The 57,671-nt window shown below is 40.3% G+C and carries 53 protein-coding genes, 3 tRNA genes, 3 rRNA genes, 1 other RNA gene and 1 other annotated feature (2 of these 61 running past the window's edge); of the genes, 55 read left to right on the top strand and 5 right to left on the bottom strand.

The features are described from left to right. From guaB to serS, 5 genes are all read left to right on the top strand, one after another. Nucleotides 1–426, top strand: partial view of an IMP dehydrogenase gene (gene guaB / locus NSS70_RS00070; RefSeq protein ID WP_063388665.1) — the final stretch only. It extends 1,041 nt beyond the left edge of the window; only the last 426 of its 1,467 coding nucleotides appear in the window; the start codon falls outside the window, past its left edge; the stop codon is at nucleotides 424–426. Between the two features lie 159 nt (nucleotides 427–585). Then, nucleotides 586–1,944 carry a serine hydrolase gene (locus NSS70_RS00075; protein WP_117017543.1) on the top strand — a complete coding sequence of 453 codons (1,359 nt, stop codon included), beginning with the start codon at nucleotides 586–588 and terminating at the stop codon, nucleotides 1,942–1,944. 141 nt (nucleotides 1,945–2,085) lie between these two features. Beyond that, on the top strand, nucleotides 2,086–2,970 hold the full coding sequence (pdxS, locus tag NSS70_RS00080; protein ID WP_063388667.1) for a pyridoxal 5'-phosphate synthase lyase subunit PdxS: 885 nt from the start codon (nucleotides 2,086–2,088) through the stop codon (nucleotides 2,968–2,970). 13 nt (nucleotides 2,971–2,983) lie between these two features. Further along, entirely contained in the window at nucleotides 2,984–3,571 is a 588-nt protein-coding gene (gene pdxT / locus NSS70_RS00085) for a pyridoxal 5'-phosphate synthase glutaminase subunit PdxT (RefSeq protein ID WP_066251693.1), read from the top strand. A gap of 50 nt (nucleotides 3,572–3,621) precedes the next feature. Further along, nucleotides 3,622–3,838, top strand: a binding site (T-box leader). Nucleotides 3,839–3,886: 48 nt separating this feature from the next. Further along, on the top strand, nucleotides 3,887–5,167 hold the full coding sequence (serS, locus tag NSS70_RS00090) for a serine--tRNA ligase (RefSeq protein WP_340882440.1): 1,281 nt from the start codon (nucleotides 3,887–3,889) through the stop codon (nucleotides 5,165–5,167). 74 nt (nucleotides 5,168–5,241) lie between these two features. Here serS and lhgO read toward each other — a convergent pair whose 3' ends face one another. Both lhgO and NSS70_RS00100 read right to left on the bottom strand, forming a co-directional pair. Then, on the bottom strand, nucleotides 5,242–6,438 hold the full coding sequence (lhgO, locus tag NSS70_RS00095; protein WP_340880733.1) for an L-2-hydroxyglutarate oxidase: 1,197 nt from the start codon (nucleotides 6,436–6,438) through the stop codon (nucleotides 5,242–5,244). 427 nt (nucleotides 6,439–6,865) lie between these two features. Next, a complete protein-coding gene (locus tag NSS70_RS00100) occupies nucleotides 6,866–8,068 on the bottom strand; it encodes a transposase (protein ID WP_339192838.1) in 1,203 nt (400 codons plus the stop codon). Between the two features lie 242 nt (nucleotides 8,069–8,310). Between NSS70_RS00100 and NSS70_RS00105 the strand changes: the two genes are divergently transcribed. Then, nucleotides 8,311–8,403, top strand: a tRNA-Ser gene (locus tag NSS70_RS00105). 245 nt (nucleotides 8,404–8,648) lie between these two features. Here NSS70_RS00105 and NSS70_RS00110 read toward each other — a convergent pair. Then, on the bottom strand, nucleotides 8,649–9,935 hold the full coding sequence (locus NSS70_RS00110) for a LysM peptidoglycan-binding domain-containing protein (RefSeq protein ID WP_130158354.1): 1,287 nt from the start codon (nucleotides 9,933–9,935) through the stop codon (nucleotides 8,649–8,651). Between the two features lie 132 nt (nucleotides 9,936–10,067). Here NSS70_RS00110 and tadA point away from each other — a divergent pair, with 132 nt between their 5' ends. Further along, complete coding sequence (gene tadA, locus NSS70_RS00115) at nucleotides 10,068–10,550, top strand: tRNA adenosine(34) deaminase TadA (RefSeq protein WP_340880734.1); 483 nt, start codon at nucleotides 10,068–10,070, stop codon at nucleotides 10,548–10,550. Between the two features lie 140 nt (nucleotides 10,551–10,690). On the opposite strand, the gene NSS70_RS00120 is transcribed toward tadA, so the two are convergent. Further along, nucleotides 10,691–11,806 (bottom strand): IS4 family transposase, encoded by a 1,116-nt coding sequence (locus NSS70_RS00120; RefSeq protein ID WP_340880736.1) that lies wholly within the window; start codon nucleotides 11,804–11,806, stop codon nucleotides 10,691–10,693. Between the two features lie 261 nt (nucleotides 11,807–12,067). Between NSS70_RS00120 and ffs the strand changes: the two genes are divergently transcribed. From ffs to rsmI, 19 genes are all read left to right on the top strand, one after another. Continuing rightward, an RNA gene (gene ffs, locus NSS70_RS00125) (signal recognition particle sRNA large type) lies at nucleotides 12,068–12,332 on the top strand. Between the two features lie 565 nt (nucleotides 12,333–12,897). After that, nucleotides 12,898–14,580 carry a DNA polymerase III subunit gamma/tau gene (dnaX, locus tag NSS70_RS00130; protein WP_339193737.1) on the top strand — a complete coding sequence of 561 codons (1,683 nt, stop codon included), beginning with the start codon at nucleotides 12,898–12,900 and terminating at the stop codon, nucleotides 14,578–14,580. A gap of 30 nt (nucleotides 14,581–14,610) precedes the next feature. Beyond that, nucleotides 14,611–14,934, top strand: coding sequence for a YbaB/EbfC family nucleoid-associated protein (locus NSS70_RS00135; protein ID WP_375338795.1), 324 nt, complete (start codon nucleotides 14,611–14,613; stop codon nucleotides 14,932–14,934). 13 nt (nucleotides 14,935–14,947) lie between these two features. After that, nucleotides 14,948–15,544: a recombination mediator RecR gene (recR, locus tag NSS70_RS00140; RefSeq protein ID WP_063388672.1), complete on the top strand. Its 597-nt coding sequence runs from the start codon at nucleotides 14,948–14,950 to the stop codon at nucleotides 15,542–15,544. A 22-nt stretch (nucleotides 15,545–15,566) separates the two neighbouring features. Then, nucleotides 15,567–15,782: a YaaL family protein gene (locus NSS70_RS00145; protein WP_063388673.1), complete on the top strand. Its 216-nt coding sequence runs from the start codon at nucleotides 15,567–15,569 to the stop codon at nucleotides 15,780–15,782. A gap of 115 nt (nucleotides 15,783–15,897) precedes the next feature. Continuing rightward, on the top strand, nucleotides 15,898–16,164 hold the full coding sequence (locus NSS70_RS00150; protein WP_340880738.1) for a pro-sigmaK processing inhibitor BofA family protein: 267 nt from the start codon (nucleotides 15,898–15,900) through the stop codon (nucleotides 16,162–16,164). Nucleotides 16,165–16,383: 219 nt separating this feature from the next. Then, nucleotides 16,384–17,937 (top strand): 16S ribosomal RNA (locus NSS70_RS00155). Between the two features lie 138 nt (nucleotides 17,938–18,075). Beyond that, nucleotides 18,076–21,008 (top strand): 23S ribosomal RNA (locus NSS70_RS00160). A gap of 139 nt (nucleotides 21,009–21,147) precedes the next feature. Further along, a 5S ribosomal RNA gene (gene rrf / locus NSS70_RS00165) occupies nucleotides 21,148–21,263 on the top strand. Together the 16S, 23S and 5S rRNA genes form the textbook arrangement of a ribosomal RNA operon. Nucleotides 21,264–21,383: 120 nt before the next feature. Then, nucleotides 21,384–21,587, top strand: a complete 204-nt coding sequence (locus NSS70_RS00170; RefSeq protein WP_063387602.1) for a sigma factor G inhibitor Gin — start codon at nucleotides 21,384–21,386, stop codon at nucleotides 21,585–21,587. Between the two features lie 81 nt (nucleotides 21,588–21,668). Next, nucleotides 21,669–23,108: an aminotransferase class I/II-fold pyridoxal phosphate-dependent enzyme gene (locus NSS70_RS00175; RefSeq protein ID WP_339210742.1), complete on the top strand. Its 1,440-nt coding sequence runs from the start codon at nucleotides 21,669–21,671 to the stop codon at nucleotides 23,106–23,108. 5 nt (nucleotides 23,109–23,113) lie between these two features. Further along, a complete protein-coding gene (gene tmk, locus NSS70_RS00180) occupies nucleotides 23,114–23,749 on the top strand; it encodes a dTMP kinase (protein ID WP_063387600.1) in 636 nt (211 codons plus the stop codon). Nucleotides 23,750–23,858: 109 nt separating this feature from the next. Next, the gene (locus NSS70_RS00185; RefSeq protein ID WP_063387599.1) at nucleotides 23,859–24,188 is read left to right on the top strand and encodes a cyclic-di-AMP receptor; all 330 of its coding nucleotides are present in this window, start codon (nucleotides 23,859–23,861) and stop codon (nucleotides 24,186–24,188) included. 12 nt (nucleotides 24,189–24,200) lie between these two features. Further along, on the top strand, nucleotides 24,201–24,641 hold the full coding sequence (locus tag NSS70_RS00190; protein WP_063387598.1) for a YaaR family protein: 441 nt from the start codon (nucleotides 24,201–24,203) through the stop codon (nucleotides 24,639–24,641). A gap of 16 nt (nucleotides 24,642–24,657) precedes the next feature. Then, a complete protein-coding gene (holB, locus tag NSS70_RS00195; protein WP_063387597.1) occupies nucleotides 24,658–25,650 on the top strand; it encodes a DNA polymerase III subunit delta' in 993 nt (330 codons plus the stop codon). A gap of 2 nt (nucleotides 25,651–25,652) precedes the next feature. Beyond that, the gene (locus tag NSS70_RS00200; protein ID WP_063387596.1) at nucleotides 25,653–26,480 is read left to right on the top strand and encodes a PSP1 domain-containing protein; all 828 of its coding nucleotides are present in this window, start codon (nucleotides 25,653–25,655) and stop codon (nucleotides 26,478–26,480) included. A gap of 13 nt (nucleotides 26,481–26,493) precedes the next feature. Then, nucleotides 26,494–26,859, top strand: a complete 366-nt coding sequence (gene yabA, locus NSS70_RS00205) for a DNA replication initiation control protein YabA (RefSeq protein ID WP_063387595.1) — start codon at nucleotides 26,494–26,496, stop codon at nucleotides 26,857–26,859. A gap of 72 nt (nucleotides 26,860–26,931) precedes the next feature. Next, nucleotides 26,932–27,669, top strand: coding sequence for a tRNA1(Val) (adenine(37)-N6)-methyltransferase (locus NSS70_RS00210; protein ID WP_066247199.1), 738 nt, complete (start codon nucleotides 26,932–26,934; stop codon nucleotides 27,667–27,669). Nucleotides 27,670–27,717: 48 nt separating this feature from the next. Continuing rightward, nucleotides 27,718–28,593, top strand: coding sequence for a 16S rRNA (cytidine(1402)-2'-O)-methyltransferase (gene rsmI / locus NSS70_RS00215; protein WP_066247202.1), 876 nt, complete (start codon nucleotides 27,718–27,720; stop codon nucleotides 28,591–28,593). A 31-nt stretch (nucleotides 28,594–28,624) separates the two neighbouring features. Here the strand turns inward: rsmI and NSS70_RS00220 are convergent, their stop codons facing one another. Continuing rightward, nucleotides 28,625–28,909, bottom strand: a complete 285-nt coding sequence (locus NSS70_RS00220; protein WP_063387592.1) for an AbrB/MazE/SpoVT family DNA-binding domain-containing protein — start codon at nucleotides 28,907–28,909, stop codon at nucleotides 28,625–28,627. A gap of 315 nt (nucleotides 28,910–29,224) precedes the next feature. Here NSS70_RS00220 and metG point away from each other — a divergent pair, with 315 nt between their 5' ends. From metG to spoIIE, 29 genes are all read left to right on the top strand, one after another. Then, a complete protein-coding gene (metG, locus tag NSS70_RS00225) occupies nucleotides 29,225–31,168 on the top strand; it encodes a methionine--tRNA ligase (protein WP_339198203.1) in 1,944 nt (647 codons plus the stop codon). 96 nt (nucleotides 31,169–31,264) lie between these two features. After that, entirely contained in the window at nucleotides 31,265–32,032 is a 768-nt protein-coding gene (locus NSS70_RS00230) for a TatD family hydrolase (protein ID WP_063387590.1), read from the top strand. A gap of 235 nt (nucleotides 32,033–32,267) precedes the next feature. Next, nucleotides 32,268–33,455 carry a G5 and 3D domain-containing protein gene (locus NSS70_RS00235; RefSeq protein ID WP_066247264.1) on the top strand — a complete coding sequence of 396 codons (1,188 nt, stop codon included), beginning with the start codon at nucleotides 32,268–32,270 and terminating at the stop codon, nucleotides 33,453–33,455. A gap of 129 nt (nucleotides 33,456–33,584) precedes the next feature. Then, the gene (rnmV, locus tag NSS70_RS00240) at nucleotides 33,585–34,193 is read left to right on the top strand and encodes a ribonuclease M5 (RefSeq protein WP_340732250.1); all 609 of its coding nucleotides are present in this window, start codon (nucleotides 33,585–33,587) and stop codon (nucleotides 34,191–34,193) included. Further along, nucleotides 34,147–35,025, top strand: coding sequence for a 16S rRNA (adenine(1518)-N(6)/adenine(1519)-N(6))-dimethyltransferase RsmA (rsmA, locus tag NSS70_RS00245; protein ID WP_327848306.1), 879 nt, complete (start codon nucleotides 34,147–34,149; stop codon nucleotides 35,023–35,025). Before rnmV ends, rsmA begins: the two co-directional genes overlap by 47 nt. Nucleotides 35,026–35,100: 75 nt before the next feature. Next, the gene (gene yabG, locus NSS70_RS00250; protein WP_063387588.1) at nucleotides 35,101–35,997 is read left to right on the top strand and encodes a sporulation peptidase YabG; all 897 of its coding nucleotides are present in this window, start codon (nucleotides 35,101–35,103) and stop codon (nucleotides 35,995–35,997) included. A gap of 188 nt (nucleotides 35,998–36,185) precedes the next feature. Beyond that, on the top strand, nucleotides 36,186–36,452 hold the full coding sequence (gene veg / locus NSS70_RS00255; protein ID WP_063387587.1) for a biofilm formation stimulator Veg: 267 nt from the start codon (nucleotides 36,186–36,188) through the stop codon (nucleotides 36,450–36,452). 137 nt (nucleotides 36,453–36,589) lie between these two features. Then, a complete protein-coding gene (locus NSS70_RS00260; protein ID WP_063387586.1) occupies nucleotides 36,590–36,778 on the top strand; it encodes a small, acid-soluble spore protein, alpha/beta type in 189 nt (62 codons plus the stop codon). A 149-nt stretch (nucleotides 36,779–36,927) separates the two neighbouring features. Beyond that, nucleotides 36,928–37,797: a 4-(cytidine 5'-diphospho)-2-C-methyl-D-erythritol kinase gene (gene ispE / locus NSS70_RS00265; protein WP_063387585.1), complete on the top strand. Its 870-nt coding sequence runs from the start codon at nucleotides 36,928–36,930 to the stop codon at nucleotides 37,795–37,797. A gap of 56 nt (nucleotides 37,798–37,853) precedes the next feature. Continuing rightward, the gene (gene purR / locus NSS70_RS00270; protein ID WP_063387584.1) at nucleotides 37,854–38,675 is read left to right on the top strand and encodes a pur operon repressor; all 822 of its coding nucleotides are present in this window, start codon (nucleotides 37,854–37,856) and stop codon (nucleotides 38,673–38,675) included. A gap of 35 nt (nucleotides 38,676–38,710) precedes the next feature. After that, nucleotides 38,711–39,085, top strand: a complete 375-nt coding sequence (gene ridA, locus NSS70_RS00275; protein WP_063387583.1) for a 2-iminobutanoate/2-iminopropanoate deaminase — start codon at nucleotides 38,711–38,713, stop codon at nucleotides 39,083–39,085. A gap of 160 nt (nucleotides 39,086–39,245) precedes the next feature. Next, on the top strand, nucleotides 39,246–39,539 hold the full coding sequence (gene spoVG, locus NSS70_RS00280) for a septation regulator SpoVG (RefSeq protein WP_063387582.1): 294 nt from the start codon (nucleotides 39,246–39,248) through the stop codon (nucleotides 39,537–39,539). 662 nt (nucleotides 39,540–40,201) lie between these two features. After that, nucleotides 40,202–41,581, top strand: coding sequence for a bifunctional UDP-N-acetylglucosamine diphosphorylase/glucosamine-1-phosphate N-acetyltransferase GlmU (gene glmU, locus NSS70_RS00285; protein WP_066247215.1), 1,380 nt, complete (start codon nucleotides 40,202–40,204; stop codon nucleotides 41,579–41,581). A gap of 19 nt (nucleotides 41,582–41,600) precedes the next feature. After that, entirely contained in the window at nucleotides 41,601–42,557 is a 957-nt protein-coding gene (locus NSS70_RS00290; RefSeq protein WP_063387580.1) for a ribose-phosphate diphosphokinase, read from the top strand. A 190-nt stretch (nucleotides 42,558–42,747) separates the two neighbouring features. Further along, a complete protein-coding gene (locus NSS70_RS00295) occupies nucleotides 42,748–43,362 on the top strand; it encodes a 50S ribosomal protein L25/general stress protein Ctc (RefSeq protein ID WP_340880739.1) in 615 nt (204 codons plus the stop codon). A gap of 80 nt (nucleotides 43,363–43,442) precedes the next feature. After that, a complete protein-coding gene (gene pth, locus NSS70_RS00300) occupies nucleotides 43,443–44,000 on the top strand; it encodes an aminoacyl-tRNA hydrolase (protein ID WP_063387578.1) in 558 nt (185 codons plus the stop codon). A 76-nt stretch (nucleotides 44,001–44,076) separates the two neighbouring features. Continuing rightward, complete coding sequence (locus NSS70_RS00305) at nucleotides 44,077–44,304, top strand: anti-sigma-F factor Fin family protein (RefSeq protein WP_063387577.1); 228 nt, start codon at nucleotides 44,077–44,079, stop codon at nucleotides 44,302–44,304. A gap of 66 nt (nucleotides 44,305–44,370) precedes the next feature. Next, a complete protein-coding gene (mfd, locus tag NSS70_RS00310) occupies nucleotides 44,371–47,898 on the top strand; it encodes a transcription-repair coupling factor (RefSeq protein WP_242009343.1) in 3,528 nt (1,175 codons plus the stop codon). 190 nt (nucleotides 47,899–48,088) lie between these two features. Continuing rightward, complete coding sequence (gene spoVT / locus NSS70_RS00315; RefSeq protein ID WP_340880742.1) at nucleotides 48,089–48,625, top strand: stage V sporulation protein T; 537 nt, start codon at nucleotides 48,089–48,091, stop codon at nucleotides 48,623–48,625. Nucleotides 48,626–49,966: 1,341 nt separating this feature from the next. Further along, entirely contained in the window at nucleotides 49,967–51,574 is a 1,608-nt protein-coding gene (locus NSS70_RS00320; protein WP_340880743.1) for a putative polysaccharide biosynthesis protein, read from the top strand. Continuing rightward, entirely contained in the window at nucleotides 51,567–53,045 is a 1,479-nt protein-coding gene (mazG, locus tag NSS70_RS00325; RefSeq protein WP_340880745.1) for a nucleoside triphosphate pyrophosphohydrolase, read from the top strand. The genes NSS70_RS00320 and mazG overlap by 8 nt, the downstream gene beginning before the upstream one ends. Next, the gene (locus tag NSS70_RS00330; RefSeq protein ID WP_063387573.1) at nucleotides 53,042–53,305 is read left to right on the top strand and encodes an RNA-binding S4 domain-containing protein; all 264 of its coding nucleotides are present in this window, start codon (nucleotides 53,042–53,044) and stop codon (nucleotides 53,303–53,305) included. Before mazG ends, NSS70_RS00330 begins: the two co-directional genes overlap by 4 nt. A 111-nt stretch (nucleotides 53,306–53,416) precedes the next feature. Next, nucleotides 53,417–53,722, top strand: coding sequence for a sporulation protein YabP (yabP, locus tag NSS70_RS00335; protein ID WP_063387572.1), 306 nt, complete (start codon nucleotides 53,417–53,419; stop codon nucleotides 53,720–53,722). Beyond that, entirely contained in the window at nucleotides 53,719–54,339 is a 621-nt protein-coding gene (gene yabQ, locus NSS70_RS00340; protein WP_340880746.1) for a spore cortex biosynthesis protein YabQ, read from the top strand. Before yabP ends, yabQ begins: the two co-directional genes overlap by 4 nt. Before the next feature lie 20 nt (nucleotides 54,340–54,359). Next, nucleotides 54,360–54,737, top strand: coding sequence for an FtsB family cell division protein (locus NSS70_RS00345; protein ID WP_242513787.1), 378 nt, complete (start codon nucleotides 54,360–54,362; stop codon nucleotides 54,735–54,737). A gap of 82 nt (nucleotides 54,738–54,819) precedes the next feature. Continuing rightward, complete coding sequence (locus tag NSS70_RS00350; protein WP_063387569.1) at nucleotides 54,820–55,197, top strand: S1 domain-containing RNA-binding protein; 378 nt, start codon at nucleotides 54,820–54,822, stop codon at nucleotides 55,195–55,197. 170 nt (nucleotides 55,198–55,367) lie between these two features. After that, a tRNA-Met gene (locus NSS70_RS00355) sits at nucleotides 55,368–55,444 on the top strand. 10 nt (nucleotides 55,445–55,454) lie between these two features. Then, nucleotides 55,455–55,526: transfer RNA gene (locus NSS70_RS00360), tRNA-Glu, on the top strand. Nucleotides 55,527–55,875: 349 nt separating this feature from the next. After that, nucleotides 55,876–57,671, top strand: partial view of a stage II sporulation protein E gene (gene spoIIE / locus NSS70_RS00365; RefSeq protein WP_340880747.1) — the 5' portion only. 688 nt of this gene lie beyond the right edge of the window; the window shows 1,796 of its 2,484 coding nt (coding positions 1–1,796); its start codon is at nucleotides 55,876–55,878; the stop codon falls past the right edge of the window.

Consider the following 57,671-nt stretch of genomic DNA (forward strand, 5'->3'; position numbering starts at 1 on the left):
GGAGATATTGTAAAAGCATTGGCTGCAGGTGGACATGCCGTCATGTTAGGAAGTTTGCTTGCAGGTACATCTGAAAGCCCGGGAGAAACAGAAATTTACCAAGGGCGTCGATTTAAAGTATATCGCGGCATGGGTTCAGTTGCAGCGATGGAAAAAGGTAGCAAAGACCGTTATTTCCAAGAGGACAACAAAAAATTTGTTCCAGAAGGAATTGAAGGCCGCATCCCATATAAAGGACCGTTGGCAGAGACAATTTACCAACTTGTCGGCGGTGTGAGATCAGGTATGGGATATTGCGGAGCAAAAAATTTATATGAGCTCCGTGAGCATTCACAATTTATCCGGATGACTGGTGCAGGATTAAGAGAAAGCCATCCGCATGATGTTCAAATTACAAAAGAGGCTCCTAATTATTCCATTTCTTAACAACTGACAGTTCAATAGTCTTATTTAAAAAATTACGACTTTTAGACAGAGTAGAGACTCTGTCTATTTTTTTTATAAGATGTATGTTAAAATCAATTTTGTTGTGTTAACTATTAATTATTTTTTAAAATAGATATTTTCAAATAAATGGAGGTAATCATGGTGCACTTCACGAAAAAATTCATCTCGGCTCTCGTCATCACGTTTTTATTGATGACGGCATTTTCCCCTTTGTCTCCCAAAATAAATGCTGAAGAAAATGACCCATTGGGCATCAATGCCTCTGCAGCCATTGCCGTTGAAGCCTCTACAGGGAAAATTGTGTACGGAAAAAATATTGATAAAACTCTTGGAGTTGCAAGTATGACAAAAATGATGACTGAATACTTGCTGCTGGAAGCGATCCATGAAAAGAAAGTTTCTTGGGATCAAACATATCGTCCAAGTGATTATGTTTACAAAATTTCCCAAAATCGCAGTTTATCCAATGTCCCTTTAAGAAAAGATGGAAGTTATACAATAAAAGAGTTATATGAAGCAATGGCCATTTATTCTGCAAATGGTGCGGCGATTGCAGTGGCAGAAGTGATCGGTGGATCGGAAACAAATTTTGTGAAAATGATGAATGAAAAAGCGAAAGAACTAGGCTTGAAGCATACGAAGTTTGTAAATGCGACAGGTTTAAACAATAGAGACTTAATGGGGATGCATCCGGAAGGAACAGGTGAGGAAGAAGAAAATGTAATGTCTGCGAGAGACGTTGCCAGCCTTGCGTACCATCTTTTAAAGGAGTATCCTGAGATTTTAGAAACGGCCAAAATTACGAGAAAAGCTTTTCGAGAAGGTACGGATGATGAGATTAAAATGGAAAACTGGAACTGGATGCTGCCTGGATTAGTTTATGGTACAGAAGGTGTAGACGGGTTAAAAACAGGATATACCGATTTTGCGGGCTCCTGCTTTACGGGAACAGCCGAACGGAACGGAATGCGAATCATCACAGTTGTTATGAATGCGAAAGGTAAAGGGAGCAACAATTACGTACATCGTTTTAGTGAAACTAGAAAACTAATGGACTATGTTTTCAGCAATTTTTCCATTGAGGAATTATTTCCTGCGCAATATCAAATAAAAAATAAATCAACTGTATCTGTTGTAAAAGGAAAAGAGAAAAAAGTAGAAATAGAAACAAAAGATTCTTTAAAGCTCCCTATTAAACGTGGGGAAAAAGACCAGTATGAGCCGAAATATGTTTTAGATAAAAAGCTTTTAACTGCGAACGGAGAGCTGACTGCACCAATTAAAAAGGGCGCCAAGGTCGGGTATATGTCCGTAGAATATAAAGGGAACAGCCAGGATTACGGATTTGTAACAGGTGAATCCGAAGCGAAAGTTGATGTAGTGACAAAAACAAAAGTCGAAAAAGCTAACTGGTTTGTATTATCAATGAGAGGCATTGGTAGTTTTTTTGGTGATGTATGGAACGGAGCAGCAAACATGGTAAAAAGCTGGTTTTAATGCATAACTCCTAACATTTTGTTGGGGGTTTTTACTATATTTAAAATAAAAGAAATCCTTGAAATTTGATAGGAATTTTATAAAAATTAGGATAAAATAGACGTATGCATTTGAATGTATCATTAAGGAGGAACTATAGAAATGGCAATTACAGGTACTGATCGAGTAAAAAGGGGAATGGCCGAAATGCAAAAAGGCGGCGTCATCATGGATGTGGTCAATGCAGAACAGGCCAAAATTGCTGAAGAAGCAGGTGCGGTTGCCGTCATGGCGCTGGAAAGAGTTCCTGCTGACATTCGTGCGGCAGGCGGGGTTGCCCGCATGGCTGATCCGACGATTATTGAAGAGGTCATGAACGCGGTTACGATTCCAGTAATGGCAAAATGCCGTATTGGACATATTGTAGAAGCTCGAGTATTAGAAGCGCTCGGTGTTGATTATATTGATGAAAGTGAAGTGTTGACACCGGCTGATGAAGAGTTTCATATAAATAAGCGGGAATTTACGGTTCCATTTGTTTGTGGCTGCCGTGATTTAGGAGAAGCAGCTCGCCGAATTGGAGAAGGTGCTTCCATGCTCAGAACGAAGGGCGAACCGGGAACTGGCAACATTGTAGAAGCAGTTCGTCACATGCGGAAAGTGAATGCACAGGTTCGGAAAATTGTCGGTATGAGCGAAGATGAGCTAATGACGGAAGCAAAAAATTTAGGAGCCCCGTATGAAGTGCTGCTACAAATTAAAAAGGAAGGACGACTCCCTGTCGTGAATTTTGCTGCTGGCGGCGTTGCAACACCTGCTGACGCAGCGTTGATGATGCAGCTTGGTGCAGATGGTGTGTTTGTCGGCTCAGGTATTTTTAAATCTGAAAATCCAGGAAAGTATGCCCGGGCAATTGTGGAAGCGACCACACACTATGAGGATTATGAATTAATCGCTCATTTATCGAAAGATCTTGGAACTGCGATGAAAGGGATCGATATTTCTTCATTGCTTCCGGAACATCGTATGCAAGAACGTGGCTGGTAAAGGAGAATACAAAATGAAAGTAGGAGTTTTGGCACTCCAAGGTGCTGTGAGGGAGCATATTCAGTCAATCGAAGCTTGTGGTGCAGAAGGCGTAAAAATTAAAAAATCCGAACAATTGCAAAATATCGATGGACTTATTTTACCAGGCGGCGAAAGCACGACAATGAGAAGATTGATTGAAAAGTATGGGTTGATGGACCCTTTGAAAGAATTTATAAAGGGAGGAAAACCTGTTTTCGGTACATGTGCTGGTCTTATTTTGCTGGCGAAGCAAATTGTTGGACAAGATGAGCCGCACCTTGGTGTATTGGATGTGGTCGTTGAACGGAATTCTTTCGGCCGCCAGCGTGAAAGTTTTGAAGCGGAATTAACCATTGCAGGAGTTGGGGACGATTTTATAGGTGTGTTTATTCGCGCTCCGCATATTGTAGAAGCAGGAGAAAATGTTGAAATTTTAGCAAAACATGAGGATCGAATTGTTGCTGTTCGACAAGGCCACATTCTTGGATGTTCATTCCATCCGGAATTGACGGATGATCATCGATTTGTGCAATATTTTTTAAATATGGTGAAGGAATCAAACGAGAAAGTTCATGCATAAAAAAGTTGAACAAACCCTAAACTTATAGTAAATTTATGAATATAAATAGATCTAAAGCAATGAGAGGAACTAGTAGCAAGTTGTTTTTCTTAAGAGAGCTGGTGGTTGGTGGAAACCAGTGAAAAACGCTTGTGAATCCGTCCTTGAGTGAAATGCTGAATGCAAGTTTTTGTTAGTAAGCATTTACGGAAAAAACCGTTACCTTTGTAAGTGGAAGGCTGATGCCTTCAAGCAGGGTGGCAACGCGGGTATACTCTCGTCCCTTTTTGGACGGGAGTTTTTATTTTGAATATAAAAACGAAAGGAGTGTCCATGATGCTTGATATGAAATTTTTACGGTCAAATTTTGAAGAAATAAAAAAGAAGCTTGAACACCGTGGAGAGGATTTAACTGATTTTGATCAATTTGTTGACTTGGATAAAAAGCGTCGTGAACTAATTGTTACGACGGAAGAATTAAAAAGCAAAAGAAATGAAGTATCTTCTAAAATCGCCGAATTGAAAAGAGAAAAGAAAGACACAGATCATTTAATTCAAGAAATGCGTCAAGTAGGAGAACGCATCAAAACACTTGATGAGGAATTAAAAGAGATTGAAGAAAAGTTAGAAACCTTGATTTTGTCGATTCCAAACATTCCGCATGAGAGCGTTCCAGTCGGCGATTCAGAGGAAGATAATGTAGAAGTCCGCAAATGGGGAGAAATCCCGACCTTTCGTTTTGAACCAAAACCTCATTGGGAAATTGCCGACCAATTAGGAATTCTCGATTTTGAAAGAGCCGGCAAGGTGACCGGCAGCCGCTTTGTATTTTATAAAGGTTTGGGCGCAAGATTAGAAAGGGCGCTTATCAGTTTTATGATAGATTTGCATGTTGAAGAACATGGCTATGAGGAAGTTTTGCCTCCGTATATAGTGAACCGTACAAGCATGATCGGAACAGGACAGCTTCCGAAGTTTGAGGGAGACGCTTTTAAAATTCAAGGTGAGGATTATTTCTTAATACCAACAGCGGAAGTTCCTGTCACAAATTTGCACCGTGATGAAATTTTACAGGAGAAGCAGCTTCCAATCAATTATGTAGCGTACAGCGCTTGCTTCCGTTCTGAGGCAGGGGCGGCCGGAAGAGATACGCGCGGCCTTATTCGCCAGCATCAATTTAACAAAGTGGAGCTTGTGAAAATTGTAAAGCCTGAAGATTCTTATGAGGAATTAGAAAAATTAACAAGTCATGCTGAAAACGTATTGAAGCTGTTAGGACTTCCATATCGAGTTATGAGCATGTGTACAGCTGATTTAGGCTTTACGGCAGCAAAAAAATATGATCTTGAAGTATGGCTTCCAAGCTATCAAACATATCGTGAAATTTCTTCTTGCAGCAACTTTGAAGCGTTTCAGGCTCGCCGGGCGAATATACGGTTCCGACGGGATCCGAAAGCAAAGCCTGAGCATGTGCATACGTTAAATGGTTCTGGGCTTGCAATAGGTCGTACAGTAGCAGCCATTTTGGAAAATTACCAGCAAGAAGACGGATCTGTCGTCATTCCGGAAGTGCTGCGTCCATATATGGGAAATAAAACAGTAATTAGTAAAAAGTAATTCTTACTGAATAGAAAAAATGAAAGGGGGTAGGAGGGGTTCCTCCATATCCCCCTTTTATGTACAAATGTATTTTATATAGGCTGCCGTTGTATCATTTTTTTGGCAATTGTTCTTCCTATTTCAATGGATGCTGTCGCTGCAGGAGATGGAGCGTTCAGCACATGAATGGACCGTTTCGTTGGTACAATATAAAAATCATCGATTAAAGCCCCGTCTTTACTTAAAGCTTGAGCTCGGACACCAGATGGTCCAGGCAGCAAATCTTCTTCTGTAATATCGGGCATGAGTTTTTGAACATTTTCGACAAACTTTTTCTTTGACATCGATCGAATCATTTCTTCGAGTCCTTCTTTCATATATTGACCTGCTAATTTCCAAAAACCGGGGAACGTTAATACTTCAAACAAATCTTTCATATTTGCGTCGCTTTTTTTATACCCTTCTCTTTTCAAGCTTAAAACAGCATTTGGACCTATATCTATAGATCCGTCAATCATTCTAGTAAAGTGAACGCCTAAAAATGGAAAATTAGGATTTGGTACAGGATAGATTAAGTTTTTAACTAAATATGATTTTTGCGGATTTAACATATAATATTCTCCACGGAATGGAACAATTTTCACATCCGTATACAGATTTGCTATTTTAGCAATACGATCGCTGTTAAGTCCTGCACAATTTATAAAAAATCGGCTTTGAAAGGTTTTGTTTGCTGTTTCAACGATAACTTCTTGTTTTTTTTCATGAATCACTTCTACTTTTTCGTTTAAAAAGATCTCCCCGCCCTTTTCGAGGATTAAATCTGCCATCCGTTCACTAACAAGACGGAAATTTACAATACCTGTTGATGGAACATGAATGGCTTCTATTCCATTCACATAAGGTTCAAATTCATGAAGCTCCTCCTTTGAAATTTTCCGGATATTGAGGCCGTTTTTTAATCCGCGTTGGAACAGCTTCTCAAGCTCCTCCCGCTCATGTTCATTGCTGGCAACGATTACTTTGCCACAGACTTCATAAGGGATATCGTATTTTTGGCAAAACATGATCATTGCCTGATTACCTTTTTTTGCAAGCTGCGCCTTATAGCTCCCGGGCTTGTAATATATACCGGAATGGATCACCCCGCTGTTATGACCCGTTTGATGGGAGGCAACTTTATTTTCTTTTTCGATTATTGCCACTTTTGCGTTTGGGTGTTGTTCATATATTGCCAATGCAGTGGATAAGCCGACTATTCCTCCACCGACAATTACATAATCATACATATTTTTCTCCGTCCTCCTCTAGTCATCCGCAAGCTTCTCACTCTCATTTTTTAAGGGATTTACGTTTTGCACTAGGCTTCAGTTGTTTTTATACATGCTGTTTTAAAAGCGCGGCAAATCAATGCAAAGATAGCAGCCGATTGCGGGGAAAAGATGCATTTGTTCATGTCCCGAAAAAACTAGTGTCCATTTGTGAGCGCTTTAAATTAACTTGCAATACAAGTTTATAACATGATGAATGAAATACAATCGATTTTTTTCGAATTTTTTAATTTTTTCTATTTGAGCATTTTGCAAAATTAGATTTTTTGGATAAAAGTATAAAAAATAAAGCACTCGGCAAATAGCTACCAGCATGTTATTTTACAAAATATTACAATAATCTTGTTTTCGGGCATACCTACAGAATTTTTCACATTGAATTTTTTTAAGCGGCTTTCTTCCCTTTATTTTCCTTTGCCATCGCTAGCGCTGAAACAAGTAATACAATAGCGTTCAGGTAAATATGGGTCTTTACTTTTTCAATTCCCCATACATGTAGGGAGTTCGCCGTAAGGTAGCTTTTCATTCTTGAATTACAGCGTTCTACACTTGTCCTCTCGTTGTAAAGCTCTTTCCAACGTTTTGTATCACGGTGCGGATTGGAATATCGGCGCACATCCTTTTTGATGTCGACTTTTACCACCATTCCATAGTTGGAAGATGAACAGGCTGCCATTCCTAATGGGCAATCCACTTTGCCGGTTGCGTGAGGACATCTGAACTTGAGCTGGTCCTTATCAGCTCCCCAATAAGTCATTTCATAACCCATGGAACAACGCGGAGTTCCATTGGAAGAAATCCCTTCAGGAGGCTCTTTTTCGTTGCGCAAATTGAGCGGGATAATGGCTTGCGCTCCAATGTTTTTGGCTGATTCATAGTTTTTTAGTTGGTCATATCCGCCATCCATGATCAGAAATTCAATTTTGGATTTGGTACGCTCTGCCACTTGCTCTATTAATTCTGGTGCGACTTCTCCATCGTTCACATGGGCAGGGGTTACTTTTATGGCTATTGGCAGTTCGCTTGCGGTATCGACTGAAAGATGCATCTTATAGCCAAACCAGGTAATTTTATTGCCGAAGGAATCATATTTTGCGCCCCAATTGGCATTACCCGTTTGTTCACTACGCTTTTTGGGCTGTTTCTTTTCATAGGCATCAATGGCGGCACTGTCGATGGCCTGGTGGCTGCCGTCAATTATTCCTTCCTCCTGAGCTAACTGTACCAAGTCAAGGAAGATCTTTTCAGCCAGCTTTTTTTTGGTAAGTGCCGCAAAAACCCGGCTGAGAGTGGAGATAGACGGTGCGGGGCGATCAATCGATAAACCGCATTGATAACGGAAACGAAGGTCTTTATCCAATCGATGATGAAGGGCGGTAAAGGTGTCGATGCCTTCGAGTGGGGCAGCGATGAGAGCTCTTAGAATCCCTTCTCTGGAATGACCGTCAGCCCCTCGGGGTGAAGAACTTCTCAACTGTTTAGCATAAGGGCGTAAATCAAGCGAGCTAAAAAAGATAGGTAATTTCTCTTTTGACTCTAATTTTTGCAGTTCTTCAAAGGAAAATAGGCTTTCTTGTAGAATATACAAAGTGACTTCCTCCTTTTGAATTTTTGTGGTTTCGTCACTTCAAAAATTCTACATTTTAGGGGTGAAGTCCTTTTTTATGTCTTTGAAATCCTTATGGCTCTTGGGTCAAAAAATATGCAAAATGCTCATTTAAAAAAATAAGCTTCTTTGTAAAGAAGCGTTTAAGGAAAAAAATTATTTGATAACTTTTATGAGTTTATTGACATACATTTTATACTGTGCTATATTAGTCCATGTCATATGGAGGAGTACCCAAGTCTGGCTGAAGGGGTCGGTCTTGAAAACCGAGAGGCGGGTCAAACCGCGCGGGGGTTCGAATCCCTCCTCCTCCGCCATTATTTACCGAGTGCGCATAAATTGGAGATTGGCTAAATTCGTTACGGGCTGTAACGAATTTTTTATTTTTTAAAACAAAATGGCTAATCCTCATGGAAAACAAAAATCATCGATATAAACGTTAAAGGGGCGTCTATAAGCTGAAAAGCAACTTATTAGGCGCCTCTTTTATTTTTTTGAAAAACAAAACAGAAATTCCTCATATTTAAGATCATTTGATCAATAGTTGTTTATAAAGAAGTATTTATTTTTTTACGACTTGAAAATTATCGATAATCAACAGCCAATTTTGCGGAAACGAAATTCCTAGTTTCCAATAGCTGACACCTCGCAAATGCAGCTCTTTTACAAGATCGAATTTGGCTTGTATGGAACGGGCATCTTCAAACCAAACTTCATGAACCTTTTGGTTTTCATCCGTATATCGAAAAGTAGGGGCTTGGGCTTCTTCATCAAATTTGATTTCTGCATTGTATTTTGATGCAAGCTGAATCGCCTGCTGCGGACTTATCGCTTTTGCGTAAGGCCCGCCTTGCACAAAGGGAAGAGTCCAGTCATAACCGTATAAATTTTGTCCCATCATAATTTTCTGTGGAGGAATCTCCGTAACGGCATATTCGAGTACATCACGGACTGGGCCGATAGGAGAAACAGCCATTGGCGGTCCGCCGCTGTACCCCCATTCATATGTCATAATGACGACCCAATCCACAATTTCTCCATGTGCTTTATAGTCGTGGGCCTCGTACCATTGTCCTTTTTGCTCTGCGCTTGTTTTGGGGGCTAATGCAGAGGAAATGAACCACCCTTCACTGTGAATCCTGTCTCTCGCCCTTCGCAAAAATTGATTATAGGCTTCCCGGTCGGCAGGAAACAAATATTCAAAATCAAAGTGAATATCTCGAAACTGATATTTTTTTGCTGTGGCAATAATATTATTTAAAAATTTAGTTTGTACATCATCGTCTGTCAGCAATATATGCCCTAACTCTGCACTAAATTGATTGTTCTCCAAATTTGTGACAGCCATTGAAAACACTAAATTTTGTTCATTAGCAATAGTTTGCAAGTTCCCAATCGGTGGCTCTTTTAAAGAACCGTCACGTTGTGCTTGAAAGCTAAAATGGGTAAGGTAGGTTAAATAAGGGGCAGTCTCTCTTGCGCTGTCTTCGAGATTTTGGCTGACTTGAGCACCAAGCGGTTCTAAATATACATTAAATTCTGCTTGCCGTTTAGGCCGTTCTGGGATATATAATCGAAGGCCAATAGGCAATAATTGATTTATATTCAGTCCATTTACTGCTGCAAGCTCAAATACAGACGTACCAAATTTTCTTGAAATGCTCCAAAGGCTGTCTCCCCGTTGAACGGTGTAAAATTGTCCGATGATTGGAATAACAATTGCTTGACCTACAACAAGCTGATCAGGATTAGGAATTTCATTTGCTTCAACGATGGCTGTTATAGATGTTCCATATGTTTGTGCAATGGAATAAAGCGTTTGCCCAGATTGAACAACATGAATTAGCAAAATCATGACCTCCTGTAAAAACTGTTTGTAAATTTTATGTTTTCATCGCAGAAAACATGCTTTTGGAAAAGGTTGAAAGGAACCCGCACTTTTTTTAAGATGAAATTATATCGATAGGATGAGGAGCAAAAAATGACTAAAGACGAATATTATATGACTTTAGCAATTGAAGAGGCGAAGAAGGCGGAAAAGATTGGCGAGGTTCCGATTGGTGCTGTGCTTGTTGTAGATGATGTAGTGGTTGCAAAAGCTCATAATTTGAGGGAAACCGAGCAGAGGTCAATCGCTCATGCGGAAATATTGGCAATTGATGAGGCGTGCAGGAAGCTTCGAACGTGGAGACTCGAGAACTCGACGCTATATGTGACGCTTGAGCCATGTCCAATGTGTGCAGGAGCGATTGTAATGTCAAGAATTGAACGTGTAGTTTTCGGCGCTTTCGATCCGAAGGCTGGTTGTGCAGGAACGTTAATGAATTTATTAAATGAACCTCGTTTCAATCATCAAACAGAAGTAATTTCAGGCGTGAAGCAGGAGCAATGCAGTGAAATGTTAACCTGTTTTTTTCAAAAGTTGCGGGAAGAGAAAAAACGGTTGAAAATGAAAAATCATTAGCATTGCATAAATATAGTTAGAATTTTCTGTTAATTAATTTTTGTGAATTTGTGCCAAAAAGACAAAACCTAAAGAAAGGTGGCACTGCCCATTTGGTAAATATATACAGTTAAACCAGAGCGACAACGACAAAAGGGAGATTATGGACTGGCTCGCCCATCAAATTTTCGCAACCAAACATAAGCTGGTTTCCACAGAGCTCTCTTTAACCAACGAGTAATTCGAAGTAGGGATTTCTTACTTTTCATCTCCAATTGAATGAGAACATGTAAGCAATACGTGATAAGGGCTAAGAAAATTTGATTTTGAATAGCTGTTTCACTCATCCCATAAAAGTGCTTAATTTCCACGTGTTGCTTGAGCCATTTGAAAAAGAGCTCAATAGCCCAGCGAGATCGGTAAATATCACTTATCTCTTCTGGTTTTAAATCAAATCGGTTGGTGATGAAACGAAGTAAGTTCCCTTTTGTGTCCATAACTTCTAGTAGACGAAAGACATTTTCAGTACGATTTTGTGTGGTACCAATGTAGACCATTTTATCGGATAGAACGTGACAATCATCAGGAAGTGAAAATGTATAGACTTCACGAATGACTGCGTTTTTCTTCAGTCTTGAAACGAAGAAATAGCCATCATCTGTCATCCGATCAAAACGTTCATAGTCCACATAACCGCGGTCAAACACATACATGGCTTCTTGATCATCCACTAGGACTTCGAGTTGATTTCGGTCATGTTCTTTTGCTGTCGTAATCACTGCTTTTTCAGGATAGACGGTGTCTTTATCCATGAAAACGAGCCGTAAGTGTAGCTTTACACCAGCTTTTGTTTTACGGAATTTTGCCCATTTATAATGGGTCAAATTCAACGGGAGTGTACTTGAATCAATGATTTTCAGTGGCATATTCTTTCCGTTTTGATAATGGTACCGTTGAATTTTCCAAACAAGATCCAAGAACAAATTTGCAAGAATTAGTGGGTTGATCTGATTGTTTTTTCGGGATAGCTGAGAGGCACTTATCGATTCAAATCCGAGTGCTTTTTGAAGATCTTCGTCTACAAGTGCATCACTCATTTCCTCTAAGCTCGTAAATTCGAGCAGCTGGGCTACCAATAAAAGTTTAATATAGGCTTCTGTTGTCAGCTTTTTTGTGTAATAGTCCTGTTTCAATTCTTTGACTTGTTCGCTAAGTTTTTGAATATTTATGGGTGAAACCCATTTACCAAATGATGAAATTAGTGTATTCTTGTCCATAATGGTTATCCTTTACGATTGGATTTGGACAGGAACCACCTGTACTTCCATTGTAAAGGATTTTTTTGTTTCGAAATCAATAAAAAATTGAACATTCTTAGTATTTTGAATCATCAGATTTAATTACTGCAATGCTAGTGATGAAAAATAAAAACAATTGAATTTTTTAACATATTGGGAAGCGTTGCATTTTCTCGAAAAAACATATATACTAAATTTGCGTCCTTAAACGGCGCAAAGTGAAAATCGGTTTAAACTTTGCCGTGCTAAGCGGGGAGGTAGCGGTGCCCTGTACTCGCAATCCGCTCTAGCGAGGCCGAATTCCTTCTCGAGGTTAGTATATTTTAGGGTCTGCCTCAAGTAAGTGGTGTTGACGTTTGGGTCCTGTGCAATGAGAATCCATGAACCATGTCAGGTCCGGAAGGAAGCAGCATTAAGTGGAAGCTCTCATGTGCCGCAGGGTTGCCTGAACTGAGCTAACTGCTTGAGTAACGCCTAGGGTTGCTAATCGACAGAAGGTGCACGGCAGTTATCATATCAAACAATAAGATCCCCTTATAGTAGGCAGAAAAAGAAAAGTCTGTCAACTATAAGGGGATTTTTTCGATGAGAGAAATATGAACAGCGTATGATGTAAAGCTTAAAAAATGTAATGAGGACATTGGTTTAAAATATGGATTGATGCATGATGGGGAAAACACTTTAAGCAGAAAGAAATGAAGAAAATATTAGAAAGACTTTAAAACTCCCCAAGAAGATCTTGAAACAAAAGTGTCCTTAGCGGCTAAAACCATACAGAATACGCCGTCCCATTTCAAGTCTCATCCATACTTTTTCCGCACGTCCGAATAGATGAAGGATGCATTATGCAATATAACTATCAACGGCTTCAAAAGAGAAACAGCTTAAAGTCCTAATGAATATCGGTCTCAGGCTGTCTACATGTGCTGTCTATTTAACTGGAGACGCTTTTACAGAGATCGGTTTTATTTTTTTCATAAGTTTTTTATCCTTCTTATGGAAAACTTACATTCGTTTAAACAATCAGGTATAATAAATGAAAGATTACTGTATAAAGGGGAGGGCGTTACTTGAGTTATCAGGCTTTATACCGAGCATGGAGGCCACAGCAGTTTCGTGATGTCGTGGGACAAGAACACGTCACGAAAACATTGCAAAATGCCCTTTTACAAAATAAATTTTCGCATGCTTATCTTTTCACAGGTCCTAGAGGAACAGGTAAAACAAGCGCTGCAAAAATATTTGCGAAAGCTGTCAACTGCCAACAAGCACCAATTGCAGAGCCTTGTAATGAGTGTCCTGCATGTAAAGGAATCACGGAAGGATCGATTTCGGACGTTATTGAAATTGATGCAGCTTCTAATAATGGAGTAGATGAAATTCGCGATATTCGCGATAAAGTCAAATTTGCACCTGCGGCGGTCAAATATAAAGTATATATTATTGATGAAGTTCATATGCTTTCAATCGGAGCATTTAATGCTTTATTAAAAACGCTTGAAGAACCTCCAAAACATGTGATTTTTATTTTGGCTACAACTGAACCTCATAAAATTCCGCTTACCATTATTTCGAGATGTCAACGCTTTGATTTCCGGCGTATTTCTGTTCAATCCATCGTACGTCGCATGAAGGAAATTGTGGAAAATCAATCGATCAAGGTTGAAGAGGAAGCGTTAAAGGTTATTGCGAGCTCGGCTGATGGTGGGATGAGAGATGCACTGAGTCTGTTGGACCAAGCCATCTCTTTTAGCGATGATAAAGTCACATTGGAGGATGTATTATTTATAACTGGATCGGTTTCTCATAAGATGCTCGCAAATTTGGTCCGATTTATTTTTGAGAACAATGTTACGGAAGCTTTAAAAACTATCCACGAATGGTTGGATCAAGGGAAAGATCCTTTAAAATTAATTGAAGATCTCATTTATTACTATCGCGACATGTTATTATATAAATCGGCTCCAAACTTAGAGGAAGTAATGGAACGAGTCGCAATAGACGATGCGTTCGTTTCATTGTGCGAACAAATTCCTATTGAGCAAATTTATGAGACGATTGAAGTTTTGAATCAAAGCCAGCAGGAGATGAAATGGACGAATCATCCCCGTATTTTTGTAGAAGTAGCGATTGTGAAATTATGTCAAACTGAGCGTGTGCAGCCGCCTTCAGTTCATTATGAAGAACTTCTTAATCGAATACAGGAACTTGAACGCACAATATCTTCATTAGTTCAGCATGGAGTTCAAGAACAGTCGCCTGTTAAACAAGAAGCAAAAGTACAAAAAACAATTCAAAGCGGTTATAAAACGCCTGTTGACCGCATTTATGATATTTTGAGAAATGCTACTCGAAAAGATTTGGATTTAGTGAAAAGCCGATGGGGAGATCTGTTAACAACGCTAAAGCAGCAAAATAAAGTGTCGCATGCAGCCCTTTTAAATGAAAGTGAACCAGTTGCTGCTTGCGAATATGCTTTTGTGCTAAAATTTAAATATGAAATCCATTGTAAAATGGTGGCGGAAAATCAAAATCATGTATTAACAAACCTCCAAACGATTTTACAAGGACTCATTGGACGTCAAATGGAGATGATTGGCGTTCCGGAGAAAGAATGGGGTAAAATAAGGGAGGATTATTTGCGCAATCAACGATCAGACGATGCACATCAACAGGAACATGAAGAAGAAGATCCGCTTATTGCCGAAGCAAAAAAATTAGTTGGCACGGATCTGATTGAAATAAAAGAGTAAATAAATGCTTATGGAGGAGATAATATGATGATGCGTGGCGGTATGGGAAACATGCAAAAAATGATGAAGCAAATGCAAAAAATGCAAAAGGAGATGCAAAAGGCTCAGGAGGAGCTTGCTGAAAAAAAAGTGGAGGGAACTGCTGGCGGCGGTATGGTCACGGTTGTTGCAAACGGACATAAGGAAATTTTAGAAGTGAAAATCAATGAAGATGTTGTAGATCCTGAAGATATTGAAATGCTTCAAGATTTGGTATTGGCAGCAACAAACGATGCTCTTCGCAAAGTGGATGAGTTAACAAGCGAAACGATGGGAAGATTTACTAAAGGTATGAATTTGCCTGGCTTGTTCTAGGAGGATCTATTCGATGCAATATCCAGAACCGATATCAAAACTTATTGATAGCTTTATGAAGCTGCCAGGAATCGGTCCGAAAACGGCCGTTCGTCTGGCCTTTTTTGTTTTAAATATGAAAGAAGAAACAGTATTGGATTTCGCGAAAGCGCTTGTCAATGCAAAACGAAATTTATCATATTGCTCGATTTGCGGTCATATTACAGATGAAGATCCATGTTATCTTTGCAAAGATGAGCGCCGCGACAGAAGCATAATATGTGTGGTTCAAGACCCGAAAGACGTCATTGCAATGGAAAAAATGAAAGAATATAACGGTCTATATCATGTTCTGCATGGCGCCATTTCGCCAATGGACGGGATTGGTCCTGAAGATATTAATATCCCTGATTTGCTAAAACGTCTGCAAAATGATGAAATTCAAGAAGTAATTTTAGCAACAAATCCGAACATTGAGGGAGAAGCGACAGCAATGTATATCTCTCGCCTTTTAAAGCCTACAGGCATAAAAATCACAAGAATTGCTCATGGGCTGCCTGTTGGCGGTGATTTAGAATACGCGGACGAAGTCACACTTTCAAAAGCGCTGGAGGGAAGACGAGAGATTTGAAGAGAAAAGGAGTTTGCCAGACATGTTTATTCGGCGAAAGCAATGGTTGAGAAGAGAATTCGATCAGCTGCTTCTTCAAGATTTAATTGAGCTGAAGGAACATTGGGAGTATCAAAAGCGTTTAGTGGAAAAAAGCTTTGATCCTTCACCTGAGGTGCTTAGCAGTTTAAAATTAGCAGAAGCAAAATATTTATTTCTTTTAAAAGAAGCCAAAAAGAGAAATATCAAGATGGAATAGTAGGTAGAAGGAAGCAGCCACATTCCTGTTTGTTGTTTTCTTAGTTCTAAACAATATGAAATCTTTCATATTGTTAAAGTAAAGCCGAAATCAACAGGAAGGTGGGTTTTATATAATGGAGTCTTATATTATGATCATTTGCATTTTAGGGCTTTTATTCCTTCTGCTTCTTGCCGGTGCTTCTTTGAAACCGGTGAAATGGATAGGGAGTATTTTTATAAAAATTGTGATCGGGGCCTTGCTACTTTTTTTTGTTAATTCTTTTGGGACGAGTTTCGGTCTGCACGTGCCCATTAATATTGTTACATCATCTATTGCTGGTTTATTGGGGCTCCCCGGATTAGCTGCTTTAGTAATTATTAAAATGGTGATTATCCCTTGAAAAACACCTGTATACAGGCGGGTGTTTTTATTTTCAAAAAAAGTGTTGACATTATAAACAATCATGGTAAAATAATATTCGTCGCTAAGATACAAAATAAAAAAACATTGACAAATGAATTTTTGATTGATAAAATAGAAATCCTGATTGATCCTTGAAAACTGAACAAAACGAAAAGCGTGCCTGTTGATTCTGACAAGAGCATTTGGTGACAAACTTTTTTTGGAGAGTTTGATCCTGGCTCAGGACGAACGCTGGCGGCGTGCCTAATACATGCAAGTCGAGCGGACCGAAGGGAGCTTGCTCCTTTAGGTTAGCGGCGGACGGGTGAGTAACACGTGGGCAACCTGCCCTGCAGACTGGGATAACTTCGGGAAACCGGAGCTAATACCGGATAACACCGAAAACCGCATGGTTTTCGGTTGAAAGGCGGCTTTTAGCTGTCACTGCAGGATGGGCCCGCGGCGCATTAGCTAGTTGGTGAGGTAACGGCTCACCAAGGCGACGATGCGTAGCCGACCTGAGAGGGTGACCGGCCACACTGGGACTGAGACACGGCCCAGACTCCTACGGGAGGCAGCAGTAGGGAATCTTCCGCAATGGACGAAAGTCTGACGGAGCAACGCCGCGTGAGCGAAGAAGGTCTTCGGATCGTAAAGCTCTGTTGTCAGGGAAGAACAAGTACCGTTCGAACAGGGCGGTACCTTGACGGTACCTGACGAGGAAGCCACGGCTAACTACGTGCCAGCAGCCGCGGTAATACGTAGGTGGCAAGCGTTGTCCGGAATTATTGGGCGTAAAGCGCGCGCAGGCGGTTCCTTAAGTCTGATGTGAAATCTCGCGGCTCAACCGCGAGCGGCCATTGGAAACTGGGGAACTTGAGTGCAGGAGAGGGGAGCGGAATTCCACGTGTAGCGGTGAAATGCGTAGAGATGTGGAGGAACACCAGTGGCGAAGGCGGCTCTCTGGCCTGTAACTGACGCTGAGGCGCGAAAGCGTGGGGAGCGAACAGGATTAGATACCCTGGTAGTCCACGCCGTAAACGATGAGTGCTAAGTGTTAGAGGGTATCCACCCTTTAGTGCTGCAGCAAACGCATTAAGCACTCCGCCTGGGGAGTACGGCCGCAAGGCTGAAACTCAAAGGAATTGACGGGGACCCGCACAAGCGGTGGAGCATGTGGTTTAATTCGAAGCAACGCGAAGAACCTTACCAGGTCTTGACATCCCCTGACAACCCTAGAGATAGGGCGTTCCCCTTTCGGGGACAGGGTGACAGGTGGTGCATGGTTGTCGTCAGCTCGTGTCGTGAGATGTTGGGTTAAGTCCCGCAACGAGCGCAACCCTTGACCTTAGTTGCCAGCATTCAGTTGGGCACTCTAAGGTGACTGCCGGCTAAAAGTCGGAGGAAGGTGGGGATGACGTCAAATCATCATGCCCCTTATGACCTGGGCTACACACGTGCTACAATGGGTGGTACAAAGGGCAGCGAAACCGCGAGGTGGAGCGAATCCCAAAAAACCACTCTCAGTTCGGATTGCAGGCTGCAACTCGCCTGCATGAAGCCGGAATCGCTAGTAATCGCGGATCAGCATGCCGCGGTGAATACGTTCCCGGGTCTTGTACACACCGCCCGTCACACCACGAGAGTTTGTAACACCCGAAGTCGGTGGGGTAACCCTTACGGGAGCCAGCCGCCGAAGGTGGGACAAATGATTGGGGTGAAGTCGTAACAAGGTAGCCGTATCGGAAGGTGCGGCTGGATCACCTCCTTTCTAAGGATATATACATTGAAATAGGGTACGCTTTTCCGTTTTGTTTAGTTTTGAAGGATCATATCCTTCTTGATTGTTCTTTGAAAACTGGATAACGGAAAGACATTCACGAATAGATCGCTCATGTTAGGAAGAAACGGTTAAGTTAGAAAGGGCGCACGGTGGATGCCTTGGCACTAGGAGCCGATGAAGGACGGGACAAACACCGAAATGCTTCGGGGAGCTGTAAGTAAGCGTCGATCCGGAGATGTCCGAATGGGGGAACCCACTGTCCGTAATGGGGCAGTATCCATACCTGAATCCATAGGGTATGGAGGGCAACCCGGGGAACTGAAACATCTAAGTACCCGGAGGAAGAGAAAGCAACAGCGATTCCCTGAGTAGCGGCGAGCGAAACGGGAACAGCCCAAACCAAGAGGCGTGCCTCTTGGGGTTGTAGGACACTCGATTAAGGAGTGACAAAGGAACGGGGTAGACGAAGAGGTCTGGAAAGGCCCGTCAGAGAAGGTAACAACCCTGTAGTCGAAACTCCGTTCCCTCCCGAGTGGATCCTGAGTACGGCGGGACACGTGAAATCCCGTCGGAAGCAGGGAGGACCATCTCCCAAGGCTAAATACTCCCTAGTGACCGATAGTGAACCAGTACCGTGAGGGAAAGGTGAAAAGCACCCCGGGAGGGGAGTGAAAGAGAACCTGAAACCGTGTGCCTACAAGTAGTCAGAGCCCATTAACGGGTGATGGCGTGCCTTTTGTAGAATGAACCGGCGAGTTGCGATTTCGTGCAAGGTTAAGCCGAAAGGCGGAGCCGCAGCGAAAGCGAGTCTGAAGAGGGCGAAATAGTACGAGGTCGCAGACCCGAAACCAGGTGATCTACCCATGTCCAGGGTGAAGGCAAGGTAACACTTGCTGGAGGCCCGAACCCACGCACGTTGAAAAGTGCGGGGATGAGGTGTGGGTAGGGGTGAAATGCCAATCGAACTTGGAGATAGCTGGTTCTCTCCGAAATAGCTTTAGGGCTAGCCTCAAGGGAAGAGTCTTGGAGGTAGAGCACTGATTGGACGAGGGGCCCCCATCGGGTTACCGAATTCAGTCAAACTCCGAATGCCAATGACTTATCCTTGGGAGTCAGACTGCGAGTGATAAGATCCGTGGTCAAAAGGGAAACAGCCCAGACCGCCAGCTAAGGTCCCAAAGTATACGTTAAGTGGAAAAGGATGTGGAGCTGCTTAGACAACCAGGATGTTGGCTTAGAAGCAGCCACCATTTAAAGAGTGCGTAATAGCTCACTGGTCGAGTGGCTCTGCGCCGAAAATGTACCGGGGCTAAACGTATCACCGAAGCTGCGGGTTGACACCGTTGGTGTCAGCGGTAGGAGAGCGTTCTAAGGGCATCGAAGCCGGACCGGAAGGACCGGTGGAGCGCTTAGAAGTGAGAATGCCGGTATGAGTAGCGAAAGAGGAGTGAGAATCCCCTCCGCCGAAAGCCTAAGGTTTCCTGAGGAAGGCTCGTCCGCTCAGGGTTAGTCGGGACCTAAGCCGAGGCCGAAAGGCGTAGGTGATGGACAACAGGTTGATATTCCTGTACCACCTCCTCACCGTTTGAGCAATGGGGGGACGCAGGAGGATAGGGCAAGCGCGCGGTTGGATGTGCGCGTCCAAGCAGTTAGGGCTGGCAAGCAGGCAAATCCGCTTGCCGTGTGCTTGAGCTGTGATGGCGAGGGAAAGGAAGTACCGAAGTTCCCGATTCCACACTGCCAAGAAAAGCCTCTAGCGAGGTGAGAGGTGCCCGTACCGCAAACCGACACAGGTAGGCGAGGAGAGAATCCTAAGGTGAGCGAGAGAACTCTCGTTAAGGAACTCGGCAAAATGACCCCGTAACTTCGGGAGAAGGGGTGCTCATCAAGGTGATAAGCCATGATGAGCCGCAGTGAAAAGGCCCAGGCGACTGTTTAGCAAAAACACAGGTCTCTGCGAAACCGTAAGGTGAAGTATAGGGGCTGACGCCTGCCCGGTGCTGGAAGGTTAAGGGGAGCGCTTAGCGAAAAGCGAAGGTGCGAACCGAAGCCCCAGTAAACGGCGGCCGTAACTATAACGGTCCTAAGGTAGCGAAATTCCTTGTCGGGTAAGTTCCGACCCGCACGAAAGGCGTAACGATCTGGGCACTGTCTCAACGAGAGACTCGGTGAAATTATAGTACCTGTGAAGATGCAGGTTACCCGCGACAGGACGGAAAGACCCCGTGGAGCTTTACTGCAGCCTGATATTGAATGTGGGTACAGCTTGTACAGGATAGGTAGGAGCCAGAGACGCGTGAGCGCCAGCTTGCGCTGAGGCGACGGTGGGATACTACCCTGGCTGTACTGACATTCTAACCCGCGCCCCTGATCGGGGCGGGAGACAGTGTCAGGTGGGCAGTTTGACTGGGGCGGTCGCCTCCTAAAAGGTAACGGAGGCGCCCAAAGGTTCCCTCAGAATGGTTGGAAATCATTCGGAGAGTGCAAAGGCAGAAGGGAGCTTGACTGCGAGACCTACAAGTCGAGCAGGGACGAAAGTCGGGCTTAGTGATCCGGTGGTTCCGCATGGAAGGGCCATCGCTCAACGGATAAAAGCTACCCCGGGGATAACAGGCTGATCTCCCCCAAGAGTCCACATCGACGGGGAGGTTTGGCACCTCGATGTCGGCTCATCGCATCCTGGGGCTGTAGTCGGTCCCAAGGGTTGGGCTGTTCGCCCATTAAAGCGGTACGCGAGCTGGGTTCAGAACGTCGTGAGACAGTTCGGTCCCTATCCGTCGCGGGCGCAGGAAATTTGAGAGGAGCTGTCCTTAGTACGAGAGGACCGGGATGGACGCACCGCTGGTGTACCAGTTGTCCCGCCAGGGGCACCGCTGGGTAGCTATGTGCGGAAGGGATAAGCGCTGAAAGCATCTAAGCGTGAAGCCCCCCTCAAGATGAGATTTCCCATCGCTAAACGCGAGTAAGATCCCTTGAAGATGACGAGGTAGATAGGTCCGAGGTGGAAGCGTGGTGACACGTGGAGCTGACGGATACTAATCGATCGAGGACTTAACCAAGTAGGAGCATCTATTCGTGAAGGAACCGTTATCTAGTTTTGAAAGAATGATATTCAAAAAAGTGTTGACAACTGTGATCAAAAAGTTATAATAATAGTTGTCCATCGAACTGAATGGAACAATGAATAGAAAAAAATTGCTTGGTGGCAATGGCGAAGAGGTCACACCCGTTTCCATCCCGAACACGGAAGTTAAGCTCTTCAGCGCCGATGGTAGTGAGGGTTTGTCCCTTGCGAGAGTAGGACGCTGCCAGGCAAAAAGAAAAAGAGCGGCGATCGATGCTGCTCTTTTTTTATATGAAAATAAATAAAAAATTCCAAAAATTGCATAGATTATATTTATTTTGGACATAATGAAGGTGGAGGTGGAGAAGGAATGACTTACAGTCAACAGAGTGAAATAATTGGGGAAACGTGTGTGATCTGTGATAAGCAAAAAGAGAAAGGCATTCATTTATATTCAAGTTTTATTTGCACAGATTGTGAAAAGGACATGGTGCAGACTGATACGAGTGACCGGAAATATCAATATTTTGTTGAACAATTAAAAAAAGCGGCAGCTTCCAAAATTTATTCTTAACTTGGCTATAAACAGATGGTCAAGTTTTTCTTTTTGTTATAATGAAATTATGCAGCAAATAGAAAAGGGCGATGAAAGCAGATGGGAAAAATTCGTACTCCGTTGTATAATGCTTTAATTCAACATTGTCAGTTAAATCCTCTTTCGTTTCATGTACCTGGTCATAAAAACGGGATTCTTTATGATCCAAATCAGTTTCCGCATTTTCGCCAAACGCTTCAGCTGGATTTGACTGAGATTGCTAATTTAGATGATTTATATGCGCCAGAAGGGATCATTAAAGAGGCGCAGCAGCTTGCAGCAGAATTATATGGAGTATCGTCAACATATTTTTTAGTGAATGGTTCAACGGTCGGAAACTTGGCAATGATTCTTGCTAATTGCCAAAAGGGGGATGTCGTATTCGTTCAACGAAATAGTCATAAATCAGTGATGCATGGATTAGAGCTGGCCGGTGCAAAGCCTGTTTTTTTATCTCCCAAGTTCGATGAAGGTTTTCAAGTGCCTTCTTATGTACCAGTTGAAACGGTAAAGAAAGCTTTTCAAAAATATCCTCAAGTAAAAGCGATCATTTTGACAAGCCCTACCTATTACGGTTTAACATATACAAAATTAAATGAACTTATTCAATTTGCTCATTCCCGCCGTGTTCCGGTATTAGTCGATGAAGCTCATGGGGCTCATTTGATCGCAAGTTCTTCGTTTCCGAAATCAGCTGTTTCGGTTGGTGCAGATGTTGTCGTACAATCTGCCCATAAAACATTGCCTGCTATGACAATGGGAGCATTTTTGCATGTAAACAGCAAATTGGTGAATGAGGAAAAAATTAGCCATTATATACATATGCTGCAAACAAGCAGTCCGTCTTATTTGATTATGGCCTCACTTGATTTAGCAAGAGCGTATGTCGAGGATATGTTAACGAAGGAAGAGGAATTGAATCAAACTTTAAATAAATATGTGGAGATCTTTCAACAGCTTGACTATATCGATATAGTGTCTTCGAAGGATCCTTTTGTGGCTGTTGATCCTTTAAAGCTGACAATTCGTTCACAAAATGCCATGTCAGGTTATGATTTAATGGAGCTTTTTGAAAAAGCACGTATTTATCCTGAGCTTGCCGATCCTCTAAATGTTTTGTTTGTGCTTCCGTTTGCTAAAGAGTTTCAAGATACTGGACACTTTTCGAAAGTCAATGACATATTAAAAAATACCCAAACAAGCAAGATGGAATGGGGTCTTCAGAAGGAAGTACAAATAGACGAAATCAGCCAGCTATCTATTTCTTACGAGGCAATGGAAAACAGTACAAAAACATTTGTATCATTAGAAGAAGCGATAGGAGAGATCTCTGCTGAAATGATTATTCCTTATCCGCCGGGAATACCGCTTTTGATGAGAGGAGAAAAAATTACAAAAAATCAAATTGAAGCGTTGAAAAGGTTAATGGAGCTGCGTGCTAATTTTCAAGGAGGAAAGAAATTAGCAGAAGGCCTTATTTCTATTTTCAGGAAAAGGTGATCTTAATGAAAGGAATTTTTATTACGTTTGAAGGACCTGAAGGAGCGGGGAAAACGACAATTATTAAAAAGCTTGAAAAAAAGTTAGAAAAAGAAGGAAAAGACGTTGTCGTGACGCGCGAGCCAGGCGGTATTGTCATCAGCGAGAAAATTCGGGAAATTATTCTTCATAAAGAACATACAGAGATGGATGCAAGGACCGAGGCGCTTCTTTATGCTGCCGCGAGAAGACAGCATTTAGTCGAAAAAGTAATTCCCGCTCTTCATAAAGGAAAAATTGTACTTTGCGATCGATTCGTTGACAGTTCTTTAGCCTATCAAGGGTATGCAAGAGGTCTCGGGATTCAAGAGGTGCTTGAAATAAATCAATTTGCAATAACCGGCATGATGCCCAATCTTACGCTGTTTTTTGATATTTTGCCGGAAAAAGGATTAGCAAGAATAACTAGCAATCAAAATCGAGAAATCAATCGACTTGACTTGGAAAAATTGGATTTCCATCAAAAGGTTTATGAAGGATACAAGAAAATCATTGAAATGTTTCCGAATAGAATAAAAGTGATCAATGCAGATCAGCCTTTAGAAAAAGTTTTTTTTGAAGCGGAGAGTGCATTGGACTTATTTTGGAAGGAAACATTGTAGTCATATCGTTCTCAAGCTTGATATAATGAAGAAAAATTGATATTCGCTGCAAAATGTCCTGGCAAGATGTCCTGCTTTTCCGTTTTTATTAATAAGGAGGCTTTTCCGTATGAAATTGATTATGGCTGTTGTCCAGGATCAAGATAGCAACCGCTTATTAAAAGCCCTGACGGAACATAACTTTCGTGTGACAAAGCTTGCAAGCACCGGGGGATTTTTAAAGTCCGGCAACACTACTTTTATTATTGGAACAGAAGACATTCGTGTGCAAAAAGCGCTCGATATCATTAAAACGAACTGCCAATCTCGCCAACAGCTTGTTGCTCCAGTTTCACCGATAGGCGGGAATACCGACTCTTACGTTCCCTATCCGCTTGAAATTGAGGTTGGCGGTGCAACTGTTTTTGTCCTTCCAGTTGAACAATTTCATCAATTTTAAAGGTGAGAGCAAATGAAAGTTAATGAAGATTTAAGAACAATACTGCCTAAACAAACAATTGAACAGAACGGAACACAAAACAGATCTAAAATATTTTCTCAAATGGTTGAAAAGCATGAATCCAAGCTCCATGAAGAACAATGGAAACAGCTTTTAAATGAACTGGAGGAAGCCGGAGAACGTCTAAGTAAATCGAGAAATATGCATGATTTGTCTAAGTTTAAAAGATTAGTAAAGCGGCTTATTCGTGAAACGATTGAATTCGGAATGGGTGTCAAAGAATCAAAGAGCTGGGATTTTTATGGGAACAGACGGAATTTAAAAATCGTTTCCCAAATTGACCAAAAGCTGGTGGAATTGACCGAAGAAATTTTAAATAAAGAAAAAGATGCCGTAAACATTTTAGGGAAAATAGGGGAAATAAAAGGGCTGATCGTGAATTTATATACGTAAGTGAGTGGTACAATAAATGAAAACATGGGAAGAACTCGAAAAACTTCAGCCAAAAGTATTGAAAATAATACAAAATTCTTTTAAGAAAAATAGATTGGCCCACGCCTATTTATTTCAAGGGAAAAAGGGCACAGGAAAAAAGGATGCTGCTTTTTTAACTGCAAAAAGTTATTTTTGCGAGCATTTGGAGAAAAATTATAAACCGTGCGGACAATGTTCAAACTGCAAGAGAGTTGAGAGCGGAAATCATCCTGATCTTCACTTTATAGAGCCTGATGGCTTATCAATCAAAAAAGAACAAATAGAAGCATTGCAGAAGGAATTTGCAAAAACGGGCGTTGAATCGAACCGGAAGCTTTATATCATATCTGGATGCGACCAGATGACTGTCAATGCGGCCAACAGTTTATTGAAATTTTTGGAGGAACCGACGGAAGGAACAATGGCAATATTAATAACAAATCAAGTTCATCGAGTGTTGCCGACAATTCTTTCTAGATGCCAAATATTAACCTTCCAACCCATTCCCCCAAAAATGATTCAGCAGGAACTTGAGAAAAAAGGAACTCCAAGTCATATAGCTGCCCTCGTCAGTCAAGTTACCAATAATATTGAAGAAGCATTTTCACTTAGCCGTGACGATTGGTTTGCGGAAGCAAGAACCAAAGTGATAAAATTATATGAAGTATTGGACTCCCGTCCCGACCATGCATTGCTTTTTATTCATAATCATTGGGTGCCTTTTTTTGCAGATAAAGAGCAAATGGAAATGGGACTGGATTTTCTCCTATTTTTATATAAAGATTTATTATCAATTCAAATCGGAAATGAAGATGACGTTGTTTATTTAGATATATTGCCAATGTTAAAACAGCAAGGGCTAAAGCTTGGCCAACGAACTGTTTTACACCAAATCGTCTCCATTTTGAATGCAAAAAAACGGTTAAATTTCAATGTTAATCCGCAGCTTCTTATGGAAGATTTGGTTTTAACATTGCAGGAGGGATAAGCTTGTATGATGTTGTAGGAGTTCGCTTTAAAAAGGCGGGAAAAATTTATTATTTTGATCCAAATGGTTTTGATATACAGCTTGATGATTATGTCATTGTTGAAACAATCAGAGGGATTGAATATGGAAAAGTAGTAGTCAGCAAAAAACAAGTGGAAGAGCATGATATTGTGCTTCCATTAAAGAAAGTCATTCGGAAAGCTGATGAAAAGGATCGGATGATTGTCCAAGAAAACAACAGGGCAGCAAAAGAAGCGATGGATATTTGTTTAAAAAAAGTAGAAGAACACGGTTTAGAGATGAAGCTTGTCGATGTAGAGTATACATTTGACCGCAACAAAGTCATTTTTTACTTTACTGCTGACGGGCGTATTGATTTTCGCGAGCTTGTAAAAGATTTGGCCTCTATTTTTAAAACGAGAATTGAACTTCGACAAATCGGGGTGCGAGACGAAGCGAAAATGCTTGGCGGAATCGGCCCCTGTGGAAGAATGCTATGCTGCTCCACATTTTTAGGGGATTTTGAGCCTGTTTCGATTAAGATGGCGAAAGATCAAAATTTGTCTTTGAATCCTACAAAGATTTCGGGGTTATGCGGAAGATTAATGTGCTGTTTAAAATATGAGAATGATGAATATGAAACAGCAAAAGAGCAACTTCCGGATATTGGAGATACTATAGAAACTCCGAATGGAACAGGAAAGGTTGTCGGACTAAATATTTTAGAACGTGTGCTGCAAGTCGAACTGATCAATCGCGATCGCGTCGTTGAATACACATGGGAAGAATTAATACAAGACGATGCTGTTTCTATGGAGTTCACAGATTAGAGGTGGAAAACCAGTGAACAAAAAAGAAATTTTTGATGCTGTGACATTGCTGGAGGAACAAATTGGTTATTTGTACCGCCAATTAGGAGAATTAAAGCAGCATATAGGAGAATTAATTGAAGAAAACCAACATTTAAAATTGGAAAACGACCACTTGCGCAAACGAATGTCTTCTTTTGATCAAATGAATTTGAAACAAGAAGAATTGAAAAGCGCTAAGAAGAAGGAAAAAAAGCTTGGACATATAGATATTGGCGAAGGGTATGATAACCTGGCAAGACTTTATCAGGAAGGATTTCATATTTGTAATCTGCATTATGGCAGTGTAAGGAAAGATGGAGATTGCCTGTTCTGCCTCTCATTTTTAAATAAAAAGTAAGTGCAGCTTCCTTTTCAGGAGGCTTTTCTTATGACTAGGACGAGTAAGTAATCTCAAGAAAGGGAAATTTACATGGTATATTTGCACGATGATGAAAGGCTGGATTATTTGTTAGCGGAAGATTTGCGCATCATTCAAAGTCCTTCAGTTTTTGCATTTTCTCTCGATGCAGTTCTTCTCGCAAAATTTGTGTATGTCCCGATCCAAAAAGGGAATTTGATTGACCTTTGTACAGGAAACGGGGTGATTCCACTTTTATTAAGCACAAGAACAAAAGGAACGATCACAGGAGTGGAAATACAAAAGCGGCTGTTTGATATGGCTGTCAGATCTGTCCAATATAATCACCTTGAACATCAAATAAAGATCATTCACGGCGACATTTTGGACATGCCGAAACAGCTTGGGTATGGGAAGTTCGATGTTGTAACATGCAATCCCCCTTATTTCAAAACGCCGGGACAAGAAGAGTTAAATAAAAACGAATATTTTGCGATTGCAAGGCATGAAATATTATGCACTCTTGAAGATGCTATACGTGTAAGCAGCCAATTGGTAAGGCCGGGGGGAAAAGTTGCCTTTGTCCATCGTCCAGGACGATTTTTAGAAATGATCGAACTCATGAAAAAATATCGAGTGGAACCGAAAAGAATTCGCTTTGTATATCCAAAGCTTGGAAAGGAAGCAAATACTTTATTAGTAGAAGGAATAAAAGATGGGAATCCTGATTTAAAAATTCTACCCCCATTGATCGTTTACGATGATCAAAACAATTATACGGATGAAGTTCAAAAAATATTGTACGGGTAAATAAAATGTGACTAAAGCGGAATGTATACATTATGGTGGTGAATAGGGATGTGGCAGCAAAAAAGCTATGCGGAAGATGTAGAGAAGGGCGCACTATATTTAGTGCCGACGCCGATCGGAAATTTAGAAGATATGACGTTCCGTTCAATCCGTGTGTTAAAAGAGTGTGACGTTATTGCAGCGGAGGACACGAGACAAACGAAAAAATTATGTCATTATTATCATATTGATACAAACATCATCAGCTATCATGAACATAATAAAAATTCGAGTGGAAGACAGATCATGAAAATGATTGAAGAGGGGAAAAAAGTTGCACTTGTCAGCGATGCCGGCATGCCAACCATTTCTGATCCAGGAAGTGAGCTTGTTCAGCTAGTTTTAGACCATCATTATCCGGTTATACCGCTTCCGGGGGCTAATGCTGCATTAACGGCATTGATCGCTTCAGGAATTGCGCCTCAGCCTTTTTATTTTTTTGGATTTTTACATCACAAGAAAAAAGAAAAGAAAAAACAATTGGAGCAATTAAAAAATAAGAAAGAAACCATTATCCTTTATGAATCTCCTCATCGACTCGTTGAAACGTTAAAGGATATTCATGAATTTTTTGGCAATAGGAAAATAGCTGTTGCTCGAGAGTTAACAAAAATGTATGAGGAGTTTGTGAGGGGGACAGTTGATGAACTATTAGATTGGGCGGAAAATCATGAAATCAAAGGGGAGTTTTGTTTAATCATTGAAGGCAGTCAAGAAAATACTCCCGATGATAACAAAGAAACATGGTGGAGTAAATGGACGATTAAAGAACATGTTGAACATTATATAGAAAAAGGCTATCCATCAAAAGAAGCGATCAAATTGGCCGCATTGGATCGAAATTTGCCAAAACGGGAAGTGTATCAGGAGTATCATTTGAAATAAAAGTCCCTGAATAGTAGGGACTTTTAACTTTTTATTTAGAAGATTCCAAAATGGTTTGGATTTCTTTTAAAATTTGCTCTGCACCTTCGCGGCTAAGAACAATTTTTCCGCCTGCAAGCTGGAAGTTATCATCAGAAACTTCTCCAGTTACTTGACAAGTCATGCTAGGTTTATATTTTTTCAAAATGATGCGGTCGTCATCCACATAAATTTCTAAAGCATCTTTTTCAGCAATTCCTAATGTTCTGCGCAATTCAATCGGAATAACTACGCGTCCCAACTCATCAACTTTACGAACAATTCCAGTAGATTTCATAAAATTTGTCTCCTCCCATTTGTAAAATAAAGATTTATCGCCTATATACTCCCTTTTTCGCCATTATTCGACATTTGCGATTGTCAATTAATAGAATAACAGTTTTTCCAATAAACGTCAATCCTTTTGATTCGAAATACTGTTCAATTTAAATAACTGTGCAAATCTTATAAGATGATGAAAGATTATGTATATTTTCTTGATAAAACAGGCTATGATGGTATCATAGAATATGTAATCAATGCTTGGTTTTGTCGCTCTCGTCCAACTGACGAGAGCTTTTCTGTAATGTAGTGGCAAAGGAGGATTAATATTGTGGAAAACAGAAAAAAAACATTTTATTTAACGACGCCCATTTACTATCCGAGCGATAAATTACATATCGGTCATGCGTATACAACGGTAGCCGGCGATGCCATGTCGAGATATAAACGCCTTCGCGGTTATGATGTCATGTATTTAACGGGAACTGACGAGCATGGGCAAAAAATCCAGCGAAAAGCGGAGGAAAAAGGAGTATCTCCTAAAAAGTATGTTGATGATATTGTTTCAGGGATTAAAGAATTATGGAAAAAATTAGATATTTCCTATGATGATTTTATAAGAACGACTGAAGAGCGACATAAGAAGGTAGTAGAAAAAATTTTCGACCGTCTAGTAAAGCAGGGAGATATTTATTTAGATGAGTATGAAGGATGGTACTGTACGCCTTGTGAATCGTTTTTTACAGAAAGACAGCTAGTGGACGGAAATTGCCCTGATTGCGGCCGCCCTGTTGAGAAGGTAAAAGAAGAGTCTTATTTCTTTAAAATGAGCAAATATGTCGACAGGCTTCTGCAATTTTATGAAGAAAATCCAGAGTTTATTCAGCCGGAATCAAGAAAAAACGAAATGATCAATAACTTTATAAAGCCTGGGCTGGAAGATTTGGCGGTATCCCGGACGACTTTTGACTGGGGCATTAAAGTTCCTGGTAATCCAAAACATGTTATTTATGTTTGGATTGACGCATTGACAAACTATATTACGGCGCTCGGCTACGGAACCGAGAATGAAGAAAAATTTAAAAAATATTGGCCTGCAGATGTTCATTTAGTAGGGAAAGAGATTGTCCGCTTTCACACGATATACTGGCCGATTATGCTCATGGCGCTTGATCTGCCTCTTCCTAAAAAAGTGTTTGGACATGGATGGCTGTTAATGAAGGACGGAAAAATGTCTAAATCAAAAGGAAATGTTGTGGATCCAGTTACATTGATTGACCGTTATGGGCTTGATGCTTTGCGCTATTATTTGCTGCGTGAAGTTCCGTTTGGAGCGGACGGAGTATTTACTCCTGAAGGCTTTGTGGAGCGCATTAACTATGATTTAGCTAATGACTTAGGAAACTTACTAAACCGAACGGTGGCCATGATCGATAAATATTTTGACGGCATTGTAAAAAAAGAACAAGCGGATGAAACCCCTTACGATGAGGCTCTTCGCTCATTCAGAACCGAAACAGTTAAAAAGTACGAAGAAGCCATGGATAAAATGGAGTTTTCCGTTGCGCTGACAGCCCTATGGCAATTTATTGGCCGGACAAATAAATACATTGATGAGACGGAGCCTTGGGTACTGGCAAAAGACGAGTCAAAAAGAAATCAGCTTGCATCCGTCATGTATCATTTGGCTGAGTCGCTTCGACATATAGCCGTTTTATTAAAACCATTTTTAACAAAAACACCGGATAAAATTTTTGCGCAAATAGGTGTAGAGGACGATCATTTGAAAAATTGGGAATCCATTCATAAGTTTGGACAGCTGGAAGAGGTTCGGGTGCAAAAAAGAGAGCCGCTGTTTCCGCGTTTAGATATCGAACAGGAAGTGAACTATATAAAAGAGCAGATGAAAGGATCGGCACCTGAGGCTAAAAAAGAAACAGCAGATGATGAGAATGAAATTACAATTGATGATTTTATGAAAGTGGATTTACGCGTGGCGGAGGTTATTCAAGCGGAGAGAGTAGAAAAAGCAGACAAGCTGTTAAAACTTCAGTTGGATTTAGGATCTGAAAAACGCCAAGTTGTTTCTGGAATTGCTAAATATTATCAGCCTGAACAATTAATCGGCAAAAAAGTTATTTGTGCAATAAATTTAAAACCGGTAAAATTGCGTGGAGAATTGTCGCAAGGAATGATTTTGGCAGGGGAAGAAAACGGAACCTTGTCGCTTGCTACCGTCGATTCAGATTTACCGAATGGAACGAAAATCAAATAAATTTGTCGAAGATTGTTTTTTTGGGGTGTTTCACGTGGAACACCTCTTTCCCTTTTATCGAAAAAGGGAAAAAATGATTGGAAAGGATGTCAAAATATGCTGTTTGATACTCATGCACATTTAAATGCGGTGCAATTTGAGGAGGATTTAAACGAAGTAATTGACCGGGCACTTCAAGAAAAAGTGGAAACTATCGTTGTTGTCGGCTTTGACCGCGAAACAATTCCAAAGGCTATAGAGCTTTCTGAAAGGTATGACTTTATATATGCAGCTGTCGGCTGGCATCCGGTTGATGCCATTGATATGACGGATCACGATTTAGATTGGTTAAGAGAGCTTTCCAGCCATCCGAAAGTTGTCGCACTAGGTGAAATGGGCCTGGATTATCATTGGGATAAATCACCTAAGGATGTGCAAAAAGAAGTGTTTCGCAAGCAAATTGCATTAGCAAAGGAAGTACAGCTGCCGATCATTATTCATAACAGAGAAGCAACTGCAGACATTGTTCAAATATTAAAAGAGGAAAATGCGAAGGAAGTAGGCGGAGTCATGCATTGCTTTTCCGGAAGCTTAGAGGTTGCCAAGCAATGTATGGACATGAATTTCTATATTTCGTTCGGCGGTCCTGTTACATTTAAAAATGCAAAAAAACCAAAAGAAGTAGCTGCGGAAATTCCATTGGACCGATTATTAATTGAAACCGATTGTCCTTATTTAACCCCTCATCCATTCCGTGGCAAACGGAATGAACCAAGCTATGTCAAATATATCGCAGAAAAAATTGCAGAGCTGAAAGGACTCACCTTTGAAGAAATAGCAAAAATTACAACCAGAAATGGAAAAAAATTATTCGGCATTTCATGATAAAGATTTCTGTCGAAGCTTGTTCAAGCTTGTCTGAAAAAAGAATGATTCAAAAAAGTTCTACACGTCTTCTTTTCCTCATAGGATAAACGTGTCGAGAAGTCTTTCTTCACTTTTTGTTCAAACTTCAAGATAATAGTTACAAAAAACGAGAAAAGTGCAGGAGGGTTGACAGGTTTAAAAATACTCTATATAATCTCACGGAGGAGAAGGAGGCGTTTTCGTGATTGAAAACATGAAAAATATGGTATCCAACCTTTCCAAGAGAAAAAAGTATGTCCTTTCTGCAGTCGGTGTATGTTTAATTGGCACAGGAGCAACGTATGGGGGATATGAAGGAACAAAAGATACTGTTAGAGTCACTATTGATGGGAAAACAGAGGAAGTAAGGACCCATGCAGACCAAGTCAGTGATCTTTTGAAAGAATTAGATATAAAATTACAAGCTAATGATTATATTTCTCATGCGAAACATCGGGACATTCAAGACAACATGAATATAGTGATAAAATATGCCAAACCTGTCCAGCTGATTGTAGACAATGAGCGAAGGAAGATTTTCACAACTGCTGATACGGTAGAAGATGTTTTAAGGCAGCAAAAAATTTCCATTACCGAAAAAGATGAAGTTCTACCAGCATTAGATGCAAAAATTGAAAAAAACATGGAACTAAAGGTGAATAAAGCGCATCTTATCACTTTAAATATTGGTGGGAAAAACCAACAGATTTGGTCTACTTCGACTACTGTCGCTGACTTTTTAAAGGAACATAACGTAAAATTGAACCCAATGGATAAAGTAAAGCCTGGGCTAACAACAGTGTTAAATAAAAACACAAATGTAGAAATTACCAGAGTAGAAAAAGTCACCGATGTAGTGGAAGAACCAATTGTATTTAAAATCGTTCAACGTACAGATAAAAATTTAGCTGAAGGAACGAAAAAAGTGATTCAAGAAGGCGAAAAAGGAACACGCCAAAAACAGTTTGAAGTCATTTTGGAAAATGGAAAAGAAATTTCCCGTAAGCTTATAAAAACTGTAACAACGAAGGAAAGCAAAGATAAAATTGTTGTTGTCGGGACAAAAGCTTCTTCGCAGCCTGCACTAGCTTCAAGAGGAACTGGCAGCAAGTCTAAAGAATTTTATGTGACGGCTACTGCATATACAGCATCCTGCAATGGCTGTTCAGGCACAACAGCAACGGGGTACAATTTGCGCTCAAATCCAAATGCAAAGGTAATCGCAGTTGATCCGTCTGTCATTCCGCTCGGATCAAAGGTGTATGTTGAAGGATACGGATATGCAGTTGCCGCCGATACTGGTTCAGCAATTTCCGGAAATAAAATTGACGTATTTTTCCCAAATAAGTCTCAAGCATATCAATGGGGTCGAAAAAAGGTCAAAATAAGGGTTTTACGTTAACTTTATCGAGTGCTGTTTTGACAGAGGGTTTCGACCCTCTGTTTTTTTACGTTATAATTGAAAATCAGTAGCCTTTTATACAATTTGACGACAAATATTACAAAAAGGTTTCAAGTTTTGGAGGAAAAAATGAAAAAAAAAATAAAAGAAATTATTATCGTTGAAGGTAAAGATGATACGCTGGCAATAAAAAGAGCAGTGGACGCCGATACGATTGAAACGAACGGCTCTGCCATTAATCAATCGATTATTGAACAAATACGCCTTGCCCAAAACACGCGGGGAGTTATTATTTTTACGGATCCTGACGCTCCGGGAGAAAAAATTCGCAAAACAATAGCTGAACATGTTCCTGGATGCAAACATGCCTTTTTGCCACGCAATGAAGCCAGAGCAAAAAACGGGAGAGGAATTGGCGTTGAACATGCCAGCGCAGAATCTATTCGGAAAGCGCTGCGTTCGGTGAGAGAGGAAATGAACGAATGGAAAAGCAGCATTTCCATGTTAGATTTGATTTTTTATGGTTTAATTGGCGGTCCAACGGCAAAAAAGCGGAGGGAAAAGCTTGGAGAGCGGCTAAAAATCGGCTATGCTAACGGAAAACAGCTAATGAAACGCTTGGCAATGTTTCATATTACGAAAGAAGCGTTTTTGGAGGCAATTGAGGCGATCTTAAAGGAGGAAGAGGCATATGGAAAAAGAAATAGCAACGTTAAGCCGAACGAAACAAATTCTTGAAAAATACAGCTTTTCTTTTAAAAAAAGCCTAGGGCAAAACTTTATTGTGGAACCGAACATATTGCATCGAATGATTGAGCGTGCAGGTGTAACAGAAGAAACAGGAGTCATCGAAATAGGCCCAGGGATCGGCGCATTAACAGAACAATTAGCAAAAAATGCTAAGAAAGTTGTTGCCTTTGAAGTCGATGGCAGACTGCTTCCGATTCTTGAAGAAAATTTAGCTCCATATTCAAATATCGAAATCATTTATCAAGATGTATTAAAGACAAATCTCCACGAAATCATTGAAAAAAAATTGAACAATTGCCGTGAAGTCATGGTAGTCGCCAATTTGCCATACTATATCACCACGCCGATCATTATGAAGCTTTTGGAAAACCGTTTGCCACTAAAAGCGATCGTCGTCATGCTTCAAAAAGAGGTGGCAGAACGAATGACAGCCAAACCGTCAACAAAAGATTACGGCTCATTATCCATTGCCGTCCAATATTACACTGAAGCGAAAACGGTTATGTCGGTGCCGAAGACAGTATTCATCCCTCAGCCAAACGTGGATTCGTCTGTCATTCGCCTCGATTTGCGTCCAGAACCGCTTATTCATGTCAAAAATGAAGCATTTTTCTTTCAAGTAGTAAAAGCAAGTTTTGCTCAAAGAAGAAAAACGTTATTGAACAATTTACTCAACAACTTACCCAATGGGAAGGCGAATAAAAACATAATTGAAGAATGTTTGACATCAGCAGGAATCGATGGAAAGCGCAGGGGGGAATCATTGACCATTGAAGAATTTGCTTTATTGAGCGACAGACTTTACGAAATATTTAAATAGGGTAAATCACCATTTTGAAAAGCAAGACATACGTTAAAGAAGAAAAGAAAACTATTCCCGTTCGGAGTGAACATTATGCTAATAAAGCCGGGGATGATAGTGGCCAGAAAGTCTTATCAGTGCGATTTGCTTTTTCGGATTTTAGAAATAAAAAAGGATCATACTGGCCGTCTGATTGCCCTTATTTCAGGACAGGACGTCCGTTTAATTGCTGATGCCCCTTATGACGACTTAGTCATCATGAATAAAGAAGAACAAAAAATACGTGAAAAACAAGAAAGGGAAAAAATAGAAAATACGCTTTATCTCCTGAAGCAAGATTATGATCTATCTCGTGAAAAACAAGAATTTTACGCTTCGTCCGAATTTGAATATCAAAATGAATGTTTTCATATTCCAGGCAGAGTATTACATGTAGATGGCGACCCCAATTATTTGGAAAAATGCTTAAATTTATACGAAAAAATTGGTGTTCCTGTTCACGGCATACATTTAAAAGAAAACGAAATGGCTGATCATATTGATGAGCTTTTAGAAAAATATCGGCCGGATATACTAGTCATTACTGGACATGATTCTTATTCGAAGCATAAAGGGACAATATTGGATTTGAATGCTTACCGACACTCGAAGGATTTTATTAAAACGGTCAGGAAGGCACGGAAAAAAATTCCCGGGCTTGATCAGCTGATTATTTTTGCCGGTGCATGCCAATCTCATTTTGAGTCATTAATAAGAGCTGGGGCCAATTTTGCAAGTTCACCGTCAAGAGTAAACATTCATGCTTTAGATCCTGTGTATATTGTTTCTAAAATCAGCTTTACTCCTTTTGTAGAACGTATTAATGTTTGGGATGTACTTCGAAACACCTTGTCGCGGGAAAAAGGATTAGGAGGCATTGAAACAAAGGGCGTCATGCGGTCAGGTTTACCATTTAACCGATATATTGAGGAAGCAGGTCAAAACGAATAAACGTTTGGACTGCTTTTTTTTTGAATAAATCCATATAATTTTTGCAAAAACGGGAAAACTATGACAAGTATTAGAGAAATTTGTTGAAAAGAAAACGTTGACACAGATGTTTAAAGGCTGTTATAATAAAAAATTTATTTGACTTATTAGTCGATTCTGTGTATAATGAACTTTGTGAGGTGGTTCCAATGGCAAAAACGTTATCCGATATTAAACAAGCTCTCGATTCTAATCTAGGGCGTCGATTAACATTAAAAGCGAATGGCGGACGTAGAAAAACAATTGAACGTTCAGGCGTTTTAGCCGAGACGTATCCATCGGTTTTTGTGATTGAACTTGACCAGGAAGAAAATGCTTTTGAACGCGTTTCATACAGCTATGCAGATGTGTTAACGGAAACAGTCCAAATTACTTTTATAGATGAAAACAACAATGTTGCAATGGGCGGGCAGTAAACGAAATTTGTTTGCTGCTTTTATTTTTTTCTCTGGCATTTTTTTAAAAGCATAAATCAAGCTTTTCGCTTGAAAACTAACAGTAAGCGGATAAAATCCGCAGGAATGTCTGTTTTTATTTAAGGGGGAGTCAAAGAATGGCTAGACGCCGAGGCATTATGTCAGAAAGCTTTAAGTATGAATTGGCTAAGGAATTGGGCTTTTATGAAACGGTCAAAAATGAAGGATGGGGAGCCATTCGGGCTCGTGATGCCGGAAACATGGTAAAACGGGCGATCGAGATTGCAGAAGAGCAATTGGCTAAGCAAAACGGCAAAACTTTTTAAAAGCAGACATTCGGGTGGCCGGCTCATAGTTTGGGCCGGCATTTTTTTGTGTTTTCAATGGACGGATTTTGTCGAATTATGCTATTATATCCCTATTTATGGTACAATGTGAATACATTTTGTCAGAACGAAAAAGTAGGTGAAAGTATTTGCGAGTATTGGAAAAAGCTCCGGCAAAAATTAATTTATCTTTAGATGTTTTACATAAAAGATCTGACGGATACCATGAAGTGAATATGGTCATGACGACCATAGATCTAGCTGATCGAATCGAGCTGAAGCTTCTTGATGAAAATAAAATACGTATCATATCGCATAATCGATTTGTGCCAGATGATGATCGGAATTTAGCTTACCAAGCGGCACAGCTTTTAAAGGACCGTTTCGGGATTCAAAAGGGTGTGGCAATCACGATTTCAAAGTGCATCCCTGTTGCTGCGGGCCTTGCAGGAGGGAGCAGTGATGCAGCAGCAACGTTAAGGGGATTAAATAAACTATGGAATTTGGACCTTTCCCTTGATGATCTTGCGAAACTTGGAGCAGAAATTGGTTCAGATGTTTCTTTTTGTGTTTACGGAGGCACAGCTGTGGCGACCGGAAGAGGCGAAAAAATTGAGCTGATTGATCCTCCTCCGCATTGCTGGGTCGTATTGGCGAAGCCTGATATCGGTGTGTCCACTGCTGAAATTTACCGACATTTGAAGATAAATGACATTGAGCATCCTGATGTTAGTGGAATGGTCAAAGCGATAAAGGATCAAAATTATCAAGAAATCTGTGCGAAGCTTGGAAATGTCCTTGAGTCGGTCACAATGAAGATGTATCCGGAAGTTGCTTTGATTAAAGAACAAATGAAACGTTTTGGAGCTGATGCTGTTTTAATGAGCGGAAGCGGACCGACAGTATATGGACTTGTTCAACACGAGTCGAGGCTTCATCGTGTTTATAACGGCTTGAGGGGATTTTGCGATCAAGTGTATGCAGTCAGAATGCTTGGGGATCGGATAGCCCTTGATTAAATGCGAATATTAAGTTATATTTACTTTAAAAACATTCGGGATTTGGAGGTTCGTCTATGAAATTTAGACGCAGTGGGAGACTTGTCGATATGACACACTATTTGCTTCATCATCCACATGCGCTCATCCCATTAACTTTTTTCTCTGAACGGTACGAATCAGCTAAATCCTCCATTAGCGAGGATTTAGTGATCATAAAGCAAACCTTTGAGCAACAAGGGATCGGAACTTTAATCACAACCCCAGGCGCAGCTGGCGGTGTCAAATTTATTCCGAAGGTGACGAGGGACGAAGCAAATGGAATTATTCAAAGACTGTGCGAGAAAGTCTCAGACCCCAGCCGGCTTTTGCCTGGAGGTTATTTATATTTAACAGATTTACTGGGAAATCCAAAAATGATGAATCAAATCGGGCGTTTATTTGCTTCGGTTTTTGCGAATCGTACAATTGATGTCGTCATGACTGTAGCTACGAAAGGAATCCCAATTGCTTATGCAGTTGCCAGCTATTTGGATGTTCCCTTTGTCATCGTTCGCCGTGACAATAAAGTGACAGAAGGGCCGATGGTAAGCATTAATTATGTTTCAGGCTCTTCGAAAAGAATCCAAACTATGACGCTTGCAAAGAGGAGCTTAAAAGAAGGATCGAATGTGTTAATTGTTGACGACTTTATGAAGGCCGGAGGAACGATCAACGGCATGATCAGCATGCTGTCTGAATTTGGCGCAAACGTTTCAGGAATTGGGGTTCTTGTGGAATCAGAAAGCGTGGATGAACGGCTTGTAAATGAATATATTTCCATTTTAAAACTTTCCGATATGAATGAAAAGGAACGATCCATACAAGTTAGTAAAGGAAATTATTTCGATTTCCTCTAGCATAAAAATAATGAATCGTAAGGGAGTGTTTCAAAATGAAAGTCGTTTCAACAAAAAAGGCTCCGGCTGCAATCGGACCATACTCTCAAGGAATTATTGTGAATAACATGTTTTATAGCTCTGGACAAATTCCTTTAACCCCTGAAGGAAACTTGGTACAAGGAGATATTAAAGAACAGACTCACCAAGTTTTCGCGAATTTAAAGGGTGTATTGGAAGAAGCAGGCGCTTCGTTGGAAACTGTCGTCAAAGTAACCGCATTTTTAAAAGATATGAACGATTTCGCTGCTTTTAATGAAGTATATGGGGAATATTTTCAAACGCATAAGCCTGCTCGGTCATGTGTGGAAGTTGCAAGACTTCCGAAAGATGTCCTCGTTGAAATTGAAGTGATTGCTTTAGTTAAATAAAAGGTTGATTGTTCAGGATCCGTTTTGCGAATCGGATCCTTTTTTATTTTTTTATTTTTCCCAAAAATTTTTTGTGTGAAAAGAAGGAAAATTTAAAAATCCGTTGAATTGTTGAATTATGGTTACTAAAGTTTTTGCGAAGAAAAAGGTGGTGAACAGGATGGAAGTGACAGATGTAAGATTGCGCCGCGTCAATACAGAAGGTCGGATGAGAGCGATTGCGTCCATAACATTGGATAATGAATTTGTCGTCCACGATATACGTGTAATTGACGGAAATAACGGCCTTTTTGTAGCAATGCCTAGTAAACGTACACCGGATGGAGAGTTTCGAGACATTGCACATCCTATTAATTCAAATACTCGCGGTAAAATTCAAGACGCTGTTCTAGCTGAATATCACCGTTTAGGTGAGACGGAAGATTTTGAATATGAAGAAGCAGGGGCTTCATAAAAATATGATGTAAAAGAAGGGGCTTAAAGCATTCAGCTTAAGACCCTTTCTTTTTTAAAGGATCTGTTCACTAATACGATTTAGTAAACGTTTGCAAAAGAATAGATGGCCTCCTTTGTTTTTCTTACATACTCAATTGTTATGCAGCTATTGATCATCAAGTCTGATGGTTGTATAGGAAATGGTATTTGTTTCAAAAATTAATGTTCATACATCGGCATTTGAAAAAACGAAGAAATGCAGAGCTGTAAATCGTAAATCAACTTCGTTGAACAACAATGCATCCAAGTATAACCTTCTACGTTCAGCCACTGTCAGAAAATCTGGTTCATCGAAAGGAAGCAATCGAATAAATCAAAAAAACTTTAGGCAATATTGTTCTGCTGAAATGAATTTTTTTTGTGTTAAGGCCTCCAATCAGGTGTTCTTTTCCTTCTTGTTTTTTCGTCAAAGTATCAAAACCGGCCTTTAGAGAAGAGGGAAGAAGCATAAAATTTAGGGCTTCCTCGTAGATTTTTAATAAAATTCCTATCCTATTTCTGTACCTTTTTCGAGAAAAATAGAGTGAAACGGAAATTTACGGAATCACACAAGATTTCTTGAAATAGAACATTATTTAAGATAAGATTTTTATGGATAAAAAGGGTATTGGAGGCCTATAAATGGAGAAATGTTTTGCAGTCATCTTAGCAGCCGGGCAAGGAACAAGAATGAAATCAAAGCTCTATAAAGTGCTGCATCCTGTTTGCGGTAAACCTATGGTACAGCATGTGATAGACAATGTTTCCAAGCTTCAAGTTGACGAAATCATTACCGTCGTCGGTCATGGTGCGGAAAAAGTAAAATCAGAGCTCGGCGAACAGACATTGTATGTTTTGCAGGAGCAGCAGCTTGGAACTGCTCACGCTGTTTTGCAGGCGGCTCAATATCTTGAGGGGAAAGAAGGAACGACAATTGTTGTTTGTGGCGATACGCCGCTGATCACCAGCGAGACGTTTGAAAAATTGTTAAAGCATCATCTGGAAACGAAAGCAAAAGCCACCATTCTGACAGCAGAAGCGGATGATCCGACTGGATATGGACGAGTGATCCGCAATGAAGAAGGGCTGGTTGAAAAAATAGTTGAGCATAAAGATGCTACAGAAAGTGAACGTCTTGTGACAGAAATTAATACGGGAACTTATTGCTTTGATAACGCTTCCTTATTTGAAGCTTTAAAGCATGTCAATAATGACAATGCGCAAGGCGAATATTATTTGCCGGATGTAATTGAGATTTTGAAGGAAAAAGGCGAAATCATTTCAGCGTTTCAAACAGATTCTTTTGAAGAAACGTTAGGGGTAAACGACCGCATAGCGCTTTCGCAAGCGGAGCTTATTATGAAAAGGCGAATCAATCAAAAGCATATGAAAAACGGAGTTACAATTGTCGATCCTGATAATACATATATATCAGCAGATGCAGAGATCGGACAAGATACTGTCATTTATCCGGGTACAGTCATTATCGGTAAAACGGTCATCGGAGAGGAATGTGAAATCGGTCCCAACTCCGAAATTAAAGATTGCCAAATTGGCCATAATACGAACATCCGTCATTCTGTTGTTCATGACAGTCAGATCGGAAATCAGGTTAACATCGGTCCGTTCGCACACATTCGCCCAGCCTCCGTTATTGACGATGGAGTAAAAATTGGGAATTTTGTCGAAGTCAAAAAATCTAAAATTGGAAAAGAATCGAAAGCATCCCATTTAAGCTATATTGGAGATGCAGAAGTTGGGAATGGGGTGAATCTTGGCTGCGGTTCGATAACAGTTAACTATGACGGGAAAAATAAATATTTAACGAAAATCGAAGACGGAGCCTTTATTGGATGTAATTCAAACCTTATTGCGCCGGTTACGATTGGCGAAGGAGCATATGTAGCAGCCGGATCAACTATTACAGATGACGTCCCTGGCAGCGCATTATCGATCGCAAGGGCTCGTCAAGTGAATAAAGAGAGATACGTCATCGAAAAAATGAATGGTAAAAAATCGTAATTTGGAGGGTCCCTTTACAATGACAAAAAATCGTTATAAAGACGAAAATTTAAAAATCTTTTCTTTAAACTCAAACGCAGCCCTTGCCAGGGAGATCGCGGATATAGTAGGAGTCGATTTGGGAAAAAGTTCGGTTACGAGATTTAGTGACGGGGAGATTCAAATTAATATTGAAGAAAGCATTCGCGGCTGCGATGTATACGTGATCCAATCGACAAGTGATCCAGTCAATGAGCATTTAATGGAATTGCTCATTATGATTGATGCGCTTAAACGTGCATCTGCCAAAACCATTAATATTGTTATGCCATACTATGGTTATGCGCGGCAGGATCGGAAAGCACGTGCAAGAGAACCTATTACTGCTAAGCTTGTTGCGAATTTATTGGAAACTGCAGGCGCGACAAGGATGATTACTCTTGATTTGCATGCGCCGCAAATCCAAGGTTTCTTTGACATTCCTATCGATCACTTAATGGGAGTGCCGATTTTAGCAGATTATTTCTTGGAAAAACGCTTTGATGATATTGTCATTGTTTCTCCTGATCATGGCGGTGTGACGAGAACACGAAAAATGGCAGATCGGCTGAAGGCGCCAATTGCCATAATCGATAAGCGCCGTCCTAAGCCAAATATGGTTGAAGTTATGAACATTGTTGGGAATGTCGAAGGCAAAACAGCCATTTTAATTGATGATATCATCGATACAGCAGGAACGATTACGCTTGCGGCAAATGCTCTAGTAGAGCATGGAGCAAGGGAAGTTTATGCCTGCTGTACACACCCGGTGTTGTCTGGACCTGCGATAGAACGAATTCAAAACTCGAAGATTAAAGAGTTAGTCGTAACGAATTCAATCGCTTTGCCGGAAGAGAAAAAAATTGAAAAGCTGATTCAGCTTTCTGTCGCTCCATTGCTAAGTGAAGCGATCATCCGTGTTCATGAAAAACAATCGGTCAGCGTGCTTTTTGACTAATATTTTGTCTTTGACTTTTAAACGATTTTAGCAGATTATAATATTATAGGGATCTTCTTTGCGAGTTGTGAGTTGATTATTTCTTTCATTAGCATGTTTAGACTTTGTGATGATGGGAAACCAATAGTAGTAAGAAGGCTTTTTTCGAATTGAGTTATTAGAAAAAAAGTCTGAAAGAAAGGGGATTACCATGACAGCAGTCATACATGCAAAAGAAAGAAAATCATTTACCAATTCGTCAAGAAGAAAAGCTAGAAAGCAAGGACAAATTCCTGCCGTAATTTACGGAAAAAAACAAGAGAACAAAGCGATTTTAGTGAGCGAATCGGAATTGTTAAAAATTTTGCGCGAACAAGGGCGCAATGCGATGTTGAACATTCAGCTTGACGGCGAAAACCATCAAGCCCTCCTGTACGAACTGCAGCATGACCCAATGAAAAACACGATTATACATGCGGATTTTTATGTTGTCGATATGGATGATGAAGTAGATATCGAAGTACCAATTGTCTTAATTGGAGAAGCAAAAGGAGTAAGAGGGGGCGGTGTGCTGCAGCAGACAACACATGAGGTGGAAGTGAGAGCGAAACCTGCTCATATTCCTTCGACGATTGAAGTCGATGTAACAAACTTAGAAATAGATGATACAATCCATGTACAAGATATTCAAACAGATGGACAGTTTAAAATTTTAGATGAGCCTGAAACGGTTGTGGCAACCATCCTGCCGCCGGAAAATGAAGACTTGGATACGGCTGATGAGCAAAAAAGTGAAGAGAAGGAAGACGGAGCTGTAGAAGAATAAATTAGGCGTAACCTATTTTGGTTACGTCTTTTATGCTATTAATTGTCATCTCACTATCATAAAAAATTGGGGGACATTTCATGAAAGTAATAGCAGGGCTTGGCAATCCTGGAAAAAAATATGAACAAACTAGACATAACGTTGGGTTTATGGTAATTGATGAATTATCAAAGCGTTTAAACATATCTTTAAATGAAAGCAAATTTAACGGGATATACGGTATCGGTCATTTTTCAAATGAAAAGATATTATTGATAAAACCGCTTACATTTATGAATTTATCGGGTGAATGCATTCGTCCTTTACTGAATTATTACAATGTCCCAACTGAACAGTTGGTTGTAATATATGACGATTTAGATTTGCCTGTAGGCAAGATTCGCCTTAGAATGAAAGGGAGTGCTGGTGGTCACAACGGAATGAAATCTATCATTCAGCATTTAGGTTCGGAAGATTTTAAACGGATTCGAATTGGGATTGGCCGTCCGAAACACGCGATGGATATCGTCGACTATGTATTAGGAAAATTTACAGAAGAAGAAATGCACCATATTCAACATTCCGTTGATCGATCGGCTAGTGCATGTGAAAAATGGATACACACGCCATTCTTAGAAGTCATGAACGAATACAATTAACAAACGTATAAAAATGGCTCCTGCCGTTCATAATAATCATAAAACCTTTCATTCCACAAGTGCAGGAGGTTGGAGGATGCCGCTTCATTATTATTGCCGCCATTGCGGCGTCAAAATTGGTAGCATTGAAAAATCTGTTTTTAGCGTCGATTTAGGATTTCATCATTTAACGAATGAAGAGCGGAAAGAAATGATCGAGTATCTTCCAAACGGTGATATTCATGTCAAAAGTATTTGTGAAGATTGTCAGGAGGCGCTAGAGCGAAATCCCGATTTTCATCAATATGAAAATTTTATACAGTAAAAGCTTTGGAAACTTGATTTCAAAATTTCCAAAGCATTTTTATATTTGTCGAGAGGAGGCTGGAGATTGGAAAGCCTGTATCAATTTTTTTATGCGCAAAACGACTTTCAAGCAGTTGTAGACGGTATAAAAGAAGGTTTGAAAGAACAAATGGTAGCCGGACTTTCTGGCTCAGCAAGGTCTGTATTTATTTCCGCTTTTTACAAAGATATCAAACAACCGATGCTGGTTGTGACTCATAACCTTTATCAAGCTCAGATCATTTATGAAGATTTAAATAATTTACTAGGCGATTCCGTCTATTTGTATCCTGTAAATGAATTGATCGCATCTGAGATCGCAGTCGCAAGTCCAGAGCTAAAAGCACAAAGGATGGAAGTGTTGAATCGTTTATGTAAAGGTGAAAAAAGCATCGTTGTAGCCCCTGTTGCTGCATTAAGACGAATGCTCCCACCGAAAGAGTTATGGAAAAGCCATCAGCTTTCTATTTCTGTTGGAGGAACATTTGAATTAAACGAGAAGCTTCCGCATCTTCACTCAATGGGATATGAACGTGTTTCCATGGTGTCTGCTCCTGGGGAATTCAGCGTGCGCGGTGGAATTATTGATATTTATCCTTTAACGGAGGAACATCCTATTCGCATCGAACTATTTGATACGGAAGTAGATTCAATCCGAACGTTCAGTCTTGAAGACCAAAGATCGATTGAAATGATTCAAGAAGTGACAATCGGACCGGCAGAGGAAATCATTTTAACGGACAGCCATTATGAAAAAGGAATGAAGCAGTTAGAAGCGGCTTTATCAAACAGCTTAAAGAAATTGAAAAAAGATGAGCACAAAAATTTATTTATAGAAAATATCCGCTATGATCTGGAAAAATTGCAAAATAGGCAGAAGGATCAGGAGTTCTTTAAATATTTTTCATTCTTTTATGACAAACCTGCTAGTTTGCTAGATTATTTCCCTGCGGATACGGTTATTGTCATTGATGAAGTAAGCCGTGTGCATGAAATGGTTGATCATCTTGAGAATGAAGAAGGAGAATGGTTTACTTCTTTACTGGAACAAGGGAAAATTGTCCATGATGCGAAAGTGTCCCATAAATACTACCAGCTTATACGTGACACATCTTATCCAATTGTTTATTTATCACTGTTTTTGCGGCACGTCCCCTATACAAACCCGCAAAATTTGATGAACGTGTCTTGCAAGCAGATGCAAAATTTCCATGGACAAATGCACTTGTTGAAATCAGAAGTTGATCGCTGGATCAAGGCAAATTACACCGTAGTTTTTCTCGGTGCAAATGATGAACGGACCAAAAGACTTGAACGGGTGCTTGGAGACTATGAGATTGAAGCGGTCATTTCTGATTCAAACCACATTCTGTCAAAGGGGCTGCACATTTTAAAAGGAGATTTACAGACAGGCTTTGAACTTCCTTTAGGACGACTTGCGGTCATAACGGAAGAAGAACTTTTCAAAAAGAGGGTTAAACGAAGACAGCAAAGGCAGAAGCTTTCAAATGCAGAAAGAATTAAAAGCTATTCTGAGCTTGAAGTGGGAGATTATGTCGTACATGTTAATCATGGGATTGGAAAATATCTTGGAATTGAAACTTTAGAAATTAACGGTATACACAAAGACTACCTGCACATTCGTTACCAAGGAAATGACAAACTGTATGTTCCAGTTGAACAAATTGATCAAGTTCAAAAATATGTGGGCACAGAAGGAAAAGAGCCGAAAATTTACAAATTAGGCGGAAACGAATGGAAAAGAGTCAAGAAAAAAGTGGAATCGTCTGTTCAAGATATTGCTGACGATTTAATTAAACTGTATGCTGAGCGGGAAGCAAGCAAAGGCTATGCGTTCAGCCCTGATTCGGAAATGCAAAGGGAGTTTGAAGCAACATTCCCTTATAAAGAAACGGAAGATCAGCTTCGTTCCATTCAAGAGGTGAAAAAGGATATGGAACGGGAGCGGCCGATGGATCGACTTCTTTGCGGAGATGTCGGATATGGGAAAACCGAGGTGGCGATTCGGGCTGCCTTCAAAGCAATTATGGATCAAAAACAAGTTGCCTTTCTTGTTCCGACAACCATTTTAGCGCAGCAGCATTACGAAACGATCAGGGATCGTTTTCAAGATTACCCAATTAACATTGGTGTATTAAGCCGCTTCCGGACGAGAAAAGAGCAGAATGAAACGATTAAAGGCTTGAAAAATGGAACAATCGATTTAGTCATTGGAACACATCGTTTGCTTTCCAAAGATGTTCAATTTAAAGATTTAGGCTTGTTGATTATTGATGAGGAGCAGCGATTTGGAGTTACACATAAAGAAAAAATAAAACAAATGAAAGCAAACATTGATGTGTTAACTTTAACGGCAACTCCGATTCCAAGAACACTCCACATGTCCATGATCGGCGTGCGTGATCTATCAATTATTGAAACTCCTCCAGAAAATCGCTTTCCTGTTCAAACATATGTAGCGGAATATAACCCAATGCTTGTGAAAGAAGCGATCGAACGTGAATTAGCGCGAGGAGGTCAAGTATACGTTTTATATAACCGGGTTGAGGATATCGACCGGAAAGCCAATGAAATCTCTATGCTTGTTCCAGATGCAAGAGTAACCTTTGCACATGGAAAAATGTCTGAAAATGAGCTTGAATCGGTAATATTAAACTTTTTGGATGGCCAATATGACGTGCTTGTCAGCACAACTATTATTGAAACAGGTGTGGACATTCCGAATGTAAATACATTGATTGTTTATGACGCCGATAAAATGGGGCTTTCTCAGCTCTATCAATTGCGCGGGCGTGTCGGTCGTTCCAATCGTGTCGCTTACGCATATTTTACTTACCGGAAGGACAAAGTTTTATCAGAAGTTGCTGAAAAACGATTGCAGGCCATTAAAGAATTTACTGAATTAGGTTCAGGTTTTAAAATTGCGATGCGTGATTTGGCCATTCGGGGAGCCGGTAATTTGTTAGGTCCTCAACAGCATGGCTTCATTGATTCGGTAGGTTTTGATTTATATTCCCAAATGCTGAAGGAAGCGATCGAACAACGGAAAGGTGAACGGCCAAAAGAGACAAAAAGGGAAGTTGAAATTGAGCTTGAATTAGATGCCTACATTCCGCAGTCTTACATTGATGATGGAAAACAAAAGATTGACATGTACAAAAGGTTTAGAGGCATCGAAACGTTTGATGATTTACAGGAACTGCATGAAGAATTATTGGACAGATTTGGCGAGTATCCAAAGGAAGTAGACTTTTTGTTTAAAGTAGCGAAGCTAAAGTTATATGCACGGCAAGAAAAAGTCGAAGTCATTAAACAAACGAAAGATCTAATCACGATTCTTATTTCAGAGGAAGCAAGCAGCTCCTTTGACGGACAAAAATTGTTCGAGCTAACGGATGAATTCGGTCGCATAGTCGGGTTTGGCATGGAAGGGAAAAGGCTGAAATTAACATTGCAAATTCATAATTTAGAAACTGAAAAATGGCTGTCTATTTTAATGAAGCTGTTGGCAGGCTTAAAAGACGCAAAGAAAGAAGAAGTTTCTGCCGGCTAATATTGAAACAGGGTTAAAATGGAAATGCTGGCAATGGGTTTTTAAGCAGTGTTTGGAAAAAATTCGCTTTCATCATGTATATTACGTGGGTAGTGAAGGATACTAATTTCAACGATGCTGATTGTTCCAAAAATGGAAAAAGGGCAATCGCTACTTTACTAATCTTTAGATGAAAGTGAGGCAGCATAAGATGAAAGCAACTGGTATCGTTCGACGGATTGATGATTTAGGCCGTGTAGTCATTCCTAAAGAAATTCGAAGAACATTGCGTATCCGTGAAGGCGACCCATTAGAAATTTTCGTTGACCGAGATGGTGAAGTAATACTGAAAAAATACTCCCCAATCAGTGAATTGAGTGATTTTGCGAAAGAATATGCTGAAGCGTTATTCGATAGCTTAAACAGCCCCGTTCTCATATGTGATCGTGATGCTATTATTGCTGTTTCCGGAGTTTCGAAAAAAGAGTATTTGAATAAAAATATAAGCGAGGTGCTGGAACGGGTGATGGATGAACGGCAACCGGTTTTCATTTCAGAAGAAGAAGAAATTGAAATCGCTGATGGTGTAACAGAACAAGTAAAATCTTATTGCATTGGACCGATCATTGCAAACGGTGATCCTATCGGGGCTGTTGTCATATTTTCGAAAGAGCAGCCTTTAACAGAAGTAGAAAGTAAGGCAGTTGAGACAGCCGCTAGTTTTTTGGCAAGACAAATGGAACAATAAAGGGAATAATTACTTTTTTACTTCTTCCACAAGCAGACTGTCTCCAACACCACGTTAATAAAAGAGACCACAGAATTCACAACAGTTTCTGTGGTCTCTTCTTGTGCGCCCGGCATGGGTGTAATCTATAGGGTGAAAGTCCCGAGCTGCGAAGGCAGAAGTAGCAGTTAGCTTAACGCAAGGGTGTCCGTGGTGACGCGGAATCTGAAGGAAGCGAGCGGCAAACTTTGGGTCTCTCGGAACACGAACTTCATATGAGGCTAGGTATCACTGGGTGAGTTTGCAAGACAAAACAAAGCCCTTTCTGCCGAAGGTGATACAGAGTAAATGAAGCAGATGGATGGAAGGAAAGATTACACTCTTACCCGGGGAGGTCTGGCTGGCACGCCAAGTAACCTTGGTAACCTATCTAGTGATAGATAGCTGAACAGTCAGAAGTCAGCAGAGGTCATAGTATTAGTTGGTCTAGAACAACTAAGAAGGACCGAACAATTAAGAGAGAATAGCCCTTGGCATTCAGTGAGTCATGATGAACACAGAAAACGTAGTACCTCACTTGAGGGAGGAAGCGGTGAATCCCGTGGGAGATCTCTTGGAGGGTGGAGTGACCACTGGCATAAAGAGAACAGCTATTCACGGAAGTTATAAAGACTTGCGTCAATTATCTTAATTGAACCGCCGTATACGGAACCGTACGTACGGTGGTGTGAGAGGACGGGAGTTAATCGCTCCCTCCTACTCGATTATTTCCACTCTTCACGTATTTAACAAACGACAACGCTACTTGTTTAAAACATCTTTCGGATGGAAAGCTACAACGTAAAACATGATTGTGTTGGATGGATTTATTTCCATCATTTTCAAAGTTCATCTATATGATATTTCGACACGGTTTGTTGAAGTTCTGGTTTTCCTCTTTAGGAACAGACTAAAACCTTTTGTTCCTCTAATTCACCTTCTTATTTTGGGGAATTTTTCTAAAATCCTGCCGATGAATTTGCCAAGAAAGCTCATCACTTCGAAGGGTGGACAGCCAATTCCCTTCACAATAGTCAACAGGATAGCAGGCATTTCATCGCTGTTAAATTTTTTTGAGCGTGGCAAAGAGCAGAAAATAAACCTTTCAGGAAAGGTGTCTCTAGGTTTGCGATAACCACGAAGGTTAAAAATGGGGTATGTGTTAGATTTTTTTTATTTACGGAACTTATGCCGGAATTTGGACTTAAAAGCCGTGAAGTTTAGCCGAGCGCTCTAAAGATTCTCTTTCAGCCGAAAGTGGACGAGATTATGTTATAATATGCTGGAAAAAGATGAAGCATGAATTTTGGAAGGAGTAAACGTGTGATTCAAAATGTGCCTCAAGCAAGAACGAACAAATTTTTGCAAGGTGCGGTTTTATTGACGGCTGCTGGAATCATTACGAAAGGATTAAGTGCTATCTACCGAGTTCCTTATCAAAATATTGTAGGGGATATCGGTTTTTATATTTATCAGCAAATATATCCGTTTTTAGCAATTGTCATGGTTTTATCGACAACGGGATTTCCGGTTATTCTGTCAAAGCTGCTGAATGAGTATAGCGATGGCAGCAATTTTAAAAATTTCCGGAAAATATTGGTCGTCTGTTTTTCTTTTTTTGCTTTGATCAGTCTGTTTTCGTTCACGAGCTTGTTTTTAGGAGCTGACAAGCTTGCCCGTTGGATGGGTGATCCGAAACTGGCGCTTTTATTAAAAGCGGCTGCATGTTCGTTTCTGTTTTTTCCATTTATTTCAATGCTAAGAGGCGTTTTTCAAAGCTGCCATGAAATGCTGCCGGTATCTTTGTCGCAAATCGTTGAACAAGCTATACGGGTCGGTGCTTTTTTATCGATCACTTGCTTTTTCGTTTATAAAGGATTCGATCTTTATGAAACAGCTGCCGGCGCCATTTTTAGCTCCCTCATTGGGTATATCGGGGCGTTTATGCTTTTGCTTGTATATTGGAAAAAAAGAGTGCCGTTACCGCTTTCCCGATCATCGAAAGAATCGGCTGTATCTGTGAAAAAGATCTTAACCAAATTGCTGATTTATACTGTGACCTTTTGTTTGACGAGCATGCTGATGATTTTTATGCAATTGGCAGATTCATTTCAGCTGTATAAACTGATGGTCAACAGCGGTGCAGATCCTGAAGCAGCGAAAATAGCAAAAGGCATATATGATCGGGGACAACCGCTATTGCAGGTAGGAACGGTTGCAGCTACATCTCTCGCATTGTCTCTTGTTCCGCTTATTTCATCGTTTCGGCATAAAGCATTTCAATATATTCAGCAGCATGTCGCCTTATCTTTTAAAATTTGTTTGATTGTCGCCATCGGGGCTACGGCAGGTTTAATTTCCATCATCGAGCAAGTTGATTTCATGCTGTTTGCCGATACAAAAGGGGCGGGCGTATTATCGGTGTTCAGCATTTCGATTTTATTTAGTTCGGTTGCGATAACGTCTGCCGGCATTTTGCAAGGAGTCAATGAAACCGTCTGGCCGGCTTTATCTGTTTTAGCCGGAGTAGCCGTGAAAATCTTACTCAATGAATGCTTCATTCCGTTTTTCCATACATACGGGGCGGCATTGGCGACTGTTTGCGGATATGGAGTCGTGTGCTTGTTGAATCTAGCGGTTTTAAATCGGAAAAAATATAAGTTAGCTTCTTTCAAGGCTGTATGGAAAATGATTGGCTCTGCTGTTGTCATGTTTTTATCGATCAAGCTTTACTTTTTTCTATTTGATTTTTTTATATCAGACGAAACGCGTATGAGCGCTTCCATTCAATCATTGACAGCTGTCGTTTTCGGAGCGGCTGTGTATATGTTTTTCATCATCCAATCAGCCATTTTTACAGGGAAGGAAATAGAGAGCTTGCCTTTTAAAAATAAGATCAGTGCATGGAAAGAGAGGAAGGAAAATGGATAAGCAAATTACGATTGTTGGCCTGGGCGCGGGGGATGTCGATCAGCTGCCGCTAGGGGTTTTTAAAATTTTGACCTCCAGTCTGCCGCTATTTGTAAGAACAGAGGATCATCCTGTTTTAAGTGAAATTAAAGACGAAATTGGCTCGTTTCAGTCTTTCGATTCCGTTTATGAAATGTTTGATCAATTTGAAGATGTTTATGCGGAAATTGCAAAAAAACTATTGGAGGAAGCAGAAAAATATCAGCATATCGTATATGCGGTACCTGGACATCCGCTTGTTGCAGAAAAAACCGTTCAGCTTTTGCTGAAGGAAATGGAGCAAGGAAAAGTAAATGTGTCGATACAGGGCGGACAATCGTTTTTGGATGCAATGTTTCAAGCTCTGCGCATCGATCCTGTCGAAGGCTTGCAATTCATTGATGCGCAGGATATGAAGCGGGAAGAGCTTTCCTTTCGGCAGCATTTGATTATTTGCCAGGTTTATGACAAGATGATTGCATCGGATGTGAAATTGACGTTAATGGAAGACTTGCCGTTCGATTATGAAGTTTACCTCGTAACGGCTGCAGGGAGCAAATACGAGGACATTAAAAAAGTTCGATTATATGAAATGGATAGATGTGTAGAACTGAGCAATTTAACATCGTTATACATCCCGCCGGTCAAGGATGAACAATTGCTGTATCATCGCTTTTCAGCGTTGCGAAACGTCATTCGAACACTTCGCGGGCCAAACGGCTGTCCGTGGGATCGAAAGCAAACCCATCAATCATTAAAGCGGTACTTAATTGAAGAATGCTACGAGCTGATTGAAGCTATTGATGAAAATGATATTGATCATATGATTGAAGAGCTCGGAGACGTTTTGCTTCAGGTGGTGCTTCATGCCCAAATTGGAGATGACGAAGGATTTTTTACCATTGATGATGTGATTCGCATGTTAACAGATAAAATGATCCGCCGCCATCCCCATGTTTTTGGCAATGTCGAGGCACAAAATGCAGAAGAAGCTGTAAAGAGCTGGGAGGAAGCAAAAAAATCTGAAAACAGGAATGAGAGCAAATCACTGTTAGATTCTGTTTCAAAGGCGCTCCCAGCTCTGTCAAAAGCTTATCAATATCAAAGAAAGGCGGCGAAAGTCGGTTTCGATTGGCCGGATGTACTGGATGCTTGGGAGAAGGTGTCAGAAGAACTGCAGGAGTTTAAAAAGGAAATCGATAATGGAGATGGTGGAACGGAAAAAGCAAAAGAAGAGTTCGGCGATATTCTGTTTGCTCTTATTAATGTTGGAAGATTTTACGAAATTGAGCCTGAAGAAGCATTAGTCATGACAAACGAAAAGTTTTCACGGAGATTTCGGTTTATAGAACAAAAGGCCCGTAATGCTGGGAAAAATTTAAAAAGTATGTCTTTGGCAGAAATGGATCAATATTGGGAAGAGGCTAAAATGAAAGAGGGGGATCGGAAATGAGATTAGATAAATTTTTAAAAGTATCGAGGCTGGTGAAAAGACGCACGCTTGCCAAGGAAGTGGCAGATCAAGGAAGAGTGACAATCAACGGGCATCCAGCAAAAGCGAGCTCCAATGTGAAGGTTGGCGACGAGCTGTCCATTCAATTTGGACATAAGGTAGTGACAATAAAAATCGAATCTATAAATGAAACAGTAAAGAAGGAAGAGGCAAAAAATCTTTATACCATTTTGAAGGAAGAACAAAGGACAGATTTATAAAACGCTCCCTGTATTGTACAAGGAATCATCAAGGCTTGTTCTAAACCCTGCACATCTTACATAAAAATGTAAAAGGAAAGCATCCATTAATTAGAGTGCGGGGGGATGATAATGAGCCAGTATTATGGCGGTAACCATTCACATAAAGAAACCGTGCAGGAGCATAACGTAGTCATGAAGGACCGGAAGCTGTTAGATATTTCTGGCGTGAAGCAGGTGGAAAGCTTTGATAATGAGGAATTTTTGCTTGAGACGGTAATGGGTCCGCTCGCGGTTCGGGGAGAACATTTACAAATGAAAAACTTGGATGTCGATAAAGGCGTCGTATCCATAAAAGGAAAAATTTATGAAGTTTCTTATTTAGATGATTTCAGCTCGGAGAAGGCTAAAGGCATTTTTAGCAAGTTGTTTAAATGACCCTTACCACTCAATTTTACACCATGATTGCGATGATCGGCATGGGCAGTTTTCTAGGCGCCGCACTAGATACTTACAATTTTTTTTTAAAAAGATGGGATCGAAAAAGGTGGGTTGTTTTTTTAAACGATTTAGTATTTTGGGCGGTTCAAGGACTTTTAACTTTTTATGTTCTATTGTATGTAAATCAAGGGGAATTAAGATTTTATGTATTTTTAGCACTTTTATGCGGTTTTGCCGCCTATCAAAGCCTCCTACGGAACGGATACATGACCTGTTTGCGGATTATGATAAAAATCGCTGTTTCTATATACCAATTTTTTGTAAAAATCGTTTTACTGCTTCTTATCAATCCTATTAAATGGATAGTTCATATGGCGATAGCATGTTCTATGTCTCTTTTACTATTTTTATGGAAGTTTATTAAATGGTCTTCACAACTCTTATTCAAGTTATGTAAAATTTTATTAGCGCCATTACTATGGGGATTGAACATACTTTGGGGAAAAGCTCCTCAACCAATAAAGCAAAAGATGCTGCATTCGAAACAAATCATAGAAGGAATATTCATAAATATAAAGAATATGTTACGTAAGCTGTATCGTTGGTTCCGTTAAATTTAGGAGGGATTGCAGGAATGAGAGAGAAACGAGAGTTGAATGTAGCTATGCTGCAGCAAATAAATGAACCCGGACAAGAAGTTAAAGCTGAGATGAGACAAAGAAGAAAACGAGGGCTAATTCGACGATTAGCTGCATTTGGTATAATGGCTGTTACTTGTATTGCGATTATGGCGTCAACGCTCGTTTCTCAATCAATTGCTATCAATAAGAAGCTTGAAGAAAAAAAACAGCTTGAAACAAAACTGGAGAATTTAAAAGAAGAGGAAAAAGATTTGAAGGCGGAAATCATCAAGCTGAAGGATGAAGAATATATCACAAAGCTTGCAAGAAAAGATTATTTTTTATCTGATGAAGGAGAAGTCATTTTTAATATTCCGGGGAATGAACAGTAATATTGACCCCGTTTTTTTATTTTTGTATAATTAAATAAATTATTTTTAATTTTTTTATGATTTAAGGAGGAGCATTTTTTTTATGTCAATTGAAGTTGGCAGCAAGTTACAAGGTAAAGTAACTGGCATTACGAATTTTGGAGCATTTGTGGAGCTGCCAGGAGGCTCAACAGGACTTGTTCATATTAGTGAAGTTGCTGACAATTACGTGAAAGACATTCATGATCATTTAAAAGTCGGCGATGAGGTTGAAGTCAAGGTTATTAATGTAGAAGAAGACGGAAAAATCGGATTGTCCATCAAAAAGGCAAAAGATCGTCCAAAAAAACATGATCATCGTTCCAAAGAAAGTTTTGAGCAAAAAATGAGCCGCTTTTTAAAAGAGAGCGAGGACCGTCTTGCTTCACTTCGGCGTCACACTGAATCAAGACGAGGAGGGAGAGGAGCAAGAAGGGGGTAACTTGCTGCTGTTAATGTTATAGATGATCGCAGACCGCCACCTGAAGATTCAGGTGGTGTATTTAAATTGTCCGAAAATTATTTTTTTATTTTATTGTTGACGGCTCTCATGTTCATATGTATTATAGAACATGTGCGTATTTTACATGAACATAAAGATGCAGTTGATTTGGCGGCGTAGCTCAGCTGGCTAGAGCGTACGGTTCATACCCGTGAGGTCGGGGGTTCGATTCCCTCCGCCGCTACCAATTGAATATTGGCCCGTTGGTCAAGTGGTTAAGACACCGCCCTTTCACGGCGGTAACACGGGTTCGAATCCCGTACGGGTCATGAGAAGAGGCTCTTTCTTTAAAAGAAAGAGTCTTTTTTTATGGAAAAGTTTAAAATTTTGTATTTATATAGGATAGATAAATTTAATTTTTCACCGATTTCAACAAGTTCCGACTCATGTTTTTCGGCTTTCGCTTTTAAAACGGACCAACACGCTGTTACAATCATCTCTTTGAAATGACGCGACTCAATGTCTCAATGGGCTGCTCTGTTCCTTTTAAAAGATTTGTCGTCTATAACAGAAATCGTCGAAATATTCTTATAAACAATTTCCTCCTTTTGACAAATTCCTTTATGAAAAGCTTGTATAATGACTATCAATTACGGTAGTAGGAGGAGTGTCGCTATAATGGAAAAAGTTGAGAGAAGATTTCTGATACCTTTTGCCAATGTCCAATTGGAAAGAACACAATCACTTCTATGGAGATCTTGGAAAAGAGCGGGGCTGCATTTGCATTCTTTTCTGTTTCACAAAGGGTTTGTTTATGTATTGGTCGGGTTTTTGCTGGGGAGAGCTTTTATTTTATCTGAAATTATTCCGTTCGCCCTTCCTTTTTTTGGAGCTGTATGGCTTTTAAAAAGGGACAAGGCATTGCTTGCTGCACTATCACTAATTGCAGGGGCATTCACCATCTCATTGGAATTATGTTTGTTAGTGCTTTCTTCTATATGTATATTTCTTTTGCTTCATAAAATGACTAGTTTTTTCATTAAAACAGATGAAATAAAAATATTGCCTTTTACGATTTTTTCGGGACTTGCTGCCAGCCGCCTTTTATATTCAAAGTTAACTGCAGGATTTATCAGCACGTACGATCTTTTAATGACAGGGGTTGAGGCAGGTCTGTCGATCATCCTGACGTTGATTTTTTTGCAGAGCATCCCGCTTCTTTCAGTGCGGAAATATAAACAAACTTTACGAGTCGAAGAGATTATCTGCTTGATGATTTTGCTTGCGTCCGTCATGACGGGCTTAGTTGGAATCAGTTACCAAAATATACAGGCGGAACACGTTCTTTCACGATATATTGTCCTATTGCTCGCTTTTACCGGAGGTGCAGGCATCGGATGTACAGTTGGTGCTGTAACAGGTTTGGTGCTTAGCCTGGCGAATGTCTCCAATTTGTATCATATGAGCCTACTTGCATTTTCAGGTTTATTGGGAGGTCTGCTAAAGGAAGGACAAAAAGCAGGAGCGTCAGTTGGCCTGATCATTGGCTCACTTTTAATCACGCTATATGGAGAAGGATCGGCTGATGTTTGGACAACCTTATGGGAATCGGGCGCCGCGGTTTTGCTGTTTTTACTGACCCCGAAAAGCTTTACAGAACAGTTGGCAAAGCATATTCCTGGAACAAACGAGCATGTTTTGGAGCAGCAAAAGTATGTTCGAAATATACGTGATATAACTGCTCGGCGGGTTGATCAATTTTCTAACGTTTTTCGGGCATTATCTGAGAGCTTTTCGACTTTTTACCCGGAGGATGGAGAGGATATTGAAAGAGAAACGGATTTATTTTTAAGCAAGATCACCGGACAGACATGCCAAACTTGTTTTAAGAAGGAGAAATGCTGGGTCAACAATTTTGACCAGACATATCAATTAATGAAGCAAGTGATGGATGAAACGAAAGAAAAAACGTATGCAAATAATCGCAGATTGCAGAAAAAGCTTCACAGGCATTGTTCGAAAGCTAATCTAGTGGTCGGGACGATTGAGCAGGAAATGCACTTTTTAGAAGCGAATCGGAAATTAAAAAAGCAAGTGCAAGAAAGCAGAAGATTGGTAGCTGAACAGCTGCTAGGAGTTGCTCAAGTAATGTCCGACTTTTCTCGGGAAATGAAAAAGGAACGGGAACATCATTTTCTGCAGGAAGAGCAAATTTTCTATGCTCTTCAAAACTTCGGTTTAGAAATTGGCCATATTGATATATACAGCCTTGAAAAAGGGAACGTCGATATAGAAATGAGCATTCCGTATTGCGGCGGCCATGGAGAATGTGAAAAAATTATTGCTCCGATGCTTTCCGATATATTAAACGAAATGATCATCGTGAAAAATGAAGAATGTGCAGGTTATCCAAATGGATTTTGCCACGTTGTGTTCGGTTCTGCAAAAGCATACAAAGTGGAAACGGGTGTTGC

It is taken from the genome of Aeribacillus sp. FSL K6-2848 (genome assembly GCF_038004325.1).
In the GTDB taxonomy this organism is placed as follows: Bacteria; Bacillota; Bacilli; order Bacillales; family Aeribacillaceae; genus Aeribacillus; species Aeribacillus composti.

What these genes read in the sequence shown, in the direction of transcription:
- NSS70_RS00075 (WP_117017543.1), top strand. Translation starts at nt 586, where the DNA reads ATGGTGCACTTCACGAAAAAATTCATCTCGGCTCTCGTCATCACGTTT.
- pdxS (WP_063388667.1), top strand. Translation starts at nt 2,086, where the DNA reads ATGGCAATTACAGGTACTGATCGAGTAAAAAGGGGAATGGCCGAAATG.
- pdxT (WP_066251693.1), top strand. Translation starts at nt 2,984, where the DNA reads ATGAAAGTAGGAGTTTTGGCACTCCAAGGTGCTGTGAGGGAGCATATT.
- serS (WP_340882440.1), top strand. Translation starts at nt 3,887, where the DNA reads ATGCTTGATATGAAATTTTTACGGTCAAATTTTGAAGAAATAAAAAAG.
- lhgO (WP_340880733.1), bottom strand. Translation starts at nt 6,438, where the DNA reads ATGTATGATTATGTAATTGTCGGTGGAGGAATAGTCGGCTTATCCACT.
- tadA (WP_340880734.1), top strand. Translation starts at nt 10,068, where the DNA reads ATGACTAAAGACGAATATTATATGACTTTAGCAATTGAAGAGGCGAAG.
- NSS70_RS00120 (WP_340880736.1), bottom strand. Translation starts at nt 11,806, where the DNA reads ATGGACAAGAATACACTAATTTCATCATTTGGTAAATGGGTTTCACCC.
- NSS70_RS00135 (WP_375338795.1), top strand. Translation starts at nt 14,611, where the DNA reads ATGCGTGGCGGTATGGGAAACATGCAAAAAATGATGAAGCAAATGCAA.
- recR (WP_063388672.1), top strand. Translation starts at nt 14,948, where the DNA reads ATGCAATATCCAGAACCGATATCAAAACTTATTGATAGCTTTATGAAG.
- NSS70_RS00145 (WP_063388673.1), top strand. Translation starts at nt 15,567, where the DNA reads ATGTTTATTCGGCGAAAGCAATGGTTGAGAAGAGAATTCGATCAGCTG.
- NSS70_RS00150 (WP_340880738.1), top strand. Translation starts at nt 15,898, where the DNA reads ATGGAGTCTTATATTATGATCATTTGCATTTTAGGGCTTTTATTCCTT.
- NSS70_RS00170 (WP_063387602.1), top strand. Translation starts at nt 21,384, where the DNA reads ATGACTTACAGTCAACAGAGTGAAATAATTGGGGAAACGTGTGTGATC.
- NSS70_RS00175 (WP_339210742.1), top strand. Translation starts at nt 21,669, where the DNA reads ATGGGAAAAATTCGTACTCCGTTGTATAATGCTTTAATTCAACATTGT.
- tmk (WP_063387600.1), top strand. Translation starts at nt 23,114, where the DNA reads ATGAAAGGAATTTTTATTACGTTTGAAGGACCTGAAGGAGCGGGGAAA.
- NSS70_RS00185 (WP_063387599.1), top strand. Translation starts at nt 23,859, where the DNA reads ATGAAATTGATTATGGCTGTTGTCCAGGATCAAGATAGCAACCGCTTA.
- NSS70_RS00190 (WP_063387598.1), top strand. Translation starts at nt 24,201, where the DNA reads ATGAAAGTTAATGAAGATTTAAGAACAATACTGCCTAAACAAACAATT.
- holB (WP_063387597.1), top strand. Translation starts at nt 24,658, where the DNA reads ATGAAAACATGGGAAGAACTCGAAAAACTTCAGCCAAAAGTATTGAAA.
- NSS70_RS00210 (WP_066247199.1), top strand. Translation starts at nt 26,932, where the DNA reads ATGGTATATTTGCACGATGATGAAAGGCTGGATTATTTGTTAGCGGAA.
- rsmI (WP_066247202.1), top strand. Translation starts at nt 27,718, where the DNA reads ATGTGGCAGCAAAAAAGCTATGCGGAAGATGTAGAGAAGGGCGCACTA.
- NSS70_RS00220 (WP_063387592.1), bottom strand. Translation starts at nt 28,909, where the DNA reads ATGAAATCTACTGGAATTGTTCGTAAAGTTGATGAGTTGGGACGCGTA.
- NSS70_RS00230 (WP_063387590.1), top strand. Translation starts at nt 31,265, where the DNA reads ATGCTGTTTGATACTCATGCACATTTAAATGCGGTGCAATTTGAGGAG.
- NSS70_RS00235 (WP_066247264.1), top strand. Translation starts at nt 32,268, where the DNA reads ATGAAAAATATGGTATCCAACCTTTCCAAGAGAAAAAAGTATGTCCTT.
- rnmV (WP_340732250.1), top strand. Translation starts at nt 33,585, where the DNA reads ATGAAAAAAAAAATAAAAGAAATTATTATCGTTGAAGGTAAAGATGAT.
- rsmA (WP_327848306.1), top strand. Translation starts at nt 34,147, where the DNA reads ATGGAAAAAGAAATAGCAACGTTAAGCCGAACGAAACAAATTCTTGAA.
- yabG (WP_063387588.1), top strand. Translation starts at nt 35,101, where the DNA reads ATGCTAATAAAGCCGGGGATGATAGTGGCCAGAAAGTCTTATCAGTGC.
- veg (WP_063387587.1), top strand. Translation starts at nt 36,186, where the DNA reads ATGGCAAAAACGTTATCCGATATTAAACAAGCTCTCGATTCTAATCTA.
- NSS70_RS00260 (WP_063387586.1), top strand. Translation starts at nt 36,590, where the DNA reads ATGGCTAGACGCCGAGGCATTATGTCAGAAAGCTTTAAGTATGAATTG.
- purR (WP_063387584.1), top strand. Translation starts at nt 37,854, where the DNA reads ATGAAATTTAGACGCAGTGGGAGACTTGTCGATATGACACACTATTTG.
- ridA (WP_063387583.1), top strand. Translation starts at nt 38,711, where the DNA reads ATGAAAGTCGTTTCAACAAAAAAGGCTCCGGCTGCAATCGGACCATAC.
- spoVG (WP_063387582.1), top strand. Translation starts at nt 39,246, where the DNA reads ATGGAAGTGACAGATGTAAGATTGCGCCGCGTCAATACAGAAGGTCGG.
- glmU (WP_066247215.1), top strand. Translation starts at nt 40,202, where the DNA reads ATGGAGAAATGTTTTGCAGTCATCTTAGCAGCCGGGCAAGGAACAAGA.
- NSS70_RS00290 (WP_063387580.1), top strand. Translation starts at nt 41,601, where the DNA reads ATGACAAAAAATCGTTATAAAGACGAAAATTTAAAAATCTTTTCTTTA.
- NSS70_RS00295 (WP_340880739.1), top strand. Translation starts at nt 42,748, where the DNA reads ATGACAGCAGTCATACATGCAAAAGAAAGAAAATCATTTACCAATTCG.
- pth (WP_063387578.1), top strand. Translation starts at nt 43,443, where the DNA reads ATGAAAGTAATAGCAGGGCTTGGCAATCCTGGAAAAAAATATGAACAA.
- NSS70_RS00305 (WP_063387577.1), top strand. Translation starts at nt 44,077, where the DNA reads ATGCCGCTTCATTATTATTGCCGCCATTGCGGCGTCAAAATTGGTAGC.
- spoVT (WP_340880742.1), top strand. Translation starts at nt 48,089, where the DNA reads ATGAAAGCAACTGGTATCGTTCGACGGATTGATGATTTAGGCCGTGTA.
- mazG (WP_340880745.1), top strand. Translation starts at nt 51,567, where the DNA reads ATGGATAAGCAAATTACGATTGTTGGCCTGGGCGCGGGGGATGTCGAT.
- NSS70_RS00330 (WP_063387573.1), top strand. Translation starts at nt 53,042, where the DNA reads ATGAGATTAGATAAATTTTTAAAAGTATCGAGGCTGGTGAAAAGACGC.
- yabP (WP_063387572.1), top strand. Translation starts at nt 53,417, where the DNA reads ATGAGCCAGTATTATGGCGGTAACCATTCACATAAAGAAACCGTGCAG.
- yabQ (WP_340880746.1), top strand. Translation starts at nt 53,719, where the DNA reads ATGACCCTTACCACTCAATTTTACACCATGATTGCGATGATCGGCATG.
- NSS70_RS00345 (WP_242513787.1), top strand. Translation starts at nt 54,360, where the DNA reads ATGAGAGAGAAACGAGAGTTGAATGTAGCTATGCTGCAGCAAATAAAT.
- NSS70_RS00350 (WP_063387569.1), top strand. Translation starts at nt 54,820, where the DNA reads ATGTCAATTGAAGTTGGCAGCAAGTTACAAGGTAAAGTAACTGGCATT.